We start from the raw sequence: 56,851 nt of genomic DNA, 5'->3' as shown, positions 1-56,851 counted from the left end.
AGGGTAAAACCAAAGAGATAGTTAACAAGAGTAACTAGCATATTGGGAGGTCTTTAAGAGATCTCCTTTTTTGTTGTTTTACGTGTCTTGTGTAACCATTCATTAGCCCTACCGTATAGATTAGAAAGTCATTATTGAGAATCCAGGGGAGGCGGGTAACTTATGAAAGATCAGTTTATAGCGGCTTTGCAGCAAAATAGCTTGGCTGAAATGAGAAAAGTACCCAAAGCAGATTTACACAATCATATCACCAGGGGCGGAAATAAGAGATATATTGAGGATTGGTGTGGTGTAAAGATACCTGAGTGCCCGAAGTTTGCAGATCTGCATGAGATGAATCAGTGGAATGCTATGCATATAAAACCTGTGTTAATGGGTCGAATTACAAGCCATACAGGACATCCATCGGAGAGTTGCTCCTGAGGTTGTTTTTATCCCGGAGATCGCGTTTTTAACGCATACACCGATGCATGAGACTTCTGAAAAGTTGGACCAGTTCCTAGAGCTTAATTATTTCAAATCCATGGACATTTTAGGTGATGGGTTTGCTGTTCCCGCATTTAAGAAAATTTTTCGAACTGAATGAAATAAGGGAAAGTGCTTTGGCCTAAATGCCTTTGCATGTATACAATTTTGGCTTAAAAAATCGGTAGAGAAAGGCGCCCACAAACTTTTTGAACAGATAGCGGTACTCCTCCAGATCGACTTCGCCTTGATCCACCAAGACCTCGTATAAAGCTCCGCGCTCTATGAGTTGCAGACCTGTATTTATGTAACCATTGCGTACATAGAATTCCCTGCGCTTCAGCCGCTGCTGGTAATTGTCTGACGACTCATCCACGGCTTCTATATTCAGGACGATCCGATTCCCGGGGTACTTTTCTTTAATTCCGGCCAGCACCTTCTGCCCGTAACCCTGCGACCGTAAGGAAGGATCGATGGCCAGATATAAAATAAACGTTAACTGTTGATGCGTAATTAAGTAAGTAAAACCCACAAACTGATTGTCGTCATAGAAGACAAAAAAATCGACAAAGTCTTGCTTGAATTTCATTCGTAAAAACCACAAAGGGATTTGTTCACTTTTAGGAAAAGAAGTGCGGAACAGTTCTTTTACTTTTTCAATTTCCGCAGAATGGCGACTCAAAGATTCAAACCTTAAGCTCATAAGCACACCTCAATTTATAGTTTGTCCCGGATTTAGTAAGGAAAAAGACCCTAGCCTACAATAAAACATAATTTTTTCATGTTTACCAGTGCTCCTTTTGATTTGAATGAAGGACTTGTTTTTGCTCAATTCAAATTGTAAAGTCTATACCAAGTATAGAGTAAAGGGGCTTTTTGTATGAAAACTAAGTTTTCGATTGGCGAAACGGCAAAAATCAATAACGTGTCCATACAAGCCTTGCGGCATTACGACAAAATCGGGTTGCTTACGCCTGCTTTTGTAAATGAAGAATCCGGGTATCGGTACTACGATATGGGGCGGTCTGGAAACCTATACTTCCGCTTACCTGACAATGAACATGGAAGCATTCCGGCAAGAGTTCACCGATTTAGAATTCACCGTGAGCACCATACCAAGGGGAAAATACTTGTGTCTGACGTATAATGAAGACAACAAGAAAGAGAGACTTCAACAAATTCATGCCTTTTTGGCGAAAAACAAAATCGAGACCGATTTGATTCTGGTTACCGAATTATATGATAGTTTCCGGAATCAATCGCTAGAAATACAGGTGTTGGTTGGATGATCGCCGTCCATTTAGACCATAAGAGCAAGATCGAGGATGAAAGGGAAGCCTATTCCTTGATAAAATGGGGCATACCAGTATAAAGAGCCGTAAAATTGAAATAGAGAACCATGGGGATCAAAAAGGATGTGGAGTGACATGGCTGCGAGTATAAACCTATCATTTGAAGAAATGTGGGAGAAAATCATAGCTTGTGATCGTAAATATGATGGTCTGTTTTTTACAGCAGTCAAAACCACGAAGATATACTGCCGTCCTTCCTGCAGATCAAGAAAGCCCAAGAAAGTGAACGTAGAGTTCTATCTTGATATTAACGAAGTGGAAGCTGCTGGCTTCCGCCCTTGCAAAAGATGCCAGCCTGAGGTGGAGCATTCCCCGCATATTGAGATTGTCAGGAATACGATTGCTTTTCTGGTCAATCACTATAAGCAAAATGTGACATTAAGCGATATAGCCGGTCAGGTGGGCCTAAGCCCTTTTTATCTGGAACGCTTATTTAAGCAAGAAACTTCCGAAACTCCGCGTGCCTATTTAGAAAAAATACGTATCGATAAAGCGGCCCATTTGCTTAACTACACCGACCTGACGAATTTGGAGATCTGCTATGAGGCGGGCTTCCAGAGCCCTTCTAATTTCTATAAAGTGTTCCGAAGTTTAAAGAACTGTTCTCCCAGCGAATATCGAAAGGAACTCCAACATGAAGTGGATTGATCGTGAATCGGACATCGTGATTTACCCTCCTAAGGAATTTAGCTTTGAAGAATGTCTAGTTTACTTGGGAAGGTCGGACCAGGAAGTGCTCCATCAGATTGATGAGGGATCTATATATAAGCTAATCAAAGTAAACGAAGCTCTCATTTTGTGCAAAATTAGTTCCGACAATCATTCCATCACGGTTGAATTTCCGATGGGTGTCCCACCGATTCACTCCCGCAAACAAGTGGCAGAGTATATTTGGGAATGGTTTGATCTGGATCAAAAGTTGACTGAGTTCTACCAGATGGCTAGTCAAGACAGAGTATTAAAGACACTTGTCCAAAGCTATTATGGACTACGGGTCATCGGCATTCCCGATTTATTTGAAGCGCTAGTATGGGCGGTTATGGGACAACAAATTAATCTGACCTTTGCTTACACCTTAAAAAGACGCTTTGTCGAGCAATATGGCGAAAGTTTGGTTTTCGAAGGGAAAACGTATTGGTTATTCCCCTCCTGTGAGAGGATAGCATCGCTTCATCTAGATGATTTAAGGCAGCTTCAATTTACGATGAGGAAGGCGGAATATACCATTGGCATCGCTAAAGCTATGGCAAATGGTGAGCTAACCAGAGAGTCCTTACTTCAGAAGAAGGAGGATCAGCAAATCCGCGAATCCTTAATGATGATCCGAGGGATCGGCGCATGGACGGCAGATTATGTGATGATGAAGTGCCTGCATTTCCCCTCTTCTTTTCCTATCGCGGATGTCGGCCTTCATAATGCATTAAAAAATGTATTAGGTCTTGAGCAGAAACCGACGATCGACGAAATCCGGGAATATGCAGTAAACTGGGAAGGTTGGCAGGCGTATGCTACCTTTTATCTGTGGAGGTCCTTGTTATGACACAAATCTATAAATTAGACTATGAATCCCCGATTGGTGTGATCGAGATCGTCGGTACGCATGAAGCGATCCGGTCTATTTTGTTCTCGGAAGAAAGTAAAAAGGTGAATTTCAGGCAGCCTGAAACTCCTCCGGTTTTAGTCGAATGCTATAACCAGCTTGATGAATATTTTCAAGGCCATCGATATGAATTTACATTTTCTTACCAATGTGCAGGGACTGAGTTTCAAAAGACAGTATGGAGCGCATTAACAGAAATCCCTTATGCGAAGACGGGCTCTTACAAGGATATTGCCGTGTCCATTGGGAAGGAAAAAGCGGTCCGCGCGGTAGGAAGTGCAAATGGGAAGAATAAGCTAAGTATAGTCATTCCATGTCATAGAATCATCGGTTCAAATGGGAAGTTGACCGGTTATGCCGGAGGTCTGTGGAGAAAAGAATGGCTGCTTGAACATGAGAAAAATATGGTGAACAAAAATTTGAACGGTTAGTTGGAACCGGGTAATTTAAGCAATAAATAAGGGGGGTGCCGAAATAAGGTGCCCCTCTTAATTTTTCCCAATAGAGATGAATAGTGTAGGAAGTGCTAAGGGGAGAAAAAAATAAATCAAATTTTAACAATTAAATTGTTGACAATATGGTTTTGGTACCATATTATGGGTACATAAGGTTTTGCAAAACATAATTTTGCACAACCTAAATAAGGGAGGGATATCCAATGGCAAAGGTTACGGTTGGACAGGAAAACGGGCATGCGATTGAGCTTCATTATGAAGATGTTGGAACGGGCAAACCGGTGGTGTTGATTCATGGTTGGCCGCTTAGCGGACGATCTTGGGAGAAGCAAGTGCCTGCACTAGTGGAAGCCGGCTACCGCGTAATCACTTATGACCGCCGTGGGTTTGGTCAATCTTCCCAGCCTTGGAATGGTTACGATTATGATACGTTCGCAGCGGATTTGCATAAGTTGATCCTGCATCTCGACCTCCAGGAAGTGACGTTGGTTGGATTTTCGATGGGGGGCGGAGAAGTATCCCGTTACATTGGCACATATGGTACGGAACGCGTGACGAAGGCCGTGCTGGCAGGAGCAATCCCTCCGTTTCTGCACAAAACAGCGAGTAACCCGGACGGCGGATTCGACGACGCGACCATTCAAGGGTTCCTGGATGGGGTAGAAGCCGATCGGTTGGCTTTCCTGGATACATTCGTGACGAACTTCTTCACCTCGGGGGATAGAACCGACTTAGTTACCGAAGCGTTCCGCTTATATAACCGCGATATTGCAGCTTTCGCGTCGCCAAAGGGTACGTACGATTGCATCAAGGCCTTCAGTTATACGGATTTTCGCGATGATCTGAAGAAGTTCAACCTGCCGACGCTTGTCATTCATGGGGACTCTGATGCAATCGTACCGGTTGAGATCAGCGGTCAAAGAGCGCACGAGCAGATTGCAGGCAGTAAGCTCGTGATCATTGAGGGTGGGCCGCACGGCTTCAACGCTACGCATGCTGAGGAGTTTAACGAAGCATTGGTGAAATTCCTGAATACGAACGCATAAATAGGATGAGGGCTGCGCTTCACAGGAAGCGTGACTACTTGACTGTGATTATCCACTCCAGCCATGCTGGGGTGGATTTATTTGTGTGTTATTTGCCTGTCTCGTTTACATTCCGCAAGAGAAGCTGAATGGCCGAATTCAGTTGACGAATCTCTTCATCCTTCATGCCCGAGGCTTGCAGCAGCGATTGCGGAATGCAACCGGCTTTCTCTTGAAGAGCCATGCCCTCCGGCGTAATGTGGATGTTTACGACACGTTCATCATCGGTGTCTCTTTGCCGTGTAATGAGCCCGGCGGTTTCCATCCTCTTCAGCATTGGGGTTAGCGTGCCGGTGTCCAGATCAAGTGCTTCGCCAAGCTCTTTGACCGTACTTGTTTGCTTCTCCCAAAGCGAGACAAGGACCAAATATTGCGGATAGGTCAGCTGAAGCTCGTCCAGGTAAGGGCGGTAAACCCGTAGAATGGCGCGTGAACAAGCATATAACGAGAAGCATAAATGTTCTTCCAGTTTAAGATCATGTTTGTTATTCTCCATATTGCACCTCTCACAATGATTAAAGGTTATGTTATGCCCCATAATACCAGAAATTGGATTACAAATATATATTTTTTAAAATAAAATCTTTCGCAACCTTATATCAAGCCTCGCCGATGCATCATATAAAATGCCGTCCTCCGGAAATTTGTTGCTTGACTTAGAGTTAACTTTAAGGAGTAGCATTGATTTGCAACAGGAGTAAATTATAGGAGGTTTTTATATGATAACTGCTAAAGCAAGGGCTGTCGACGGTCCAGACAAAACATTTCGAGCGGCTGAAATTAAAAGACGGGATCTTGATTCGCATGATGTCCTGATTGAAATTAAATATGCCGGCATATGCCATTCTGATATCCATACAGCTCACGGCGAATGGGGGCCAGTGAACTACCCTCTCGTACCTGGACATGAGATTGCAGGAATTGTCACGGATGTGGGGTCCGAAGTTACAAAGTACAGGGTTGGTGATCGGGTAGGGGTTGGCTGTATGGTTGATTCCTGCGGTGAATGTGAGAACTGTCGTAAAGGAGAGGAACAGTACTGTCTCAATGGGAATATCCCTACCTACGCAGGTGTTGATAAATACGGCGAACCTACACAAGGCGGATATTCCACCCACATTGTCGTAACTGAGAACTTTGTAGTCCGAATTCCGGATAACATCGAGCTTGATGTGGCTGCTCCATTACTCTGCGCAGGTATCACGACTTATTCGCCTCTAAACCACTGGGGAGCTGGCCCAGGGAAGAAAGTAGCGGTAGTGGGAATGGGCGGTCTCGGTCATATGGCTGTCAAGATTGCACATGCTATGGGTGCTGAGGTAACCGTTCTATCGCAAACACTGAACAAAAAAGACGATGGCTTGCAATTTGGCGCAGATCGCTACTATGCCACAAACGAACCAGAAACCTTCGAGAAACTGGCGGGGCACTTTGATTTAATGATTAACACAGTGAGTGCCAAGCTTGATATGGACGCTTATTTCTCCCTTCTCACTCTTGACGGAACCTTGGTTAATGTTGGTGCCCCCGGGGAGCCCTTGTCCGTAAATGTGATGTCCCTTATCGGTCATCGCCGTTCATTTGCAGGTTCAATGATCGGCGGCATCCGCGAGACACAGGAAATGCTGGAGTTCTGTGCCAAACATAATATTGTCCCCAAGATCGAAGTCATTTCGGCTGACCAGATTGATGAAGCCTACAAACGCGTATTAGCTTCAGATGTGAAGTATAGATTCGTAATTGACATTAGCACCATGTGAGTTGTGTAAAGGAAAGGCTCTAACGTTATTGCGATGAATGATAGGTGGTTTTCAAGCATGGACATGAAAGACTTTATCGATTTTTGTAAAAACGGAAATCCAATTTCAGGTGAAGATAAAGAATTGCATCAACTATTAACTCAGTGTAGTTATGAAGCTCAAAAAATAACGATGGCATTGAATACGTCCTATCATTCAAAAGAAGAAATAATAGAGATTTTTCGTGAGTTAACAGGCAATCCAATCGATTCATCCTTCATGTGTTTCCCACCGTTCTATACCGATTTCGGTAAAAACATCACTATTGGAAAAAACGTGTTTATGAACACAGGGTGTTCCTTCCAAGATAGAGGTGGAATTAGGATAGGAAGCGGATCTATGATAGGTATGAATGTCACTATAGCTACACTTAATCACGGGTTATCTTTAGAAACAAGAAATATCACATACCCCTCTCCAGTTACCATTGGCGAGAATGTTTGGATTGGGTCAAGCGCTACAATACTGCCTGGTGTGACGATTGGAGACAACTCTGTAGTTGCAGCGGGAGCCGTTGTTACAAGGAATGTCCCGGAAAATAGTGTTGTTGCTGGAGTCCCCGCGAAGGTTGTAAAAAGGTTAATAGACGGGGCTGACCGACGCTAGATTGGAATAAATCCTGATGCGCTGAGCCGTAACACAAGTAGAGGCAAGTATTTTGGACAAATGAAAGCATTCCAGGTCGGGAACAGATTTACCGGTTTCTCTACAATGAAAACGAAAGGAGAGGTGAGGACTTGGAAACGATTAAGCTGCTTCAACAAGCGATTGATTACGTGGAACATAATCTGAACTCCACCATCGAGATCGAGGACATAGCTAGAGCCGCGATGACATCGAAATATCATTTTCAGCGTATGTTCCATGCCTTAACGGGCTTTACCGTTACCGAATACGTGCGAAACAGGCGTCTTACGTTGGCGGCGGAAGAACTGGTAGGATCGGATAGCAAGGTCATTGATGTCGCGCTTAAGTACGGTTACGAGACTCCAGAGGCATTTGCTAAAGCTTTTCAACGAATGCATGGGGTAACGCCGAACATGGCGAAGAAAAAGAACGTGAAGCTAAAAGCGTTTCCTCGAATCTCTTTTCAAATTCAGATTAGAGGGGAAACCGAAATGAATTATCGAATTGTAGAAGAAAAGGCTACGATTGTAGTCGGAAAAGACGTGGTCATCCATAAGGATGCCAGCACAGAAATCCCCGCCTTCGTGGAGAAGATCTGGAAGGATGGGACGCATGATCAGATTAACGAGTTGGTCGGGAGACCTGCGGGTTCACTGCTGTATGGCTATTATTTCGACTTCAGGGAGGATGGGACCAAACGCTATTTGATGGGAACTGAGCTTCCGGAAGGAAAAGAAATCACAAAAGGGCTCACCACACTTTCTGTTCCTGATCAGACTTATGCGGTATTCGATAGCCGTGAATCGATTCCGGATGATTCGGAAATTGGGCTCGAGATCGTGAATGTATGGAGAAGAATCTACTCCGAATGGTTCCCCTCTGCAGGCTTTGAACAAGTGGAAGGACCCTGCATGGAGAGATACTATTGGAGCGATGATAAAAAGGGAGAATCGATATGCGAGGTATGGATTCCCGTGAAAAAAAAGATATGAAGCATTCCATATCAGCTTGTGGCCACCTGTAAGGTGGCTTTTTTTGTAGGCAATGTTAAATTCCACTGTTAATAATTTACCATAATAAAGCCGCCCTGGGTAAAAAGAGAGGCTTGATTGAGCTATCGTTTCCCGTTAGCTCAATCAATTTTTGACCAAAACGGATAACTCGCCTTCAAAGACCTTCTCATCTTTGTCATTGAAAGTGGACAACAAAACTGTAACGATTCCCGATTCACTCTGCTTTTCTTTAAGCGCTGTTACCTCCACAATGGTATGTATTTCGTTATCGGGGTAGACGGGTTTTACAAACTTAATATTATTCATAGCAGTTCCGGCGATTACATCATTACCATAACTTCCGGTTTCAATCCATAGCTTAAATGAAACTGCTAATGTTTGAATTCCGGAAGCAATGATTCCGTTGAAACGTCCTTGTCCTGCTTTCTCTTCATCCAAATGCATATATTGTGGGTCAAACTCCGATGCAAATCTGGTGATATCCTCTTTAGTTAATCTCATTGATTTTGTATGAAATACTTGCCCGATGTAAAATTCACTAAACCGCATTCATGCACCTCTCGATCAGATTCTTAGTTCTTTTATAATAGAGTACCAGGTATATCAGTTTCAAGCTTACCTGCCCAATAGTTCAACATGCTAAGGGAGCAACTGCCGTGGCAAGCTGCTCCCTTCACAAACATTTCTTCGATAATTCAACGTTCAAAATAGGAAACTTCGTTTATAACCCTCACTTTTCAAAAACTTTAAGATGTTATAATAATTTTTAAATCTTTATTAAACTAACCTGCCCGTTAGCTTAACAAGAATAAGCAGAAAGCCGAAGTTTGGTGTTCGTGTCGGTCACAGTAACCAGGCACGATTTAACCAAACATATTTTTCTTATTCGATGCGGTATTCTCATATTCCTTGCTGTCTAAGTAACGAAACCAAGCCAAATCATGTTGCAAATACTTTATTGCAACACCATTAAAGCGGTCCATCCATTTCTTCAAGCGGCTGTGGTAGTTGTTTACGTTTTGGATATGGTACACACCTTTCACACGTTGTTTCCCGTTGGACTTGAATCGATAATGAGCCAAGCCTTTTGATTTCGCATAGGAACTGAATGACCTCATGCCTTCTAAAAGGAAAAATAGACGCTCAAAAAAGGGTCTTGGTAGTAGACCGCGAATATGGTATATGTTTCAAAAGCTGCTAGTTCAAATAAAGGAGACTACAAATGCGACTTCGCGATAAAGTGGTTCTTGTTACAGGTGTTTCAGGGACCGTAGGAGATAAAATTGCTGCAAACTGTCTTAGTGAGGGAGCAAAGGTCAAAGGGCTTATACGAAACAAAGAGAAAATTCCCCTTTGTGATGAACTCGGCATTACACCTATAATCGGAGACTTAACGGATAAAGAAGCCATCAAGGAAGCGCTCAAAGATGTAAACATTGTCATTCACGCTGCGGCATATCTCGGTGGGGATAGAACCACGGCTGAGGAATCTAATATTCAAGGGGTTCAAGTCCTGGTTGATGCATCTATTTCGGTTGGAGTTGAACGCTTCGTACATATTTCCACGGTATCTGTTTATGGTCATTTTGAAGGTGATGTGGAGTTGGATGAAACAAGCGATTTAGCATATGGTCACTCTGAGGTGTACATATCGACGAAATGTGAATCGGAACGAATTTTACAAGATGCCATAACTAGTGATTTAAATGTGTAATATTACGCCCGGGTGTGATCTGCGCCGAAAATAAATCTCACTGGGGCGATCAGCTGATTGCAAAAATTAGCTCAGTAGAAAATGTGACATGGATTCATCCTGATGATTTAACACCATGGGTGCATGCGGATAATTTGGCTGAGATGTGCGTATTAGCAGCGACGCATCCTGCAGCAGTGAACCAGACCTACAACGCAGTGGACGGAAATTATAAAGAAAATGAGTTTACAGTACGTATTGCACATGCCATGAAAAAGACGCTCATCATACCGGATGGAAACCCAATAAGAATGACGTATCGTTGCAACAAAATAAAAAACGACTTGGGCTATCGTCCGATCAAAAAATTCGAAGAGACTGTCGCTCAATTGGAGGAACAAGCCCGAAACCAAAATTAATATTTTGAGGAGTTTTGAAAAATGTATAGTCAACCGACTACCCTACGTTCAGTTTTAGATCCAAAATATTTAGATTACTGTCTGAGCAATCTTTATGATATTGGAGACTGGAATGATTGTTCGTTCTGGCTGCGTGGATTAAATGATACTTATAGAATTCGTACCTCCACAGGTTTTTATATTTTACGTGTATATCGTCATTCAATAAGCGAAAATGATGTTGTTTATGAATTATCTTTACTAACACAGTTGATTGATGAATTGAGCTCAGTAAGCACAAAAGTATCGGTGCCCATTTCCCAAAAAGACAACAGCTTATACACGGTTATAGATGCGCCAGAGGGCCAAAGAATTGCCGTGATTTTCAGCTATCTGACAGGAACTGAGAATGTGCTTCAAGACGAGAAATCGTGCTTCTCATTTGGAAGATCTGCTGCTGAATTACATACAGCCTTGGACAAAATTACTTTAACCCTTCCTAGATACGATTTGGATACAAACTTTCTCATCAGTCAACCGTTAAATCGTATTGTGAATTATATTGGAGAAAAGCATAGCGCAACGCCATTTCTGCGCGAATACTCCAACGCGTTAATTGAACGTATTATCACCGCTTCTAGTCAAGGCTTGGATTGGGGGATTTGCCATGGAGATATGCATGGGAATAATAATGCCTTCCAAGAAGGCGACAGCTTCACTCATTATGACTTTGAATGGTCAGCAAAAGGATGGCGTGCCTACGACTTAGCGCAAGTTCGAGGTAGAAAGCGCCTACCAGAGGATAATAAAGCTTTGCTGTGGAATGCATTAATCTCCGGCTACCGATCAGTTAGAGACTTCACTGAACAAGATGAATCTTCCATTGAATTATTTATGAAAGCTCGTCGATTTTGGGTAATGAGTCTGGATGTTGAATTCATCAATGATTTTGGTGCTCTTGATTTTTCAGAAGATTGGCTAGAGGGATTTATTAATGAATTTCGTTCGTACAATATTGTCTGACGGTAAGCGTGTATGGGATGTTTTGTGACTTGAATTTTGAGTTACTTGATTTTTTATTGTATAAAGCATCATTCTTTGGTGTTTGTATATACTAAGTATATACAACGGAATGAGGGCGTGATACGATGGTACAAAGGAATCAAAGAAGAGGGGGTTTATCCATGCCGACAACCGTCCAAAAATGGGGAAACAGCCTTGGTATTCGTATCCCAAGCCAGATCGCCGAGGCGATTGCGCTTCGCCAAGGAACCGAAGTTGATTTGATCGTAGGTGACGATCATACGCTTATCGTGGTACCAGCCAAAAAAAAGCCGACACTGGAACAGTTATTGGCTCAATGTAAACCAGAAAATCGCCACGATGAAATGGAATTTGGCGTAGAAGGGAAGGAATTGCTCTAAATGAGTGTAGACCGAGGAGATCTAGTATGGATAAACTTCAATCCCCAAGCAGGTCACGAACAAACCGGGAGAAGGTCTGCAATCGTATTGTCGCCAAAAGCATTTAATGACACGACGGGTTTTGTTTCTGTTTGTCCGATTACTCATACGGTTAGGGGGTGGGGCTTTGAAGTGCCGCTGCCTGATGGTCTTGTATTTGGCGGGGTTATTTTAACGGACCAAATAAAAAATCTCGATTGGAGAGCAAGGCGTATTGATATTGCTGGCAAAGCCCCTGATGAAGTAGTCGAGGAGTGTTTAGACAAAATACATACCTTTTTGTAAGCGGGTCTCTTCCTTCAGGGGCCTGCTTTTTTGTTATATCCTAATAAAAAACCGACACAATAAGGTGCCGGTTTACCGAATGTCCATACGTAACAAAATGATACCCCTAAAAAAGCCATGAGTACATAATAGTGTATTAAAAAAATTAATATAAGTCTACTATTTTTTTTTTGCAAAAATTGTATGTTTTTTTATGCGACCGCGCGGCGCAATATGATTAAGTGAGGAGAGTAAATATGCAAAAATTTACAGAACTCAATTATATTTGCCCGGATTATGAAAAAGAAAAGGCGTCTTTGTTGAAATCTAAGGAGGACATGGCAGCGGCATCTTCCTACGAGGAAATCCGTGATCTCTGGCTATCACGAAAAAACACGGATCAATATTTAGATATGCTGACGGACCTTGCATATATCCGTTTTTTGACCGACACTTCGGATTCTTTTTACAACAACGCAGTGCACATAGATAGTATTGAAGAGCCGCGAATCAGGTTGCTTCGAAAAGAATGTGACGATATGCTTCTGGATTCCCCCTATATCGAGGAAATTAGGGCTGAATTCGGCGATAAGATTATTCAGGATATGAGAATTAAAAGAAGCCTCTTCGGAGAAAAGGCCGTTCCACTGCTACTTGAAGAAAACCGATTAAGTATAAAATATAACAAGCTGGTTTCTTCAGGAAAATCGAAAGAAGCGATGTCTGATGAACTCGAAGACATATTCCACAATATGATTCACGTTCGTACAAACCTGGCCCACAGCCTTGGTTTTGATAACTATATAGAAATGGCGTATCGCATTCAGGGGCGTATCGATTATGGGAAGGAAGAGATCTCCTCTTTTCGCAGACAGATTCTTGACAACATAACGCCTGCCTGTGACGAGTTTGAAAAGGGAAGACCTGAGGATGATTCTGTGCCCATTGGTGCAGTTGGGGATATTGTCCGTAGTGTCAAAAGTATATTTCACGAGATTTCTCAGGAGACTGGAGATTACATTGATTTCATCTATGATCATGAATTGTTTGATGTTGAGCCTAGACTTAATAAGCGGCCTTTTTACTGCTGTTGTATGCTCCCACACTATAAAGTACCTTTCATTATTAGCGATTTAAAAGGCAAAGGCAACGACGCGTTAATGTTTATCCATGAGCTGGGGCATGGTTTTGCATTTTATACCGCAGCACGCAGTCAGAAGTTGTTCGAATATCACCGTTCAACAGTCAGTATCAATGAGGTGCATTCCAGGACGATGGAATTCCTTTCATACCCCTATTTGGAGCTTATAGTCGGGGAGCATCAAAATACCTTTAGACAGAATCATCTGTATGAGGCATTGCGATACCTTCCTTACAGATGTGCCATTGATGAATTTGAACACCAAGTATATGAGAACATAGCTTTAACAAAATCCCAGCGTTGTCAACTGTGGCGAGAAATTGAACAGAAATACATGCCCTGGCATGCCGGGAATCATCATGAATCCGTTAAGCGTGGAACTTCTTGGCTACGCCAACCTCATCTCTTCAACGCTCCTTTTTCCTACATCGACTATAACTTTGCATTAATGAGTGTTTTTGAATTTTATGGGAGATCAGAAAACAACTATCGGGAGACGTGTAAAGACTATATTGCATTTTGCAGTAAGGGAGGAAGCACAAACTATTTGAATCTTTTGGCAGCAGGGAAGTTATCCAATCCGTTTTCTGATGGTGCCGTAGCCAATATATGTGCACCTATACTGAACGAACTATTCAGTTGAACAAAGCATGATCAAAGAAAAGGTTATCCCGCATAGGATGGCCTTTTAATATGCCGTTGCAGACGAAGCGCGGTGAACTCTGCTAAAAGTAAGCACAAAGTCATCGACAAATTTACGGTGATTTTGTAAATTAAGGATGTGGCAATTTTAGTAGTTCTTTTGAACCACATAAATTCAGCTTGCTCGTTTACGGCTGCCCTTACCGATGTTATACTACAAAATATTCAATAAAAGATTATGTAAAAACATGTCGAATAATGGCTTATTTTGGAGGATTATGGAGAAACAAAAGGGCGAAATGGTTGTTCTTATACCATCACTTGAACCGGATAAGAGACTATTGTCCTATGTGCAGCAATTGCGAGATTACGGCCTGATGAATATTGTCATTGTGGACGATGGCTCTGGTGAGGGGTACCAATCGATTTTTAGGGAGCTCCATGAGAACGGTTGTATCCTGCTGCGACATACGCAAAATCGGGGGAAGGGTGCTGCACTCAAGACTGGCTTTCAGTATATCGAACAGCAGTTCGATGAGATTTCTTGCGTTGTAACTGCAGATTCTGACGGGCAGCATGCTGCAAAGGATGTTTATCGGCTTGCCGAAGCAGCTAAGCGACGTCCTGACGCGCTGGTTCTCGGAGTAAGGAACTTCAGTGAAGGTGGAATACCCCACAAGTCTTTACTGGGTAATCGAATCACCTCCTTTATTTTTGCCATGCTGTACGGCAAGCAACTGTCAGACACCCAGACAGGGCTTCGTGCCTTCGGCCCCCGGCTGCTTGCATTTATGCAAGGTGTTCGTGGCTCAAGGTTTGAATACGAGCTGCAGATGCTTATTTCCTGCATTCAGTCCGGCATACCGATTCATACGCTGCCGATTCAAGTCATTTATGAAAATGGAAATGCAGGAACTCATTTTAAAGCGATTCGGGACAGTGCTCGGGTGATGAGTGTGTTATTTTCTAATTTCATGCGATTTATTTCCTCTTCGATTGCTAGTGCTGTTGTCGATTTAGGAATTGCCTGGCTTTTAATCGATTTATTAAGGCCCATGTTGGGCCAGCAGGATTATTTAAGGATTCTACTAGCGACAGTCATCGCAAGAATCATTTCTATAGTAGTCAACTATTTGCTAAACAAGCACTTTGTATTCCGCAAAGAGGATAGCCAGGGAAGTCTATGGCGCTATTTGACGCTATGTGCATTTGTGATCTTGCTTTCCAGCACAGGCGTATATTTGATTCATACGTTTTTCTTCATGAGTGAGAAAATTGCGAAACTCATCTGTGATGCCTTGCTGTTCCTGCTAAGTTTTCAGATGCAGCGACGGTGGGTATTTGCAGCAAGGAGGCGGCGGCTTTAGTGCGAAACGAAAAGCGGCAAAATATTTTGTTCATCGTCACAATCATCTTGATGTCCATTTACTTGCTATGGCGTATGATTTTTACGTTGCCATGGAATGAGGGCTTTTTGAATATGGTTTTTGGCATCCTGCTGTTTGTGGCTGAAACGGTGACGGTGCTGACTACCTTTGAATTGTTTTTTCAGAAAATGCAGAAGGAACGTACACAGCTCGATTTCCCAACCATTCCGCCGAAGTATTATCCGGATGTAGATGTGTTCATTGCCACGCACAATGAGCCGGTCGATCTGTTGTATAAAACCGTCAATGCCTGTACGTATATGGATTATCCGGACAAGCAGAAGGTTCATATTTATTTATGCGATGATGGAGGGCGGCCTGAGGTTGAGGAGCTTGCCAGACAGTTTGGCGTCGGGTATCTTGGCTTTCCTGGAAACAAGGAGGCCAAATCCGGCAACTTGAACCATGCACTGAGCAAAACCTCCTCTCCGCTCATTGCCACTTTCGATGCTGACATGATTCCGCAGCATACCTTTCTGATGAAGACTGTTCCGTATTTCCTGCTCTCGGGGTTTACCGAGGACAATGGGAAATGGCGGCTTCGAAGAGAGGATGAAGTGGACGACACATTCAAGCTCGGGCTGGTTCAAACCCCTCAGAGCTTCTACAATCCGGATTTATTTCAATTTAACCTTTATGCCGAACAGAGCATTCCGAACGAGCAGGATTTCTTCTCAAGAGAGGTTAATATTTTACGCAATGCCTCCAATGCGGTGTCTTATACGGGGAGCAACACGGTCATTTCCCGGAAAGCGATGGAGGAGATCGGTGGTTTTCCACTGAAAACGATCACCGAGGATTTTGAGACAAGCATCCGTTTGCAGCAAGCGGGCTATATTACGTATGCAACCCAGGAGGTTCAGGCCGCCGGGCTGACCACAACAACGATCCAGAGCATGATTAAGCAGCGCATCCGCTGGGCAAGGGGCATTGTTCAAAGTCTGCAGAACACCCGCGCCATCTTTTCCAAAAAGCTTCGCCTCTGGACGAGAATTACCTATTTGAGCAGCTTCATGTACTGGTGGTCCTTTTTTAACCGGTTGATTTTCATTTTGGCTCCTATTTTATTTGCGTTATTCGATTTCCAAATCGTAAATGCTAGTTTCTGGGGAATTCTAGTATTTTGGCTTCCGTCCTATTTTTGCTACAGTATGTCGATGCGTTATCTGTCCAGCAATATTCGAAATCAGCGGTGGAGTCAGGTCATTGATACCATTTTTATGCCGTATCTGATCGTACCTGTGTTACTCGAAACCTTGCACATCCATGAAAGAAAATTTAAGGTAACGAACAAAAAAAAGGCTGCCGGTGGAAAATGGATGGCCTCTCTATTGTATGCACTTCCACACCTCTTCCTGCTGTTTCTTTCGATGGCGGCTCTCTTCCGGTATGTGCATGGCAAGTACGGTTTGGCTCTCTTCTACAGCAGTATCATCATTTTTTGGCTGGTTCATAATTTGATCGCTCTATGTTATGCCCTGTTCTTCATGATCGGACGCCACGCTTATCGGGAGACGGAGCGTATTCGGGCGCAAGAGGATGTAACGATTCACTACAAGGCGAGCAACCTGCGCTATCAGGCCCGGACCGTAGATGTATCAGAGAATGGCATTGCCCTGTATGTCATGCATCCCATTTACTTGCCGTCACAGACTACGATCTCTTTGACTGTGAAAACCGAGCGCTATGAGGCGAATCTGGATGCCGTCATCGTCTATGTGAAAAAGGACGGAGAGGGCTGGCGTTATTCAGCAACGGTTCAGCCGGTGGGTGAGATGGACAAACGTCAATACACGCAAATCATTTATGACCGGAAGCACTCCTTGCCGGAGCAGATGAATCTGTGGGATACGGCCTATGACGATATGGTTCGCAATGTGAAGCGGCGTATTATCCAACCGCTAAGTGATAAGAGAAAAATGCCGCGGATTCCGCTTCAGTGTCCGATCATTTTTACAGATGGGACTGCGTGTACGCTGCGCAGCTTCAATTACCTTTTCTTTTCTGCTTCGGACTTCCAGGGAGATATTTCGGCAGGGGCTGTGTTTACCTTTTATACCAAAAGTAATATTGAAGTCATTTTGCAGCATACAGGTAAAACTACAGCCCGTCATCAAGAGGTGCTTCTCTCGGTTGAGAATATCGGCGACATTGTGGATCGCGGCCTTATCGATCAGATGCTGGATGATTTGGTCCATTCACATACCGAGAGCGCATAGGAGGATTAGGAGGGACAGATGCTGATCATACTTCAATTTTTGATGGGAGTCCTCTTGGTATTCTCCTGTTTGGGTTACATGCTGCTTGTTCGAAAAACACTTTCACTTCCCTGGGAGTTTACGCCTGTATTCGTATTTTCATCGATTGCCTGTATAGTTTTTTTAGGTGGTTTGGCAGGGCAGCTCTATGCGGTCAGCCTTGCCGTTATGATTCTGGGCCTGTTTGCGTATGCTGCGATCGTGTTTCTTCGGCTGCGCCAAGGGGCCAAACTTCGTTTTTCCTTTTCGATCTTTCAGATTTCGTTTTTGGCAGGAAGCCTTATTTTTCTGCTGGTGTTATTCCAAAATAAATTGACGCACTACGATAATTTTTCCCATTGGGCGATCGTCCTGAAGGTGATGTTAAGCACGGATGCCTTTCCAACGCCAGCCTCAAGTCTCATTGATTTTAAAAATTATCCGCTGGGTGTCTCGTCTTTTCTCTATTATATTTGCCGTTTTGCGGGACATGCTGAGTCCGTCATGTTATTCGCGCAGGGGCTGCTCATCTTTTCCTGTTTTTATGCCATGTTTGGCATCGTATCGGAGAAGAAGCGTTTTCTCTTATATGCTTTTCTCGGATTTGGCCTTTCCATGCTTTCCTTTTTCAATATTACGATCCGCATCACCAACCTGTTGGTGGATTTCCTGCTCCCGATTTATGCGCTGGCTATCTTGGCGGCTGTCTATCGGTTTCGAAATGAGATTAGGCGAGCATGTATTGTAGTTCTTCCACTTGCGGGACTGCTAACGGTCATGAAGAGCACCGGTATTATTTTTGCAGCCATCGGGTTGGTCTTCCTCATCTATACTTGGTTGACTCACCCGAGTAAGCCCGGCTGGAAGAATGCGCTTGCTGTTGGCGGGCTGATCTGCGCCGCATTGCTGCCTTACTTCGGTTGGAGCTGGCGTATGGCGACCGTCTTTCAGGGAATTAAGAACAAATTCAATGTTTCTTCCTCCGGTCTTCAGGGGATGGAGAGGGGAAAAACCCCGGAGCAAATGCATGACATTATTTCGCTATTTCTGAAGTCCAGCACCGATCTTACCACGCGGCCGGCGATGGGGATTGTCGCCTTTGAGCTCATGGCGATTGCCGCTTCTATTTTTGCAGCCGTTGTATTGAAGAAGAAATGGAACTTGTGGAAAGCGCTGATTGCCCTTGATCTCGTACTGCTGCTCTATTATGCAGGAATCCTGGGGCTGTATCTCTACTCCATGCCGCTGGATGAAGCCATTCGACTGGCCGGCTTTGAGCGTTATGCATCGAGCATTGTAGTGCTCTTTGTCGGTGGTCTGGTGATGTGCGCTATGGTAGATCTGGAGCGTTCTTTTCATTACAAAATCGGCGAAGTGCCCGACTATCACGCCTTTAAGAATGTCAAAATGAAAGGATACTATCAAAAAGGAATTATGGCCTGTATAGCTGTGGCCGCCACCTTGCTGTTATCGGAATACAACGGAATCCTTTCCATTGCCAAAAGCTACGAAACTACGCTTCCGTACAAAGTCTATAAGGTTACCGGTGATCGGTGGTACAAAGGTGGCCAGGAGGATAACAGCAAATACCTTTTTTACGCCTCGGATAGAGATCAGCAAGTAACGAACTATTACATGCAATATGTCGGGAAGTATTACTTATATGCCCCGAAGGTGGACGGGATTTGTTTGTTCTATGAGGACAATATGGATAACCTGCTCAGCGGCTACGATTATCTGGTCGTTGTTGAGAGCGATTACGACGGAAACCGGCTGCTCAAGAAGCATTATGGCGTTGATATGCAAGAGGGCATTTACAAAATTACACGTTCCGGGGAGCAGATCGTTCTGACGCTCCTTTGAGGATATAGGAGTTCCATTCCTTAAAACTAAAGCTTAAAGCTGCTCAATCTCTCTTGTAAACCTTCCCAGATTTCTTCTGGCGCTTCTCTGACCTTGATATCCCCACCTAGAAAAAGCAGCCAGTTTATCATTTCGGCCAATTCTTCGGGCTCATTAACATGGATATAAGTCCTTAGAAGGGCTGTAGCTTGGTAAGGATTCGTATAGGAAATTGAAACTTTTAAAGGATGGTATTTTCTAAACTGGGCAATCGCTTTTGGACCAAGTTCAAGGACAAGGTTGATTGCCTCCTCCTGCTTACTTAGCTTTTCTAAAATTTTTTTCTTACTTAATCTTTTTTTCGTCGGGTAGGGTCTGATATCGGTGAGACGGTCGACGGGAAAAATCCGCCTCTTTTCTTCCACTAAGTCAAAGCCTTCAATCCACCAAACGCTTTTTTCACGATATAGGTGCAAGAGAAATATCGAATAAGACTTTACTACGCTCTCTTCTTTGAGGGTAATCCATAAATAGCTATCCAAAAGAAGGAGCTGGATCAGTTTTTCTAACATAGGGTGGGGGAGGTCTGAAAGATCAAGCAGGTCGGGATTATTGGGGTTGGTCCCTTCAAAAAGCAAGATTTGATTTAACAAAGAAAGGTCATCCTGCTGGTTTTCCGAAATGAGGCCTAGCAATTTTTCAGCTAATGACTGACGGCTCTTTAGGTAAGGGAGTTGTTGATTTCTTGTGGCCATAAAAGCAATGAAAAGGGCTTTGATCTCATTATCGGTAAAGCGAACCACAGGAAGGACAGAATTACGCATGACAAAATAACCCCCGTCCCTTCCAACTTCAGCAACCAGTGGCATCCCCAAGGCCTCAATTTCTTTGATGTCTCTAATCGCTGTCGAACGAGAGATGTTAAATTCCCGCATGATTTCAGAAATCGTAAAGTGGGACCGGTTGTTCATATACCGCATGATGGTATTAATCCGTTCAACTTTTTTCATTGGAACTCCTAAACAGTATCATTTTTTGACATCATTTAAGGTTATCATATACCCATCAAGGGAAAGCAGACAAATTATTCGACTCATGAAAAAAGAAGGTAGGGATAAAAAATGGCGGATTATACGTTGGAGTCAAAAGACAGTTTTATCGTTTTTGGTCTTGGAACTGAACTGAAGAGTGATTACACAGATTTTGCTGGTTTAAACAAGGAAAAGTTAGATTTTTGGCAGGCAGTTAGCCAGGATGGAAGAATTGATACTTTAAAGGCCATGGCTGCAAATGACTACGTTTTTGCCGTGAATGAAGCGGTGAATAACAAGTTGATGTACTATGCAGGGGTCATGACAGAGGCATTGCCGCCAGCACCAGAAGAATCTAGGGTTATCCAATTTCCTAAGGGGGAATACCTAGTTGTTAAGGGGGAAGGGGAGACGGCCGATGAATTGAGTAATAAGCTTACTGGCCTTGCCTTTGGTCAAGTCTTGCCAGAAGCGACGAATTTTGCCTATGTTGGCGGGCCCAATGCAGCGGTTGTGATGGGACAGCGGAACGGTCTGTTTTTTGGAGAAATGTGGATTCCGGTTGTTAGGAAATAAAGAGGTAAGTGATGCTTCCAATGCGAGTTTTGCTCGAAGCAGGCTCAAGAAGTAACGCTCACAAAACTTTTAGGAGGGCTGGAAATGTCCTATATCGTTGATTTTAAAAATGTGTCTACGTTTGGTTTAGAGTCCTCACCTGTAGCAGAAGCGCTTGCTGGTTTGCGTGCGAATGAAGCCCGTTACTTTATGAACAAATATAAGCATGAATTTACGGTTGTACCCGCAAGCGAAAGCCAAGAGACCCTTGATTATGTGAACGGGATTTTGAAAAAAGAACGTGATATCGAGTTTGCGGCCAAACCTTTAGAAACGTCGCGTTTTCAAGTGGAAAATATCAAAATGGCTTATGTTTTTTATGAGGATGGCCTTGGGGTCAACGTCATGTATACGGTGGATGATCCGAAGAAGCGGGCCGTTGGCTTTAAGCTTTCTGAGGGGATGGAGGTGCCAAAGGAGTTAGAAGGAAAGTTCAAGTTTGCCAGGCAGAAGTCGAAACTAGCTGGAACCATTCGGGGCTCTTTTTTTGTCATTAAAGGAGAGTATTAAAACAGGCCAAGGCTCTCGTCCTAAGAAAAGGGTGGGAAGCGCTGGGGATCTTAGACCTAATGTTGCTGACCCCTTTTGTTTTACCGCGATTGCACGCAATTAACGTCTCTCAACTGACTGGGTTCCATCCTAATCCTTACTGGCGTTTTGTTGGTTATTAAAGAACAATAATAGTACTTCGAAACCCCTTCAACTATATGCTGAAGGGGTACTTTTTTCTTATTTAGCCCACTTTTTTGTATCTCTCGACTTTGCCCAGAATTCTCTTTCAGCGTGGAAAAGCTACTGTGCCTTATTGACATTTGCAGCAAGCACAACTACAATCAAGCATAGAATGAGTATTCATTCTATGCTTGGAAAGGGGTTAATAATTGTGTATAAGACTTCAAAAGAGACTCAGGAACGTAAGGATGCCAAACGTCAATTTATTTTGGATACAGCTGCAAAAGTCTTTGCTAACAGGGGGTATCACAACACTACAGTAAAAGACATTGTTGAAGAGGCAAGTATTTCTGTGGGAAGTTTCTACTTTTACTTTAAAGGAAAGGAGGAACTGTTTGCCGAGCTTTACCTAAATATTGCAAAGAATTTTGAAGATACTGCTCAGAGGGTTTTAGATACAAAAAACTATAATCTTGCAAAGAATTTAACACGTGTGATTACAGCTAATCTTTGGATGTATCAGAGCAAACGGGAATTGGCGAGAATTATGTTGATTGAAGCTGTAGGCCTTAATCCTGAATTTGAGAAAAAAAGGTCTGAAAGCGTAAAAGAGTCTAGCAGGACAATGGAAGAATGGTTCAAGAGGTTTAAAGTCCATAACCCGGTAAATATTCCGGACGAAAGAATAGCAGCACTCGCTTTTGAAAGTTCCTTTTACTATCTGATTCTTGACTGGTTAGAAGGCAACGGAGCAGATAAACTTACGGATTCTTCCTATGGATTGTCAATATATAATCTGCAAGCATTGAAGGTACCCTTTGAAGATGAAAATATCAAAATGTATGTCAAGGAAGTATTGGATGAATTAAATCTGGTTCATAATCCCTAAGATGCATAGAAACGAGGTATTATTTTGAATAACCAGTTTGGAAAAGACTTAACCACAGGCAGCATACCGAAGCACCTGATTCAATTGGCATTGCCCATACTCGTTGGCAATCTTGTATCCACCGGCTATAGCATCATTAATGCTATTTGGGTGGGGAGATTGCTTGGCAAAGACGCTGTGGGTGCAGTTGCAGTGAGCTTCCCGGTTTTTCTTGCGATGGTTGCAATCTGCTCCGGTGCGACCCTTGCAACTTCCATATTAATTTCCAAAGCATATGGAGCGAAAGACCGTGCGACGATTCAAAAAATAGTAAATAACTCATGGGCTATTGCCATTGTGGTGATTCTGATCGTTACTATAGGCGGATTGCTGTTATCCAAAACGATGCTCAGACTGCTTGGAACACCTGAGGAAATCATGCAGCTTGCAACCGGATATTTGAAAATAAGTGTTATGAGTTTTGCAGGACTCTATTTATCCTACTTAATTTCTGCAGTTTTGAGGGGAATCGGGGATACAGTTGTCCCTTTAATATTTATCATCATATCTACAGTTATAAATGCAGTGCTTGACCCTCTCCTTATTACGGGCGTTGGATCAATACCAAGATTGGGGCTTAATGGCGCAGCTCTTGCCTCATTAATTTCTTCCGGGGCAGCTACGATCCTGGGATTGATCTATGTGAAGCATAAATATAAGAAGGAACCGATAAACCCTTCCGGGTTTTTGTTTGAGAGAAAAACCATAATGGAAATACTGAAGATAGGAGTACCTTCGTTTGTACAGCAAATGCTGGTTTCTATGGGGTATGCGTTTATTACTATTTTTGTAGTCCGCTTTAGTGCAGCATCTATAGCGGCTTTTGGGATTGCCAACAGGCTGGATTCGATTGTCGCAATGCCTGCGATAGCGATGATGATGGCAGCCTCCACGCTAACTGCTCAGAACATTGGAGCAGGGAGGTTAGAACGAATCAAGGGCATATTTAAGTGGGGAATCATTATTAATATACCGGTGATTGCCGCTATTTCCGTATTATGTGTCAGCTTCCCGGAAACGATCATGCGCATATTTGTTGATGAAGTGGATGTAATACAAACAGGGATAGAGTATTTGAGGATTGTTGGAGTAGGATATTTATTCATGATCATATTCTATGTATCCAATGGAATCATAAACGGAGCAGGCAAGGCCATTTCTATAATGGTGATTTCGTTTATCTCGCTTTGTGTAATAAGGATTCCGCTTGCAGGCTTACTATCACATACAAGCATGGGGATACGCGGTATTTGGTTAGCCATCGTTATCAGTTTTGCTGTAACCACGATAATCAGTCTTTGGTATTATTTTTCAGGAAGATGGAACAAAGATGCTATTATGAGTAAAAAGAGTAAACAGAGACAAATAGTTGCTGAATAATTGGCGACAAAAAATTCGAATGGGTGAAGTCACTTTCCAATAAGGAATAAAAATTATCGCGGTCTTCGTCATCGAATTCGCCAAGCGTCTGTACCCTGACAAACCCTATTATATCAATAAAAAAAGCCGACTTTTCGAAGGGCCTCGGCACCGAATCGTCAGCCTATCGTGCAGATCATGCAAATAAAAATCTATCGGATTCCTTCAAAGGCGCTTATTACTAAATGCTGCACATAGGATTCGTCCAATGTGTCTCCCGTCACTAGCAAACGATAGAAAATCGGCCCGTAAATGAGATCAATGCAGATGTCAAGGTCGAGGCCCTTTTTCAGTTCCCCGAGCCGAATCCCTTTCTCCAAAAGACTCCTTGCCTCAAGTCGGCGCGGACGGAAAAATCGAGTTCGATAGGCCTCCGCCAATCCTGAATCAAACTGTCCTTCGCCTAATAACTCCGTAATAATGGTCCCTTCCCGACTTGTCAAAAACCGGGCTAAATTCGTGGCGTGAATAAGAATATCATTAAATGCCGAATCCGTATCAGGCACGGGCAATCTGGCCGTGGCGGCATCCAGAAAACTATCCATTACCACGGCAGCCTTGTTCGGCCACCATTTATAAATCGTGGCCTTGCTAACTTGGGCACGATCGGCAATTTTGTCGACCGTGACGGCCTGAAAGCCATTTTCCAACAACAATTCATAAGATGCGGCAAGGATAGACTTTTGCGCTTCTACATTACGTGGCCTGCCTCGTTTGCCATTCATCGTCATCGTCACCTTTCGTTAGTACATCTCTCAACCGTTAAAAATAAACTATACGTTCAGTATACCAATAATGAATAAAAAATAAAGCGATCTTCACCTATTTACAAAACTAAACGTACAGTATATTATTTGAAATATAAAGTTTATAAACTATACGTTCAGTATTTAAATTAAAAGGAGTTGCTTAATATGACGGTTTTAAAAAAACAAATCATCGAGAAAAATATCCCGACATGGTTAACCCTACTTCTGGCTACCGCATGCGGGATCATTGTAGCTAATCTTTACTATGCGCAGCCCTTGGTTGGGGTCATCAGTTCTTCAATCGGGCTGTCTGCAAACACTTCCGGCTTTATCGTGACGTTAACGCAGATTGGTTATGTAGTCGGCTTGTTATTTATCGTACCTATGGGAGATATCGTCGAAAATCGTAGGTTGGTTGTCGTATCTTTGCTTCTCACAGGGGTTGCCCTTGCCATCACGGCGGTGTCGAAACATGCTGTTCCATTCTTAGCGGCTTCATTTGTCATCGGTTTAGGATCGGTTGCTGCTCAAGTACTCGTGCCTTTTGCGTCATACCTTGCATCTGAATCATCACGTGGCCGCGTTGTCGGCAATGTCATGAGTGGTTTGCTGCTTGGAATCATGCTCTCGCGTCCCTTGTCGAGTCTGGTAGCCGACTTCTTTGGCTGGCATGCCGTATTCGCTTTGTCTGCTGCAGCTATTATTATTTTGGCTATGGTACTGTCAAAGGTGCTCCCTGCAAGAAAACCTTCGACGGACACACACTATACAGCTTTACTCGGTTCGATGTGGCATTTGCTGCGAACAACCCCGATCTTACGCCGTCGGGCTGCATATCATGCATGTGTGTTTGCGACTTTTAGCTTGTTTTGGACAACAGCTCCGTTGCTGTTATCCAGCCCGATCTTTCATTTCTCGCAGAAAGACATTGCATTGTTTGCGCTTGTCGGAGTCGCGGGTGCAATAGCTGCGCCTGTGGCTGGACGGTTGGCCGACCGCGGCTGGACTAAACCCGGAACGGGGATTGCACTCGCAACAGTCGTCATTTCGATGTTGTTGCCGCTTATGATCCATACTGGTTCATACACCGGAATAACTATTCTCGTCGTTTCAGCCATATTATTGGACGCCGGTGTATCCGCAAATCTTGTGCTTGGACAACGTGCGCTCTTCTCGCTGAGTCCGGAAATTCGAAGTCGTCTAAATGGGCTTTTTATGGCTATTTTCTTTTTTGGCGGTGCCATCGGATCCGCAATTGGGGGATGGATATATGCCACGGGGGGATGGGGTGCGGCGTTATGGATTGGAATAGCTTTCCCGATCGTTGCGATACTTTATTTTGCCACTGAAAAGAAGCAGGTTTGATGAGCAGCTTATAATCGGAAAGCAAGTGACATAAAGCGTTAAAACAGGGCACCTATCGAGGGTGCCCTGCAAAAGTTTTTTTCCCGCAGGCCTCCCAAGATAAGAGCGTCATCTGTCTGCCCGCAACAGCACTAAATTCTCAATTTCTCCTCTATAAAAGTCAACCGTCTTGCCCTCCGTGATTTTCCAATCACTTTCCAATAACGCTATGACTTCCTCAAGCTTTTCAATAGCTTTATCATACTTGCCTTGAATTTCATAGATGTGATAAATGGCTATCAAAGCATCCGCATATTTTGGCCTTGGCTGCAGCTCGTAACCTTTGGAGTAACATTCAATGGCTTCGTCGTATTTGCACAGTTTTGCCATACAGTCTCCCCTAGAGGTCCATGCTCCCCAATCCTGAGGCTGCAGCTCAGTCATCTGATCCCAAAGATCGAGTGCCTGAGAAAGGTTGCCTTCTTCCTTGCAAATCAAGCCTTCATATAACTGAATGTAGTAACCGGAATATACTTGATTCAGTCTTTCCAGAACCACCCTGGCCTCAGCACACCTGCCATCTGCAATCAAGCAGTTCATAAGCCATACATAACCTCGCCAGTAATCCGGATGATTTGACACGAAATTATTATAGAACTCTATCAGCTTATGGTGATTTGAGAAGTTCCAGTCCAAAATGACTCCATTCTCGGCATCCCGCAAAGCGTTATGATTAGCTTTTTTGTAAGGGGTTAACATCAGTGCATCCTTTGCGTAGTGGGACGCGAGTTCCCGGTGCTCCTCTGAACGATGAAGGTGCAATTCGGCTAGCAATGTGAGGCATTGGGCTCTTTTTCCGTCATCATTTAGCTTCTCTTTAAGAAATTGTTCAGCATAGTGATAATCATCTTTTGAAATGAAATGTTCGTTGTAAATCATATTTTCAATCCGTTCTAAATGGGTATCATCGGTTAATGCAAACAGCTCATCAATGGTGACACCTAAAGTGACGGATAGCCTAGGAAGCAGTTGTATATCAGGCATAGTTACATTGTTTTCCCACTTGGATATAGCTTGGGACGACATATTCAGCTTTGCAGCGAGCGCTTCCTGAGTCATTTCTTTCTGCAAACGTAGTGCTTTTATTTTACTGCCTATCTCTATGTTCAATGGATGAACCTCCCCTATTTATCATTTCGACTAGTCAATTGCATTGTACTTTTTGTTGAAAAAACCCTCAATGACCGCCTGGTTAAATGGATGAGCTTATCAGTTACAAAATGTATTTTAACTAGCTAACATCCTTTTGCTGTATAATAAAATTTGTTTCCCTAAAATTTTCAACAATATCGCAGTAGTCGAAGCAAAAAGGAGAAAAATTGTGAGTTTATCAGTAGGGTATGACCTCTATTTATTCCTCCTATTATTCATTTTATTTGTATATGTATTTGCTACCGTTACGATTACAAACCTGCGTAAGGTTTACTTCTTATTCCATTTTTTTATGATGCTTTGGCCACTTTGCCAATTTGCTGTAGAAGTGACACGTGATTCTCAATTACAGCTTTTTTATGTGAACCTGTCTTTTCTCTCACTCTCTCTGCTCGGGGGCGGTTGGCTGCTTCTTACCATGTTTCTAACCGGAAATACGGATGGACTAGGAAAAAAGAGGCTCTTTCTAATGTTTATACCAGCTCTTACTGCAGCAACTGGCGTGATCATAAATCCGTTTAACTTATTTGTTTATCCGCTGCAAGGGGATTACATAAATAGAGCATATGGCCCTTGGTTTTGGGTTGTCATCGCTATTCTATTAGGCTACTTTTTTGCTTCCCTCTACTTTTTGATACGGGCATTGAATTCTTCCAAAACCTTACTAACCATAAAAAAACAAGTGAAACTAACGCTTTGGGGCATATTTGTACTGACCACTTTTGCTCTAAGTGACCTGCTTCTTAATGTTGTCCTAAGTAAGTGGCTACCGATCATTCCAGGCTTGACTTCCTTGGGGATTTTCATTTCTGCTCTATTCTTCGTCATCGTAATAAAAAGGTACAATGTTTTTGATCTTGTTTCCATTGCTCATGAGGATGTGATCAATACGATTCCATATGGAATACTTGTCTTGGACGAGAATGAATCCATTATAGAAGTCAACAAAGCTTTACGTTTCTTTGTAGATTTAAAGCTCGGCGAGCATTTTGACATGGAGAAGTTTCTGGGGTCTGTTCGTGTAGATGGAAATAGTAGAGGCTTTCTGAATCATTACAATCACAAGGAAAATACTTCCGCTCAAATTGAAATCATCATTGAGCGGGATATAGCACATCATTTTATACTACAGGTTTCTCCAATTGTTGATTCTTACCTGATGCAAATCGGCCGAACAATTACATTTCAGGATATTTCACAAGAGCGCTATCTTGTCAACGAAGTGAATCAGCAGAATAAAATTCTTCAAGAACGAAATCAATCACTGGATAGCATTCGTAATGAGTTATCCGTAGCCAATCAGAAATTGAAAGAAATGGCGCTTACGGACAGCCTGACGAACTGCTACAATCGCCGTTATTTGACCCAGCTGTTGCCACATGAAGTGATCACAAATATTCAATATAGAACCCCGTTCTCGCTTATACTCTTTGATATTGATTTCTTTAAAGCGATTAATGACCGCTATGGACATGTCGTAGGGGATCAGGTTCTTTATAGTACGGCTCAAACCGTCAAACATGCCATTCGAAGCACCGATATTTTAACCAGGTACGGTGGAGAGGAATTCATGATCTACCTGCCGCATACAAAGCGCCAGTTAGCCACCCAATTAGCGGAACGAGTGAGATTTTCGGTAGAGTCGAACCGCATTTTAGTAGAGCATGAGGTTGAACCAGTCTCCATAACGATAAGCATGGGGATTATATCCATTGAGGATTTTGATCATGAGCAGGAACCGGACGATCTGGAAGGGTACTTAAACCAACTATTTGCTGCCGTAGATAAGGCACTTTATCAAGCCAAGCAAAATGGACGCAATCGAGTCGAATGTGCAGACCTAACCTGACTACCATTCTCTTATCCAAACCGGATTTAAATGCGAATACCCCATACGAGAAAGAAATGCTCTTACAGAATACCTACGACAAAATACTAGGGCAGGAATATGCAAGTTCCGAAATTTCCTATCAGCCCAAGTTGAGCCTGGTGGAACGAAGTACGCTGAACCGGAGGAATCCTTCCGTTGATAAGCGATTGCTCGAAAAGACGGCGGGCAAGGAGCATGAGTGGCCCAAAGTGTGGTATAAGCCATTGAAGCGTAAATCATAAACAGCATATAAAATAAAAACCCGGCCAATTGGCCGGGTTTAATTGCCATTAAAAAAAATTGCGCATAAAGAAACATTGTGGTATTATTAGAAAACCACCGTGATTTTTTGGAAAATGTTATAATTTACCTATCTTATCTTCACTATAATCATACCACATGGCATTGCGATTTGTCAAACGTTCATTTTTCTTCAGAATTTAACGGGATGGAGCGTGTTCAGGAAAATGATCAACGAGAAGGATTGGAAGCAAGAACAGGAGCGGCTGGATCAGGTGATAGAGAAGCTGCAAGCGAGAATCGCCGAGCTCGAGCCGGAGGTGGACGGACTGCGGAATCAGGCGGGGGATATCCGTAAGCGATTCTGGGAAGAAGTGACCGTTAACACGAGCACTGACGAGGATTTTGAGGAGACCTTCTACAGTATTAAGCAGCAAGAGGCCTTGCTGTCGGAACGGGAGCGCAGCTATCGGCTGCGTATGCAGCAATGGAAAAGCATGAACCGCCTGCTACAGTCCCCCTATTTCGGGCGTATCGACTTCCTTGAGGATGGTCTGGGGTTCAGCGAGCAGGTTTACATCGGCGTATCTTCTTTCGTTGACTCGGATGGCATGAATTTTCTCATTTATGACTGGCGGACGCCTATTGCGAGCATGTACTACGACTATTCTCCGGGAGCAGCCGTGTATGATACGCCGGGTGGACGCGTTTCAGGGACGATGGAGTTGAAACGACAATACCAGATCCGTGAGGGCGAGCTTCAAAACGTGTTTGACACGAGCTTAACGATCGGCGACGAATTGCTGCAGCAGGTGCTCGGCAGGGGTGGGGACTCTCAGATGAAGAGCATCGTGGCGACCATCCAAAAAGAGCAAAATGCCATTATTCGCGATGACAACAGCCGGATGCTCATTGTACAAGGGGCGGCCGGCAGCGGGAAGACCTCTGCGGCGCTGCAGCGGGTGGCGTACTTGCTGTACAAACACCGGGAGCGGCTCAAGGCTGACCAAATCGTTCTTTTCTCGCCGAATCCGATGTTCAACAGCTATGTATCCACCGTTCTTCCCGAGCTCGGTGAGGAAAATATGCAGCAGACGACCTTTCAGGAATATCTTGAGTACGGGCTTGGAACGGCACTTCGCCCGGAGGACCCGTTCGATCAAATCGAATACGTGCTGACAGAACAATCCACGCGAGAGTATGAAGCCCGGTTGAATGGGATTGAATATAAAGCATCCGTAGCGTTTCTTCAAGCTCTTCGGAATTATGCGGAGTGGTTAGGACAGGAGGGCATGCGATTTAACAGCATCCGCTTTCGGGACCGCGATTTGATCACTGTACAACAAATGGAAGCCCAGTTTTACGGTTATGACCGTTCGATCCGTTTGGCCAATCGCGTGGCCATGCTGCAAGAGTGGCTGCTAAAGGAAGTGGCCCGGCTGGAGCGCAAGGAGCGGGAGGAGGTCTGGGTGCAGGAGGAGATGAATTACCTCGACAAGGAGCAGTATGCTGCCGCCTATAAAGAGCTGCACAAGGAGAGAGGTGTCTTTGACTTCGCCGAACAATATGAAGAGGTTCAAGAGCTCCTGCAGGGCAAGAGCCGGCGGGACGAAGGCGACTTCGATTATGCAGAACGGGAAGAAGAACTGCTGCGCCGTATGATCGTGAGGGAACATTTTAAGCCGCTCAAGCGAAGCGTGAAGAAGATGTTGTTCCTGGATATGGTTGGACTGTACGCCCAGCTGTTCGGCAATAAGGACGATTATGTGGCAATGACGAAGGAAACCGAGGTTCCGGAGCATTGGCCGGACATTTGCGAGCAAACCAAAGGTAAGCTAGGCCAGCTTGAACTATTTTATGAGGATGCGACACCTTTCTTGTATTTAAAAGAGCTCATCGAGGGCGTTCGGACGAATACGGAGGTGCGGCATATCTTCATCGATGAGGGTCAGGACTATTCGATGTTTCAATATGAATTTCTGAAAAAGCTGTTCCCTCGAGCGCGTATGACAGTACTCGGCGATTTCGGGCAGGCCATCTTCACGCAGGCTACGGAGCTATACGGGGCTGATTCGCCGCTCATCCGGCTTTACGGCGAGTCGGACACCAGACTGATTCGTCTTGTCCGCAGTTATCGATCGACCCGCGAGATCGTGGAGTTTACGAAGTCGCTCCTGCCAGGCGGCAAGGAGATCGTGCCCTTCGAAAGAAGCGGGAAGAAGCCGCTCCTCTCCAAGGCGGGCAGTGATGAGCAGCTGGTAGCGCGAATCGCAGAGGATCTCGCGGCTCTGCAAGCGGCAGGCTATGCCTCCATCGCCGTCATCACGAAAACGGCCGCCGAAAGCAGCGAAGCCTACGACCTCTTGATCGCACAGGGATGCCCTCCCTTGCGGCTTGTTACGAAACAGACGCCTACCTTCGAGAAGGGGACGCTGGTCATTCCCGCGTATCTCGCGAAGGGCGTTGAATTCGACGCCGTTCTGATCTATGATGCTTCTTCTCGGATGTATCATCGGGAAAGTGAGCGCAAACTCTTTTATACGGCATGCACGCGTGCGATGCATCGGCTGCTGCTATACGCAACAGGAGAATGGACGCGATTCATTGAGGTGTTGGATACGTCTTTGTATGAGGTAAGACAGTGAGTCATTAAGGCGCTGTGCTATAGGCAGACAACCAGTAGCAAATTATTGCGGGTTTGAAAGAGCGGCGGATTCCCTATATAACGCTCCGGGGAAGCCTGGAGGAACGTATGCACAAGGTAGACGAGGTGCTGGCAAGGGTTAGCCCATACCAGAATTACTTCGGCGAGCTTCGAGCTTAGTGGAATTAATTGTCGTTGACAAAACATTTAACTAGGATTAGTATTGAAAAAAATTGAAAGTTGATCACCAATCAAAACTTAATACTTAGCAGCTATGATCGCTATGGATCACACTATAGCAGGAGCAGCTTCTGGAGAGACCGCGGGAAAATCGCGGCGCCGAAGGGTTCACAATCTCAGGCAAAAGGACAGGAGGGTACTGAATAATTTATTTGCTATTCTGGCAATCGTTAGAATACCATTTATTATTTATTATTCTTTATGACCAGGAGATTGGAGCGCATCCAATCTCTTTTTTTATTGGCTTTTATTAAGTTCATTGTTTCACATGAAAAATTAAATGATTTAAGGGGGAGCTAGGCTTGGCACAACAAGAGTTAAAGAGGGAGTTAGAAAATCGGCATGTTCAGCTTATAGCGATTGGAGGTACCATTGGTACCGGACTATTTTTAGGATCAGGGAAAGCTATACAACAGGCAGGACCATCCATCATCTTCGCTTATTTAATTATAGGGATCGCCGTTTTTTTCGTGATGAGAGCGCTTGGAGAACTTCTGCTATCTAAAGCAGGTTATCAATCCTTTACAGATATTGCCGAAGACTATCTTGGACCGCGGGCCGCATTCGTAACCGGATGGACCTATTGGTTTTGCTGGATTATGACGGCGATGGCCGACGTTATTGCAGTGGGGGTTTACGTGCAGTATTGGTTTGATATCCCGCAGTGGGTACCCGCCATCGTCTGCTTAGTCGTCTTATTGGGACTCAATCTCTTAACCGTAAAGAATTTTGGGGAACTGGAATTCTGGTTTGCTTTAATTAAGGTAGTGACCATTCTTGCCTTGATCGCTATTGGGGTTGTTTTGCTGGTGATTGGATTCAAGACAGATGCCGGAGCGGTTACGCTTAAAAATATTTGGGGGCATGGCGGACTATTTCCTAACGGCATTTCAGGCTTCCTGCTTTCCTTCCAAATGGTTGTGTTTGCCTTTGTCGGTGTGGAGTTGGTCGGTGTATCGGCAGCGGAAACATCCAATCCGGAAAAAAATATCCCCTCGGCGATTAATAAAATTCCTTTAAGAATCCTATTCTTCTACGTGGGTGCAATTATCGCGCTGTTATGCATTAACCCATGGACCGGGCTGAGTGCATCAGAAAGTCCTTTTGTTAAAACGTTTAGTTTAGTCGGGATTCCAATTGCTGCGGGCATTATTAACTTTGTCGTATTAACCTCCGCCGCATCTGCTTGTAACAGCGGGATGTTTTCAACGAGCCGAATTCTCTATAATTTAGGAAAAAATGATCAGGCCCCATCCAGCTTTGCAAAGCTGAACAAAAATCATGTACCAAGTAATGCGTTATTGATCTCGACGATTGTTCTGTCCGTGGGAGCTCTGTTGAGTAAGCTTATTCCGGAGCAGGCTTTTGGGATCGTGACCACCATTAGCGCCATTTGTTTCATTTGGGTTTGGGGTATCGTTCTGGTTTGCCATTTACGGTATAAGAAAACAAAGCCGGAATTACATGCAACGTCTAAATTCAAAGCACCATTTACACCTTTCGTTAATTATGTTGTCCTGGCGTTGTTTGCTATCATTCTGATCATTATGCTTTTTGCGAAAGACACACGTCCTGCCCTATTGCTGACACCTCTATGGTTCATTCTATTATTTGCCTTGTATTCGGTGAATCGCAGAAAAAAGGAAGCAAGCAGCAAAGTACCCGTGCAGAAGCAACAATCAGTTGATGCCCCGCCCCCGGTTATTCATTAAATCAGATTGACGTTTACCTAAGAAACTTATGCTGTAGAAGAAGGGATTTCACAACTTACGTCGAAAGCTACACATTCCAAAATCCTTCCAAGAAAGGAATGAATGTGTTGAAGGCGAATCGTATGGAAGCGTTCAGCGATGGCGTTCTTGCCATTATCATTACCATTATGGTGCTGGAATTGAAAGTTCCAGAGGGCCATAGCTGGAGTTCGTTGGTTGGCCTGGTGCCCAAGTTCCTCAGCTATGCGGTCAGCTTTGTGTATGTTGGGATCTATTGGAATAACCATCATCATCTTCTTCACACGGTTCGTACCATAAATGGAAAACTGATGTGGATAAATTTGTTATTGCTATTCTCGCTATCTCTGATCCCATTTTCTACGGCTTGGATCGGAGAAAGCAACTTCTCCGCGACGCCTGCGGCGTTATACGGTATCGTGTTGTTGTTAGCGGCTGTTTCGTATATGCGGCTGCAGTACGAAATTCTAAAACAGCATTCCTCCGATTCAGACTTTGTGGTCGTCATGGGCAGGGACGTCAAAGGCAAGCTTTCCATGTTGCTCTATCTGATTTCTATCATCGTGGCATATCTCAATTCATGGGTTTCCTGCTTAATCTTCGTGCTGGTTGCTGTGATCTGGTTCGTGCCCGATCGGCGGATTGAGCGTGTGTTAAGAAACAAGTCATAACTAGCAATAGAATCAAAATCATCTATGGCCGTCCTTTAAAGGGGGGCCATTTTTTCGTAGCTCGCCATGCAATTTCCAATCTTTTTTCCTTTTGATTTGTATTTATCTATCATAAGTAGTATTGTTGTGATAGAAAGCCGATTAACTTAGTCGGATTTAATGAATCGGAGGGATGAAAGTGAGTAGAATTTTCAGAAATTTAACGGAGCTTATTGGGAATACACCCTTGTTATTACTCTCAAACTTTATTGAAAAGAATCAAGTCCCCGCGGAGATCATTGCCAAATTAGAGTATTTTAACCCAGCCGGCAGCGTAAAAGATAGAATTGGCTTTGCCATGATTAAGGATGCAGAAGAGCGCGGGGTTATAAACCAAGATACCGTAATTATTGAACCGACAAGCGGTAATACGGGGGTTGGTCTCGCATTTGCAGCGGCAGCTTTAGGGTATAAATTAATCATTGCTTTACCCGAGAGCTTTAGTATTGAACGGAGAAAACTCATGCTTGCACTTGGAGCCGAATTAGTACTCACCCCGGCCAATGAAGGTATGGCTGGTGCGATCAAGAAAGCTGAGGAATTAGCAGCAGAAACTCCTAATTCGTTTATACCTCAACAATTTAAAAATCCAGCCAATCCTGAAATCCATAAAACGACTACGGCCGATGAGATTTGGAGAGATACCGATGGCCAGGTGGATATCTTTATTGCTGGGGTGGGTACGGGCGGTACCATTTCCGGCGTAGGTGAAGGACTTAAACAAAGAAATCCATCTGTAAAAATCATTGCGGTTGAGCCGTATGATTCTCCTGTATTATCGGGAGGGAAAAAGGGAGCACATAAAATTCAAGGCATTGGCGCCGGGTTCGTTCCGGATAATTTTAAAAGAGACGTTGTCGATGAGATCCTCCAGGTAAGAAATGAGGAGGCGTATGATACGGCCAGACAATTAGCCCGGAGCGAAGGTTTGGTTGTAGGCATATCTTCAGGCGCAGCGGTATTTGCCGCACTCCAAATCGCAAGAAGACCGGAAAACCACAACAAAAAGATTGTCGTGTTACTTCCGGATACTGGGGAACGGTATTTATCAACGGACCTTTTTTAAAAGAGTCATATCAACTGGCTTTTTTCTATTCAGAAGTAAACTCCAAAAAGTAAAGACCCCTCGTCGAAAGGGGTCTTTGACTTCTTAAAATCATGATTTTTTATAGTATGTGTCAAAATGGGATTCTTTTTGTACTGATTTCGTAATCATGTTCGGCGGCCCACTTCACAAGACCGGTCCAGAAATTTTCACAAGCTGAAACGATCCTTGCCGGTTCTGCTAACTCTCCAGACATAACCATTCGGGCAACATTGTCGAATCCTTCTGGACGACTTGGCAGCTCTAATGCCTCCGGTAAAACCATTGAGCCCGTCGAGAAAAGATTTTGGTTGTGTAACCCGACTAACATAGCTCCGTATTGGGCAAACTCCACTGCCAAATATGGCAAGTAGGTATGAGGGCCAACTAAACTAACATTTCTTAGTTTCCCAATAAACTCGTACATTTCCCCTACAAGGACTTCATGAATTGCCCGCCTGAAATCTTTCTTTATTGGCGATTCGGCAGCTTCACTTAATTTCAGGAAAAAGCCTTCAGGATCATACAGGCTTAGTTGGGTAAAGAATGGCCCATGCGTCAATGGCCAGTCTCCTTCAACCGTAGCGGCGGTTTCAAGGAGAATGTCCGCACTACAGACATTCACTTCTGCTTTCCAAGGCCCCGCCGACCATTCATAGCTAAAATCTACGGATTCGCTTGATTCACGTAGTACGCAAAACATCTCAATGTCCGAGAAAGGGCCGTCAGTACCTCTGGAAACAGAGCCGTAAACCCCAATGGCAAGGATTTTTTCTCCGTATACCTCGTGTAATTTCGAAGCAATTTCGTGGCAGGTTTGAAGTCTTTCGGGTCGAGTAATATTCACAGGTCCATTCATGTGCATTAGCGTGCATCTCCCTTTGTTTTATTTGGGTTAAAGAGCTGCTGACACATGGATGGAGGACCTCGGGCTTAACGGGGGACTTTACTTAGATGCATTGGAAGTTCCTCCTATCAGATATTGTTATGGAAATTGTACCCATGGAAATTCGTTTTAGCAAGGTGTAGAGCCGCGTTTCTGGTAGTGTTTTATTATATATAAAGTGTCCATGGAGTATAAAGGGGATTTTTTGGTACGATATAAGGCAGAGATCGCTGAAAGGAGCTATATATCAATGCATAACAAGGTAGTTTGACTGGAGGAGATATTATTAATCATAACGAGGTTGTTAAAATAAGTGATGCCCACTTACTTCCATTAGTATCCGCGTTGTACGGATTAGAGGACTATGATATTAAACCGGTTAAGGCACATGATGGAGGACGTAATGTGGTTTATACCTGCGAGAAAGAGGGCGCCGAGGCAAAAATAATAAGAATCGCCTTCTTAAATGACAGAAGCCGGGAAGATTTTCTAGGTGAACTTGAATACGTCAGGTATTTATTCGAGCATGGAGGAAGTGTCTCGGATGTAATAAGCTCCAGAAAGGGAAATCTACTGGAAGAGGTTACTCATAATAATCACACTTTTTTTATTTGCTTGTTTAAAAAGGCCCAGGGAAAAATGCTTGTAGAAAATAACTATCAGTACCGAGAAGGGGCTCCAATTACCGAATATTATTATAATTGCGGTAAAGTATTGGGGAAACTACACCAAATATCAAAAGGTTATAAGCCTCTCCATCCCCGGTATAGCTTTTTTGATAAATTCAATGCCGAATATTTCGAGGAGTTGATCCCTGATTCCTTTTCTTTGCTTAAGGAGAAGCTGGTAGGTCTCCTTAATACATTAACAGAACTGGACAGGAACGAAGAGACTTTCGGTATGGTCCATTTTGATTATAGCGATGGAAATTATGCGATAGATTTTAATAGCGGGCAAATCACGGTATATGATTTTGATAATTCATGTAACTGTTGGTATATGTTTGACCTTTCGGCTCTCTGGACCAACGGAATGGGCTGGATACAATTTGAACCGGACGCTGGAAAACGCAAGCAATTCATGGATGAATATTTTGAAAAATGTCTTGAGGGATACAGGTCTGAGACCCGGATCGAAGACTCTATGTTAGATAAATTACCTCTATTCATACAACTTAACCTCATGGAAGAGATTTTGGATGCATTTGAAGTTATGCAGCATAACGGCGAAGAGCCGGAGTGTGATGAGGAGTTGTCCTATCGCATTAAATGTCTGGAAGACGATATTCCGTACATGGGATTTTTCCATGATATCTACTCTTGTGAAGAACCCTTCGAGTATGAGAAACGAGATTTGACCGAATGACGTTAGCCAGTGCGGCGAGCCGTATCACAAATTACCTTGTGAATTTCAAATAAATCCTCTTGGCCTCCTCCAGCTTAATGGATACGCATATATCCTCCGATTACACCGTATAGGTTAGATTAGTGGCTAGTATGAAGGAGGAGCGATATTGTGGAAAATAAACCGCTTAATCCAGCTTCGACGGGAGATATACCGCAGCCGATCAGGAATGATGGCGCCGGTTGGTGGGATTTGGGTCCACGTGACATTATGAGAGACCGGGAGAACCCTGATCTGCTGGTTCCGCCCCTCACTGATGCCGGAATGATCCCCAACTTAAGGTTTTCATTCTCCGATGCCCACATGCAGTTAAATCATGGCGGCTGGTCGCGAGAGATTACGGTTAGGGAGCTTCCAACGGCAACTACACTGGCTGGGGTGAATATGGCTCTTACGCCGGGCGGGGTACGTGAGTTACACTGGCATCAGCAGGCGGAGTGGTCGATCATGCTGGTTGGCCGGGCACGAATTACGGCAGTCGACCAGAATGGAAGGAACTTCATAGCTGACGTTGGCGTTGGCGACCTGTGGTACTTTCCCCCCGGAGTCCCGCATTCGATTCAAGGATTGGAGGAAGGCTGCGAGTTTTTGCTCGTTTTCGATGACGGCAGCTTCTCAGACCTCAATACGTTATCGATCTCCGACTGGTTTGCGCATACACCGAAGGATGTATTGTCGGCGAATTTTGGCGTGCCCACAAGCGCTTTTGCTCATATTCCAACAGAACAGCTGTATATTTTTCAGGCTGATGTACCGGGTTCCCTTGAAAGCCAGCAGGTAGCCGATCCCTATGGTACGGTTCCGCAAACCTTTTCCCATCGACTGCTTGCACAGGAGCCGATGGTCACTCCGGGAGGGACGGTGCGGATCGTCGACTCCACGAATTTCCCCATTTCGACCCAAATTGCCGCGGCATTGGTGGAGATTAAACCGGGCGGAATGAGAGAAATGCACTGGCATCCCAACAATGATGAGTGGCAGTATTATATCTCGGGTATGGGACGCATGACGGTGTTTGCAGCTAATGGTGTGGCCCGGACTTTTGATTATCGCGCGGGGGATGTGGGCTATGTACCGTTTGCATTCGGACACTACATTCAGAACAAGGGTGACCAAAGCTTGTGGTTCCTGGAGATGTTTAAGAGCGATCGCTTCGAGGACGTTTCCTTGAATCAGTGGATGGCGCTCACGCCTCATCAGTTGGTGGAGAACAATTTGAATGTAGGCCCGGAATTGATGAACGTATTGCGGAAGGAAAAGTGGCCTGTGGTGAAGTATCCAGGGTACTCCTACTACCCGAAAACGAGTAAATAAGGAAGTACTCTTTTCTCTCGAAAGGCCACATGTGGCCTTTTTTTAATGCTTAATAAAAAAGTTATTATTTCTCTACTTCTTTTTAAAAAATTTTCCTTATCCTTGATATAGAGAGTAAGGAGGAAAATGAAGATGAAGAAGTGGCTTTTTTGGATTGTTTTATTTTTACTGCTAGGTGTTGTAGCGTTTCAGCAGTTGCAGGGAAATACAGATGGTGGTTATCAAACAGAAAATAGCGAGGTTCAACAGGGGCCTTCCGGAAAGAGCAGCAATGCTATAAAGGTAACGAAAGGTCAGATATATGAAGGTGATCTGTTATTGGTGAACAGGGACTACCCTGTACATGAGCAGGGGGTAAAATCCGATGTGGTCAATCTGTTCGAGCATCAGGAGCTAGTGGAAGGTTATGGCTTGCTAAATAACAAGATTCGTCTGTCGCAGAGCGTGGCTGAAAAATTTTTAAAGATGATGGATGCTGCTGAAAAAGACGGGGTCGATCACTTTCTGATCAGTAGTGGTTACCGAACCGCCGAAGAACAAAGAGAACTCTATCATAAAATGGGTTCCGACACGGCGTTGCCGGCAAATTATAGCGAGCATAACCTCGGGATGTCTCTGGATATTGGATCGACGAAACAGGAGATGAGCAAGGCGGCTGAGGGAAAATGGTTGAAAAAGAACGCATGGAAATATGGGTTTATTTTGCGGTATCCCGAGGATAAAACGAACATCACTGGAATTAAATACGAACCTTGGCATTTCCGTTATGTGGGGCTGCCGCACAGTGTGATTATGCAGGAAAAGGGTTTTACATTGGAGGAATACATAGACTACTTGAGAGAAACAAAGCACATATCGACAACGATTCAGGGGAAGAAATACGAGGTGGCCTATTATTCTGTCGGCAAAAAAAAGACCATTCACGTTCCTGCGAATCATCGCTATGACATATCCGGAAACAACGTGGATGGAGTCATTGTAACGGTGTATCCGAAGTAATTAACGGAAATCTCAGGAGGGAGGGAGAAAAAAGTGAAACGATTTAAATTATTGCATGATTTTATCGTTCCGGGGTTATTTATCATATATATTTATGCCGTATTCAAAGTTATTCTATTTAAGTTTGGTTCGATAAATATCGTCTTTCTTTGGCAGCAGCTTCAAAGGGTCACGGAGCACCCCGATACTATAGTGTATCATTTGCAGCTGGCCAATTTTATCCCGCTGAAATCCATAATGCAAAATATTCAGGGGTTGTCGAGCCATGATCTCGTGAACTTGGTCGGGAATATTGTGATATTTATGCCCTTTGGAGGCTTTCTCCTCATCCTTAAAGGTCAGAAGATATCCTTTAGAGGTATGCTTATTCGCTCCTTCGGCTTCAGCTTATGCCTGGAATGCATGCAATTGGTTTTGTTCATGGGGACTTTTGACGTCGATGACCTCATCCTTAACACCACAGGGGGATTGCTTGGCTACGGTGTCGTAAAGCTTTTCTTCAAGTCTAAGAAGTCAGGCGGATAGGAATATAAACAAAGAGGATGGTAATGTACCATCCTCTTTGTAATTACAAGAAAGTCTGAGAATAGTCGGTATCCGTATAGACGGATACAAGAACAACGGCAACATCCTCGCCTATATTTTTCACGAAATGAGGCGTGCAGGCGTTCCAACTGAAGGAGTCTCCCTCTGAAAATTCAGCCTGATCTTCTCCGTGCTCCGCATAAATCCTACCTTTGATGACAAAGTGTACTTCCTCACCCTCATGTGCATGCGGCGTTTCACCGGTCGAAGTGCCGGGAGGGAACTCAACGAGCATCATTCTTACGTTTTTCGTAGCGCTCAGGTGCTCTACTTTTACATTTTCGGTACCGGTTGTTGTAATGCGTCGTTCCCCATTGCGGACAACATTCATCCGTTCTTCTTTCCGCAGAAGCAAATAAGCTAAAGGCACTTTTAAAGCTTTCGCAATGCTTTCCAGCGTGGCAATGGACGGTGAGGTTTTGTTGTTTTCAACCTGACTCATGAAACCCTGGGATAAACCTGTTTCCTCGCAGATTTGTGCCATGGTAATGTTTTTCCGTTTTCGAATGGCCCGTATGCTGGAGCCGATATTCATAAGTCTTCACCTCAAAGTATATTTGTAATACAAATTATATATTTATATTAACAAATTTTTTAGTGGACAGGCTAGTGCAAAAGGTATAATATAAGCTATATAAAATATATATTTCCATTACTAATAATTCAGCATAATCCATTCATTTGAGGAAGTGTTAACATGAAACCGGCTTATGAATATGACATTCAAATGCCCTCTAATATGGATCCGAACAAGAAATACCCAACGATCTTCACGCTTCATGGAAAAGGGTCCGATGAAAAAGACATATATGGTCTTGTGGCGCCTTTAGCCGATGATTTTATCATTGTCGGTATTCGGGGCAATCTTACAGCAGGAGCGGGATATCAATATTATGACTTAAAAAGTATTGGCAATCCCCTTCGGGAGCATTTTGATCCAGCGGTTCAGCAGTTGGAAGCTACTATTCATTATGTGACAGAGAATTACCCCGTAGACCCGGGAAAGCGTTATTTGCTCGGCTTCAGCCAAGGGGCGATCTTGTCCTTGACGCTTGCGCTTACGATGGGGCGGGAGCTTAAAGGAATCGTGGCGTTAAACGGATACGTACCCGAATTTGTAAAGACAGAATATACGCTGCAAAGCGTTAAGGACGTTTCGGTATTTATCTCCCACGGAGAATTCGATCCGGTCTTTCCGATTCGAATCGGTCATGAAACGGCAGACTATTTCAACAACAAAGTTTCTCAGTTGACGTTCAAAACCTACCCGAGTGGTCATGGAGTATCTGAGGAAAATCAAAGGGATTTAATAGAGTGGTTAAAATTTGATGCCAGCGGGCATACACGAAAGGAGTGAAGTTCCCATGATGCCAGCTTATTTTATCGCACATGGCGCACCTTCTCTTGTTATTGAAAATCACGAATATACAGACTTTTTAAAAAAATTTGCAGCAAGCCTGCCTAAAAAACCAAAAGCGATCGTTATTTTTTCCGCCCACTACGAGCAACGTGTGCAAACCATTGGCGCCGTGGAAGGGACTTACGACACGATTTATGACTTTGGCGGTTTTCCAGATGAGCTTTACCAAATGACCTATCCGGCCAACGGCGACCGTTCGCTGAGTGAACAAATCCAGTCGTTGTTTACGAAGGATGGAATTCAGAGCACATTAGACGAGAATAGAGGGCTGGATCACGGCTCCTGGGCTATTCTTAAGCTGATTTTCCCTGAGGCGGATATTCCGGTTGTCGCTTTGTCCGTGAACCGTCATCTCACCAATGAGGAGCAGTATCAAATTGGCAAAGCATTAGCTGACCTTAGAGAACAAGACGTTCTTATTATTGGCAGCGGCGGTACCGTTCATAATTTATGGAAGGTGAAGTGGCAGGCGGGTGGCATTGACAATTGGGCCCTAGATTTTGATAACTGGTTGCAGAGCAAGCTGGAAGCATGGGATACCAATTCGCTTTTCCATTACAGAGAATTAGCTCCTTATGCCCAAGAGGCCGTACCAACGAATGAACACTTTATTCCTTTGCTGCTGGCGATGGGAGCTGGGGACAAGACCCGTCAAGCAAAACTGCTTCATCGCAGCTATCAGCTTGGGAATATGAGCTTAAGCAGCTGGCAGTTCTCATAAGACTTAAATGATGGGTATGGAAACTGACCCGCTAAAATATTTAAAAGTTGTACCGTTTCAAGCGGTACAACTTTTTTTATGCTCTTCCTAGAGAATTGAAAGGGAGAGAGTCTATATGTCTAAGCAAGAGAATATGGCAGGCTATAAGGATCTACTCAAACACCGAAACTATGTTTTTGTCTTGGTGTCTAACACGCTGACTGGCTTCGGCTTTACCATTTTCCAAGTGGTGCTGTTCTGGTTAGCTTATCGAATGTCGGCGAATTCCTTTGAGGCCGCTGTAGTGGTGCAGAGCAGTGCGATCCCTTATTTGTTCTTCGGCTTGGTGGGCGGGGTATATGCCGATCATGGGGATAAGAAGCAGCTCATCCTGCGAAATCAGCTTGGTACCGGTTTGATGATGGCTGCTATTGTGGCGATGTTTGCATTTCATTTGGAGTCGATCTGGTATGTCGCTTTGGCTTCTTTTTTTATCGTGACGTTTCGCTGCTTTTATAGCCCGGCCATCCGAAGTCTGGTATCCGCAACTTTACCCGAGTCTTTGTGGCAGCAGGGAAATGCGCTATTTCAGTTAAGCGGTCAGTTGTCCCGAACGATGGCCCCGATCTGCGGTGGGGTTTTACTGACGCATCTTTCCGAATCGTGGATTTTCTTGATCCTGCTGCTTCTCATGCTGGTTCCTTTAGCATTTGTAATGCCACTGCACCTTGAACAGAAGAAGGGTTCCGAAGGGGTACATCTTTTGAAGGAATTAAAATCAACGTTTACCTTTTTGCAAACGAGACCGAATCTATTGCTCTCCATTATCATATTTGGCATCGTGCTGCTGTTTTTTACCGGTATGGAGCGAATCGGTTTGCCGGTCGTTTCCGATCAACACTGGCATACGGGAGCGGAGGGCTTTTCAATCCTATTGACCTTATTCGGTATTGGAAGCGCTGTGGGGGCTTTTATCTTAGGGAAAATAACGATGCCATCCTCGTATGCCCGCTTAATTATGGCGGCGTGCATGTTATGGGGACTTGGATTGATGGGAATTGGGCTTTCACCGAATCTCTATTTGGCCGGTGTCTTCGCTTTGCTGACCGGAGTAATGGAAGCTTTCATTGACCTGCCCATGGTCCTGATGATCCAAAAATACACGCCGGAGCAGAAGCTCGGGCAGGTATTCAGCTTCTTTTCAACGGTGGCCTTTATAGGAGAGGCTGGCGCGGGTCTGTTGGCTGCGTTTATGATGGAATGGGCCGGTATGGTGAATAGCTTTATGATGGTGGCCGGCTGTATTATTCTAGTATGTGGGGCTGCGCTCCTCTGGATGAGAAAAAGTTCTAGAATGGAGCCCACGGCTGTGCAGGAGTATAGATAGAGGAGATTAGCATGAATGAGTTGTTGATTCCGTTGGATCGAAATGCCTCGGTTCCGCTGTATATGCAGATATATCACAAGATCAAACAGGAGATCATAGAGGGGCGACTTAAGCCTCATACCTCGCTGCCTTCGATTCGCCGGTTATCTGAGCAGTTAGGTGTGAATAAAGCGACGCTTGAAACAGCGTATGACCATCTTGTCATGGAAGGACTTATAGAGAGCTTGCCGCGAAGTGGTTACTACGTACAAGAAATCGATACGAGCTATATGCGCAAAAAAATGCCTCCCCATCTGCCTAGCTCGCAGCATCATGCTTCGTATCCGTATGGCTTCCATCTGGACCATGTCGATATTCACCACTTTCCAGTTGCTACTTGGAGACGATTAATGAATGAAGTGTTGAATGACCATGCGTTCCAGATTTTGAATACGGGTGATCCGCAAGGCGAGAGGGGCTTAAGAGTTCAAATTGCGGAGTATGTTAGGCGGGTGCGAGGGGTTCATTGTACGGCGGAGCAAATTGTGATCGGCTCCCATTCTCAAGTTCTCCTGCTGCTGCTCAGCAACCTGCTTGATCTGCGGGGAAAGAGGATCGCCGTTGGAGAGCCGGGTTATTCCGCCGTCACCGGGTTGTTTGAAAGCTATGGATGTAAGATTGAGACGATTTCGTTGGAAAACGACGGATTCCATCGGGGGGAGTTGGATCATTCCAAAGCGAGTATTGTGTTTACTTCCCCGTCTTTTCAATATCCCTTCGGGAGCCTGATGAAAATCCAGGAGCGTATTTATTTGCTGAAATGGGCTTGCTCCCATAACGCGTATATTATTGAGGACGATCATTTATCCGAATTCCGGTATGCCGGCGACTTGATTCCTTCCCTGCAAAACCTGGACCGGGAGGAACGGGTTATTTATATGGGCACGTTTCATGGCAGTTTGTCGCCTGCGATTAATATCGGATATATGATTTTGCCACCTCATCTACTTTTAGCGTATAACGATAGTAGAAACAGCTTCCAGCAAACCACTTCAAGAATTGAACAGAAAACATTGGAGCTCTTTATGGAGCGAGGGCATTGGGAACAACACCGCTTTCGCATGAAAGAGATCTATCGGAAAAAATACAAGGCGATGGTGCAAGCGATCCAGACCTGCTTTCAAGAGAAGGCCGAGGTATGGGAAGGGCAAACCGGCTTACACCTGGTCATGCAGGTCCATTCAGACGAATCGGAACAGGAGCTGCTTTACAAAGCCAACCAGGCCGGGATTCATCTTGTGAGCTTTCGCGAGACTTGGTATAAGAAGGACAAATATCCTTACACATGGCCAACTTTTTTACTAGGTTTCGGAGGATTGACGATCGAAGAAATCCAGACGGGGATCGCCTTGCTGCATGAGAGTTGGTTCTGAGTCTCAGGTTCAACTACGGCTTACAAAGCTTTTCGGGTTGGTCACTTTCAGCACTTTAACATTCCTCGTCAAGAGCGCTTTATCGCTGACGATCCAGGTATGATCTATAGAGTTCCTCCGGCGGATGGCAAGGAAGTTGTATGGGTTACCGGAATAAATCTTAAAGCCTTTGGCCAGACTGATGGAGCAAAATTTTACACATTCTCCCTGATTTCGGTTTGGAAAGCTGACCCGATCAAATACGTGCCGTTTTACGAGCAGGGTTGCGCCTTGAACAAGGGGCACATATCGATTGGCCTGGTGTGGGTAACGGAGCAGAAGCTGCTTTTTCCCATTCAGATACATATAGTGGGCTCGTTTCCCTACAATATCAGCGTTTGTCTTTAACATGGTTTGCACACTATCCGCCAAATAACCCGGAGCATAATAATCGTCATCGTCAAATTTTGCAATTAGGCCGTACTTAGATAAGGCAACTCCATAATTTAGGCATTTGCCTAGCGATATATGCTCCGGTAGACTATATATCCTTACGTTTTTATATTGCTTTGCAGCTTTTTTATACTCGTTCACCCTCAGATTCTGCTTATTTAATATGACGATAAGCTCTTTATTCCGATAATTCTGTCTGCTGTAGTTATGAAAAAGGGTGTCCATGCAATGCCGCCGTTTGGTACAAACGATGATGGAAACGGCATTTTTATCACGCGAAGTGCCTGGACTCGCCATTAAAGAACACCTTTGGGTTTTCTTTGTACAAATTTCTTGTAATTCTTAACGCCGGGAACTTTTTTATGGTGGGCTAAAAGTTCCTTATCGCTAATAATCCACGTATGGTTTGATGAGTTTTTTCTGCGTATGGCGACAAAATTATATTTTCCTGCAGAATAAACCTTGTACCCCTTCCTCTTACTTCTTATGCAAAAAAGATCATCCTCACCAACGTTTTGATCGGGGAACCGAACGTTGTTTAATACGTTCCGCTTAATGACAAGTGTAGCGCCTGGAAGTTTGGTTACAGGGCGATGCTCATCATGTGGAAAACGAAGGATCAGAGTTTTTGATCCACGTAAATACATATAATGTGCCCGCTTTCCTATAACATCGGCTTTTGTTCTTTGAAATACATTCAAGCTATCCGTCAAGTAATAGGGGGCATAGTAATCGTCATCATCGAACTTGGCAATGTAGCTGTATTTCGTTTTGCTGACGGCGTAGTTCAAACAAGCACCGAGAGAGACATGTCCCGGAATGCGGAAGATGTGTATATTTCTATACTTTTTAGCCAACTTTTGATAGGGTGCAAGAGGTATTTTATTGTTATTAACAATTATGATGAGTTCTTTCTTTGAATAGTGCTGTCTGCTGTAATTATTAAACAGATTTCTTAGATAGTTTTGGCGATTCGTGCAGGTAATAATGGAAACTCCCTGCTTTTTTATAGAGTTTCTTGGGCTGGCTTCCATTACATCGCTCCCCTTATCCTAAAATGATTAATAACAACTCACTTTACAATATGTAAATGAGAGATAAGGGTAACGGCATCTCTCCTTATTAAAATATATTAAAATGTAGAAAATGCAGACTTGGAAGTGAAGATATGAAGTATGGGAAGGTTGTTCATGGTTCGCTGGTTCGGCGAGTCAACAGGTTTATTGCCGAGGTAACCATCGGCGGGACCATGGAGCAGGTACACATCAAGAATACCGGCCGCTTGAAAGAGCTGCTTATACCGGGAACGGAGGTTTTGTTGGAGCATAGTGACCACCCTAACCGGAAGACCCGGTTTTCGTTGATCGCGGCAGCCAAGCATGGCGGGTGGGTGAACGTGGATTCGCAAGCTCCAAATGCTGCTGCATTTGAGGCGCTCCGGGCGGGGAATTTGGTGGAGTTCGGCCTGGTAGATTCGGTCAAACGCGAAGTGACTTACGGCGATTCTCGCTTCGATCTTTATTTTGAAAAAGGCGATGAGAAGGGGTTTGTGGAAGTCAAAGGCGTAACGTTGGAGGAGAACGGAATCGCTATGTTTCCGGACGCACCGACGGCCAGAGGAACGAAGCATGTGCTTGAAATGGCAAAGGCTGCCCAGGAGGGATACATCGGTGCCATCTTGTTTGTGGTGCAGATGAAAGGCTGCCGCTCATTTACGCCTCATCGTGCAATGGATTCGGCTTTGGCAGATGCTTTATTTGAAGCCTCGCAACAAGGTGTGCGAATATTGGCTTATGACTCGATCGTCAAGGAGAATGAACTGCTTCTGAGCGAACCTCTCCCTGTTAATTTTTCCTGAGCGAAGTAGGAAGCCAAGCACCACAAGCGTTCCCCCCTTTATTAGGAACGCTTGTAATGGTAGGTTTCACTATGCTCCGCATAAATCCTACCCTTAATGCCATGTAGGCCATTACTTCGAAATCTTTAGGTTCCTATCTTCAAATACTCGCTTGGCTACGAAAATGGAATTGAGGGCTTTTGGAAATCCAGTATATGGGGTGCAATGTATAATCGCTTCAATGATTTCGTTTGGAGAAAGACCGACATTAAGAGCGGCATTAATATGGACGGTAAGCTGCGGTTCACATCCGCCTTGAGTCGTTAAGGATGCTATAGTTACAAGCTGCCGTTGTTTTAAATTTAGCCCTTCCCTAGTGTAAATATCTCCAAAGGCAAATTCGACGATATATTTACCCACGTCTGGCGCAATGTCTTCAAGAGATGAAATGACACGTTCTCCCCCTTCTCCATCAACCTCCATTAGCTTTTTCCAACCACGTTCATAACGTTCATTTGTCATCATTAACTACCTCCGAAAAAAAATATTTCATTAACGACACTAACTCTACACGTTAGAGCGCGCTCTAATGCAATAGTCGAAATTGGATATAAATGATACAGCGTTCAAAATGTATAATTGGTGTATGGAAAAAACATATAATATTCAACAAGTGTCGAAAATAACGGGTCTGAGCACTCACACTTTACGTTATTATGAGAAAATCGGATTACTGAACGAAGTAAGTCGTGACGAAAATGGATACCGTCAGTATCGGGAAGCCGACATATCATGGATCGATTTTCTAATTCGTTTACGTGTTACAGGGATGCCAATCCACAAAATGAAACAATTTTCCGACCTACGCAGCCAAGGCGAATCGACTGTAGCTTCAAGACGTGAATTATTAGAAGACCATAGGGAGAACGTTATTGAGCAGCTCCAGCAAATGCAAAAGTATCTAGGGAATATTGAGGAAAAAATCAATCATTATAAAAATCTTGAGAGAGATCATTGAATCAAAGTGAATCACTCTGGCTGGGCATGGTTATTTTTACTTTTTTCTGCTTAACCTAAGGGGAAGGCGGATCAAAAATAACTCAAAACGGAGTGAACAAGTCATGAAGAACGATCACACAGCGCACCGGGAAGCCGTAGAAACAGTCCGGGACTTGATCAAAGGGATTGAGGTCGCGATGCTAACGACTCTCACGGATGAAGGATTGGTATCACGTCCGATGAAAACTCAGGAGGTGGAGTTTGATGGCGATCTCTGGTTTCTGACGAAGGAGAACACGGACAAATATCGCCAGCTCCGGGAAAATCCGAGCGTAAATGTGTCGTATGTAGGCAAATCCTACGTTTCGATCCGCGGGACGGCCGAGCTGGTGGAGAACCGGGAAAAACTCATGCAGTTTTGGAACCCGGCCTATGGCAAGTTTTTGGACAGCTCTATCGACGATCCGAATCTGGTTCTGATTAAAATCAAGGCTGAAGCGGCCGAATATTGGGAAACCGGGAACTTCGCCAAGATGGTAAAGCGGATGTTTTCTCAGCTAACTGGAACCGAAATCGAGACTGAGTTAAACAAAACGGTAAAATTATAAGCTGTAAACAAGGGCCTCTTGATAAAGGGGCCTTTTTTGCGTATTGGCATTTGGACTTAGTTGATGCGCTGTTAAAGTGAAAAATGGTTTACAAACAGCAGTAGGTATACTATTGTGTATTATAGTAAACTGATAGTTTACCTTAATGCACCCAAATGAAAGTGAAGTGAATCGATATGGGAGTCAATGAACGCAAGGAAAAAGAAAAGGAAGTTCGTAGAAACGATATCATCGATGCGTCCGAGAAAGTAATTTTTTCAAAAGGATATGATTTGGCTACTATAGAGGACATTGCGAGGGAGGCTGAATTTAGCAAAAGGACCATATACGTTTATTTCAACAGTAAAGAACAGTTGTACTTTGAGATCATGGTAAGAGGATACCGAAAGCTTATTCAGATGATGGAAGCACCTGTTGACGAAGTGAGCGGAGTGAACGCACTAGATCAACTTAAGCAGTTTGCCAGAACACTTTATCAATTCAGCAAGGAGTATCCAGACTACTTCAAAGCCATTATGGAGTATGAAAATGGTGAACGGGATTTCGTGAATGGAGTACCTGATCAATCCAAAGAGGAATGTTATTTACTCGGAGAGAAGATGTTCGCCTACTTGACTTCTGCTTTAAAAAATGGCATTGAACAAGGGGTTATCCGCAGCGATCTAGATGTCGTTAATTCAGCTATCGTGTTATGGTCGTGTACGCTCGGCCTATTTAATACGTTAATTAAAAAAAGGAATTATATCCAGCATTATCACAAGAGGGATTCAGAGGAATTGCTGCTAGAGGGCATCGATACATTAGTCCGGTCCATACAATCGGAATCACGAGGTAAGCAATATGAAAAATAAAAGGGGTAAACATAGAATGACCATTTTACTCTCTAGCATTGGCCTTCTACTCATTGCAGCTTGTGCTGCATTGTTTGTCTCAAGCGGTGTTTTTACAAAACCGGAATACTTAGAGCCCTGGAAGAAGAGTTACTCTCAAAAATTCGAGGATCCGAGAATCCAGCTTGCCGCTCATGGGCTGTTAGCCGCTAACGGCCATAATATGCAGCCTTGGAAGATTAAATTAGACGCCGATAAAGAGGTTTTTTATTTATTTGCAGACAGTGAACGCTTGACCCTAGAGGTAGATCCAATGGCTAGACAAACGATGGTTTCGCAAGGTACTTTTCTGGAATATGTAAGGATTGCAGGCAAACAGTTAGGCTATAGGACCGATATCACACTATTTCCGGATGGTGAGTATAACGAGCAAGCGCTTGCTGAGAGCATGAAGAATAAACCGGTAGCAAAAATTTCGATTACGAAGGTTGAAGCGAAGAACCATCCTCTTTATAAGTATATGTTTTTGCCGGATACAAATCGGGCGGCGTACGAGAAAACACCATTATCTTCAGACCAGATCAATGATTTATTAGCTATAAATACGGATCAAGAGATGAACATAAAGATTTTTCAGGACCCAGAAAGTCTTCAAAAGCTAGGGGACTATGCGATGAAAGGGGCGGAAATCGAATCAGGTATTCATCGTATAAGTCAGGAATCGGCAGAGGTATTTCGTGCAAATGAGTATGAAAAAAATAAGTATAGATACGGGTTCTCCTTGGAAGGACAAGGGACGACAGGAATCATGAAACATGTTATGCAGGGCCTTATTACGCTATTTCCATCGATGAACAACGAGAAAACTTCAGCCGATCTGTATGTAAAATCTACACGTACCGCAGTAGATAACACACCTGCTTATGCCATGATTATAACCAAAGACAACAGTCGGATGGAGCAAGTTAAAAGTGGAATGCTCTACAGCAGACTGATTCTAACCGCACACTCATTAGGTCTGGTTATGCAGCCGCCTAGCCAGGTTATAGAAGAGTATGGGGAAATGAAAGAACAGTATACTCAAATCCACAAGGAATATGCTCCCAAAGGTGGTACCATTCAAATGTTTGTGCGTATAGGTAAACCTAAACAGCAATTTCCTCAAACGATGCGAAGAGATATTACGGATTTAATACTCCGATAATTGAGGATCACGGTAATTTGAGAATTAAAAAGCACCCATAGCGGGTGCTTATTTTTTTGGAGCTATATGTATAGTCGAGAATTAATACAAGAGTTGAACCAGAAGAACAGCGTATGCAACTTGTAAGGCTGCAAAGGCGAAGGTGATCACCAAACAGATGGGGAGAGTATTGCTTCTTTTAATGGATATCGAATTCGATAGAACGACCGCACCGCCTAATAATCCAAGCACAATACCGATAATGCCACCGGTGAACCAACCGAATACAAGAAGAATAATCGTAATAACCGTGGCCCAGCTAGGAATCTTGCTGAGTGGAATATAAGGATCTCCGGAATTTTGATAGACCCCATCGACGGCTAAATCCGTTTTTGCGCCAATTGCCGTCAGATTCATCGTCTTGCTTCCGATATGGATAGGCTCGTCGATGAGTTGAATAAATGCGCTTTTACTCTTTACGGGGGTCTCTACGCCATCAACGATGATTTTGGATTTGAATAATCCTTTTTGGTAGCGCACTTCATGAGCTGCCCCATCAACCTGTACTGTCCATGCCTTTGCCATTTGAATACATCCTCCAAATCTAAAATTTCCCCTGGAATAATTTCCATAGGGGTGGATATTGGGTATATCGGCAGCAAGGTACTCTATCCAGAAGGCGTAACCATCCGAACCTGTGTAGTATTTGTGAACATTTGCACAAGAAGTGAAAAAAAACGCCGGACGGCCCTCGCCCATGGACAACAAGCTTTGTTCACCCGTTAAATAGTGTCCAAGATCGCCAGGTTGGCTCTTTCGTTTAGGCGGATTTGTTTGGAGTACTTAAATACGTCGGAGGTGGAAACTCTGAGCTCACCGCAAACGTCGATGCCAAGGACATTTTTGTTCATGACCAGCGAGTGTAGGGCCATGATCAGTTGTTTCAGGCGCATATTGCCCTGATCCCATTCGGTGACGAAATCTGCTTCAACCAAAACATCCTTATCGATGCTGATGTAGATCTCGTCAGCGATAATCGACGACAGTAGTTGATCGGGATCCTTTAAGTCCGGTAAGAGCAGAGTTTTTGAACGAATGGCGGGATCAGAAAACAGCAGGTCCGAATGAACGCCGATCCAGACGACCTGCTGCAGCAGGGGGAGGCGTGAGATCGCTTCGGCCACCCATGAGCCGCAAGTTAACATTCCCGGCAGTTGGTTGGATCGTTTGGCATCGGTGTGATTATCAAACAAAATGAGGCTGAACGGTCGGTCAATCTCGCTAAGAAAAGCGTAAGAGACGTAATGATAATTCCCGCTACCGATATAGGTGATACCGCTTGTTTTGCGGTCAGTCAGGCGACGTCGTATCTTTGCCAGCGTTTCCCGCGTGCAGCACAAATTCGTAGCAGGGATGTTCGTCAAGTCGATCCATTCATCGGCTCGCTCAGACAATTCAGGCTGCTGCTCGTATAGATGATCGAAGTTTAGCACCGTCACGTCGTGATGAAGAAGTCCCATGATCCATCATCTCCTCATAATAAGCCATCATGTTCTTCTATACTTCGAGTGCCTCTGCTTTCATTATACCTTTCTTTTTGGAGCAAGAATGGCGGAGTGAGCTAATAGGCAGCGGCATTCAATGTAGATGTGGTGACCAATAAAAATGAGGAACTTAAGGATGCTAACAATATTGGTGTGCTTGGTGGTTTAGGAATGCGGTATGAGGAAGATAATTCTAAGTCGTAATACTTTTACCCTGTTGGAACAGCCTTTTCTCTGCGATGATAAGTACATCAAAGGTTCGGGTCACGGACTTTGAGCCTTTGACCTTCAGGCTATTCCGATCCTTCCTTCTACTTCATTGGCCGAATTAGGGTCGCAGCTTCCCTGAAGGACTTCTTTCAGAGAGGAGGCGTCCAGGCTATCATATTCCTTCCTTCTTTTACAACCTTAAACGTATTAGGGATATGGCTTTCCTGGACTCTTTTTTATGATGATAAACACGATCTATTTACGAAGAGCAAACAAACTGATTGTGGACCAAGGACAAGGGGAGAAAAAGCTCCCTGACACTTATTTGGCCACTGCCCTGAAAAATATCGAATATCTTGGGTTCACGTTTTCGCATCAGTTGATGCGCGCCGTGCGCACCTTATCCAGAGAGCAGTTTGAAATGCTGTATCGCTCACTTGTCGCCGATTTAAGAGTGATGGTTGGGGCTCACGTGGATTACAAGCCGATGTATCCCGGATTCCCGCTGGAAGTGATGCAGGCGGATGATGTAGACCTTTATCTGAATGCCATTTATCATTATCTTTCTTTGGAATTTCCTGAAAATGAGCAGTTTGATAGAGAGCCCCTGCTGGAGCATGTAAAACTGAAGGTGATTGACCTCGGAAGCAAGGAACAATTTCAGGTTATGATCCGCCAGTTGATTGAAGCAAAGGTCTCCATTTCCGAGACGGACAAAAAAGATATCGAAGCGGCCATTCAGGACACTGACCCGCATGAACTGAATGCCATTCTGCCTTCCGAGATTCCGTTTAAGGAGAATGTGGGATTTGTAGCAGCCTCCTTGTTGAAGCACGACAAGGCAAATCTGGCGCTGATCGGTCAGTATTTTAATACTGCATCAGATGTCCTTCGTCTCGCTGTAGCTTGGTCGGATGGCGATGTCAGCCTGGCCGAGGCTTCGCGTTTCCGTAAATTTAAACGGAGCGAAAGAAGGCTGCTGCTTGGTCTGCTGGAGCAATGCGGCCAGATTACGGAGGATATGCTCCGGTATAAGGAGCGTTGGATTCGTTTAGGTGAAATTTTGCACCCTTCAGAATATAAGCATCGGTTCCCCCGGTGTGAGGAAGCATTTGATATTTTGCGCAATAGCAAGCCTTTCACGACCTTTAACGGGAGCGTTGAACTGGCCTTCCAATATCAAAATGTCTGGACACTTATCGATTTATTGACGCAGCGCCCGGGCGAATTCGCCAGAAGATTGGATCACTTGCTTAGAACTGCCGAGGACCCGGAATATGTGGTGCTGGCGTTCGGAGAGATCGTGGATCAGGTATCGACACCGGTACTGCTGCAGGTGAAAAACCATTTTGCGCGCCGACAAGAGAAGCAGAACCTTCGCGTCTTTTTCCCAAAAGGAAATGTGGCGAAAGCCTTTGCGCTGCCCAATAAGCTTCCCGAGATCCAAGAGGCCATCTGCCTGGATGTTGCGCAGTTGTGCGAGCAGGCGCTGGTGCAGCGATTTTCCGCACTTCCTCCGCTGGGGAAGGTCTATGTCGAACCGCAATTGAAGGACTATCACGTGCCGTTCTCCCAGAGATCGGCGAGCAAGGCGCTGCATACGATTGTTCGCGGAAGCCGCGTGCCGATGGCAGAGGGGGATACGATCCGTTTCTTCAACTGGTGGAAAGAGGGCGACGTTGACGGCAAGCCGACCGGCCGCGTGGACATTGACTTGTCCGCCGTGATGTATGATCATGACTGGCAGTATGTAGAGCATATTTCTTATACGAATCTGCGATCCACCAAATATAAAGCCGTGCATAGCGGGGATATTGTAACAGCCCCTCAAGGCGCCTGCGAGTTCATTGACCTGCATATCCCTTCCATCGTCAATTATGGGGGACGTTATATTGTGGCTACGCTCAATTCGTTTACGAGTCAGCCTTATTGCGACCTGCCGGAATGCTTTGTGGGCTGGATGATGCGCAAAAAACCGGGCTCCGGCGAAATCTTCGAGCCTTCGACGGTGGCGAATAAGATCGACGTTACCGCCGATACGCAAATTGCAATCCCCGTTATTATAGATCTGGTGGAACGTAAAGTGATCTGGACCGACCTTTCTTTAACCAGACACCCTCATTACTACAATAATGTCGAGGGCAATCAAAAAGGGATGGTCTTGATGGGCAAAGCCATGATCGAACTACGAAAACCGGATCTGTACGATTTGTTTATGCTTCATGCCATGGCCAGAGGCAAACTGGTGGGAGCCCCGGAGCAGGCCGATACGATATTTTCGCTGGAAAAAGGGGTTACTCCTTACGATATCGAGCAAATTATGGCGGAGTTTTTGGTTTGATGGGGTAAGCGTGTTTCGTACGGGCAATCGTGCCATATTGGAAGTGGAAGAGCAGCCGAGGGCTGCTCTTTTTTAGTGGCTTCATGGTTGTTTGAGGGCTGCACGGTGCGAATAGGTACAAAAAATGGTCTTATTTTGATAAAAACAGGTCAGCCAAAGCGATCCGCTATGCGCGAACCTGCTATGATCATCTGGCTGGGCTGCTTGGGGTAAAGCTAACGCAGGATCAAAGCTTTATCCTCACATCCTCAGGTCACGAGTTTTTTGAACGGCTAGGTCTGGATATGACCCAGGTGGAACAAAGCAAACGCCCGCTCGTGCGGCCTTGTTTGGACTGGAGTGAACGCCGGAATCATGTGGCGGGAGCGCTTGGAGCGGCTATTGCCGAACACGCCCTGGCGAAGGGCTGGGTGAAGCGGGTGCCGTCAACGCGGGCCTTGACGATTACCCCGCAAGGACATGTCGCTTTCTACGAGCTGTTCTCCATCAGTATGGAAGACGCGAAAGGCACGGAGGTTTAAACCGACCGAAGGGGTGTTGTTGGTAGATGAACGAAAAGAGGAGAGGGCAGGCGGAGCAGTTGCGCAGGCTTCATCACGGGACTGACGTGCTGATGCTGCCCAATGCATGGGATGCTGTGAGCGCCAAATTGTTTGAGCGAAGCGGCTTTGCTGCCATCGGGACGAGCAGCGCGGGTTCACTTTGTTTGGACGGAAGGGTCTTTTTTTGGCAGCCCTATTAGGCAAAAAAAGGATTGAACGGATTCATC

59 protein-coding genes, 1 pseudogene and 1 riboswitch (1 of these 61 running past the window's edge) are annotated in these 56,851 nt (G+C 44.4%); of the genes and pseudogenes, 46 read left to right on the top strand and 14 right to left on the bottom strand.

Going from position 1 to position 56,851, the window contains the following annotated elements:
* A protein-coding gene (locus ACFQ3W_RS09105; RefSeq protein WP_379318871.1) for an AraC family transcriptional regulator crosses the window boundary here: on the top strand, positions 1–21 show its 3' portion. It extends 873 nt beyond the left edge of the window; 21 of the gene's 894 nt are visible here — the last part of the coding sequence; the start codon falls outside the window, past its left edge; the stop codon is at positions 19–21.
* 141 nt (positions 22–162) lie between these two features.
* Positions 163–423 carry a hypothetical protein gene (locus tag ACFQ3W_RS09100; RefSeq protein ID WP_379318869.1) on the top strand — a complete coding sequence of 87 codons (261 nt, stop codon included), beginning with the start codon at positions 163–165 and terminating at the stop codon, positions 421–423.
* Between the two features lie 184 nt (positions 424–607).
* Here ACFQ3W_RS09100 and ACFQ3W_RS09095 read toward each other — a convergent pair whose 3' ends face one another.
* Positions 608–1,168, bottom strand: a complete 561-nt coding sequence (locus tag ACFQ3W_RS09095) for a GNAT family N-acetyltransferase (protein WP_379318867.1) — start codon at positions 1,166–1,168, stop codon at positions 608–610.
* Positions 1,169–1,345: 177 nt separating this feature from the next.
* Between ACFQ3W_RS09095 and ACFQ3W_RS09090 the strand changes: the two genes are divergently transcribed.
* The 5 genes from ACFQ3W_RS09090 (at position 1,346) to ACFQ3W_RS09070 (ending at position 4,918) form a co-directional block, all read left to right on the top strand.
* Positions 1,346–1,612: a MerR family DNA-binding transcriptional regulator gene (locus ACFQ3W_RS09090; RefSeq protein WP_379318865.1), complete on the top strand. Its 267-nt coding sequence runs from the start codon at positions 1,346–1,348 to the stop codon at positions 1,610–1,612.
* 280 nt (positions 1,613–1,892) lie between these two features.
* Positions 1,893–2,465 carry a bifunctional transcriptional activator/DNA repair enzyme AdaA gene (locus ACFQ3W_RS09085; RefSeq protein WP_379318863.1) on the top strand — a complete coding sequence of 191 codons (573 nt, stop codon included), beginning with the start codon at positions 1,893–1,895 and terminating at the stop codon, positions 2,463–2,465.
* Positions 2,452–3,357, top strand: coding sequence for a DNA-3-methyladenine glycosylase family protein (locus ACFQ3W_RS09080; RefSeq protein WP_379318861.1), 906 nt, complete (start codon positions 2,452–2,454; stop codon positions 3,355–3,357). Before ACFQ3W_RS09085 ends, ACFQ3W_RS09080 begins: the two co-directional genes overlap by 14 nt.
* Complete coding sequence (locus tag ACFQ3W_RS09075; protein WP_379318859.1) at positions 3,354–3,848, top strand: methylated-DNA--[protein]-cysteine S-methyltransferase; 495 nt, start codon at positions 3,354–3,356, stop codon at positions 3,846–3,848. The genes ACFQ3W_RS09080 and ACFQ3W_RS09075 overlap by 4 nt, the downstream gene beginning before the upstream one ends.
* A gap of 227 nt (positions 3,849–4,075) precedes the next feature.
* Positions 4,076–4,918, top strand: a complete 843-nt coding sequence (locus ACFQ3W_RS09070; RefSeq protein ID WP_379318857.1) for an alpha/beta fold hydrolase — start codon at positions 4,076–4,078, stop codon at positions 4,916–4,918.
* An 88-nt stretch (positions 4,919–5,006) separates the two neighbouring features.
* Here the strand turns inward: ACFQ3W_RS09070 and ACFQ3W_RS09065 are convergent, their stop codons facing one another.
* The gene (locus ACFQ3W_RS09065; RefSeq protein ID WP_379318855.1) at positions 5,007–5,453 is read right to left on the bottom strand and encodes a MarR family winged helix-turn-helix transcriptional regulator; all 447 of its coding nucleotides are present in this window, start codon (positions 5,451–5,453) and stop codon (positions 5,007–5,009) included.
* Between the two features lie 223 nt (positions 5,454–5,676).
* On the opposite strand from ACFQ3W_RS09065, the gene ACFQ3W_RS09060 reads away from it, so the two are divergent.
* The 3 genes from ACFQ3W_RS09060 (at position 5,677) to ACFQ3W_RS09050 (ending at position 8,375) form a co-directional block, all read left to right on the top strand.
* On the top strand, positions 5,677–6,717 hold the full coding sequence (locus tag ACFQ3W_RS09060) for an NAD(P)-dependent alcohol dehydrogenase (protein WP_379318853.1): 1,041 nt from the start codon (positions 5,677–5,679) through the stop codon (positions 6,715–6,717).
* A 57-nt stretch (positions 6,718–6,774) separates the two neighbouring features.
* Positions 6,775–7,362, top strand: a complete 588-nt coding sequence (locus ACFQ3W_RS09055) for a sugar O-acetyltransferase (protein ID WP_379318851.1) — start codon at positions 6,775–6,777, stop codon at positions 7,360–7,362.
* Positions 7,363–7,493: 131 nt separating this feature from the next.
* Positions 7,494–8,375 (top strand): AraC family transcriptional regulator, encoded by an 882-nt coding sequence (locus tag ACFQ3W_RS09050; protein WP_379318849.1) that lies wholly within the window; start codon positions 7,494–7,496, stop codon positions 8,373–8,375.
* 144 nt (positions 8,376–8,519) lie between these two features.
* On the opposite strand, the gene ACFQ3W_RS09045 is transcribed toward ACFQ3W_RS09050, so the two are convergent.
* On the bottom strand, positions 8,520–8,945 hold the full coding sequence (locus ACFQ3W_RS09045; RefSeq protein WP_379318847.1) for a MaoC family dehydratase: 426 nt from the start codon (positions 8,943–8,945) through the stop codon (positions 8,520–8,522).
* A gap of 294 nt (positions 8,946–9,239) precedes the next feature.
* Positions 9,240–9,520, bottom strand: a pseudogene (locus ACFQ3W_RS09040) (IS1595 family transposase); the annotation flags it as partial.
* 98 nt (positions 9,521–9,618) lie between these two features.
* Between ACFQ3W_RS09040 and ACFQ3W_RS09035 the strand changes: the two are divergent.
* From ACFQ3W_RS09035 to ACFQ3W_RS08995, 9 genes are all read left to right on the top strand, one after another.
* Positions 9,619–10,110, top strand: a complete 492-nt coding sequence (locus tag ACFQ3W_RS09035; protein WP_379318845.1) for an NAD-dependent epimerase/dehydratase family protein — start codon at positions 9,619–9,621, stop codon at positions 10,108–10,110.
* 14 nt (positions 10,111–10,124) lie between these two features.
* On the top strand, positions 10,125–10,508 hold the full coding sequence (locus ACFQ3W_RS09030) for an NAD-dependent epimerase/dehydratase family protein (RefSeq protein ID WP_379318843.1): 384 nt from the start codon (positions 10,125–10,127) through the stop codon (positions 10,506–10,508).
* Between the two features lie 21 nt (positions 10,509–10,529).
* The gene (locus ACFQ3W_RS09025) at positions 10,530–11,510 is read left to right on the top strand and encodes a phosphotransferase (protein WP_379318841.1); all 981 of its coding nucleotides are present in this window, start codon (positions 10,530–10,532) and stop codon (positions 11,508–11,510) included.
* A gap of 161 nt (positions 11,511–11,671) precedes the next feature.
* Positions 11,672–11,911, top strand: a complete 240-nt coding sequence (locus tag ACFQ3W_RS09020; protein WP_379318839.1) for an AbrB/MazE/SpoVT family DNA-binding domain-containing protein — start codon at positions 11,672–11,674, stop codon at positions 11,909–11,911.
* Complete coding sequence (locus ACFQ3W_RS09015; protein ID WP_379318837.1) at positions 11,912–12,235, top strand: type II toxin-antitoxin system PemK/MazF family toxin; 324 nt, start codon at positions 11,912–11,914, stop codon at positions 12,233–12,235. It abuts the gene before it with no gap.
* 236 nt (positions 12,236–12,471) lie between these two features.
* Positions 12,472–13,998, top strand: coding sequence for a M3 family metallopeptidase (locus ACFQ3W_RS09010; protein WP_379318835.1), 1,527 nt, complete (start codon positions 12,472–12,474; stop codon positions 13,996–13,998).
* 277 nt (positions 13,999–14,275) lie between these two features.
* Complete coding sequence (locus tag ACFQ3W_RS09005) at positions 14,276–15,364, top strand: glycosyltransferase (RefSeq protein ID WP_379318833.1); 1,089 nt, start codon at positions 14,276–14,278, stop codon at positions 15,362–15,364.
* A complete protein-coding gene (locus tag ACFQ3W_RS09000; protein WP_379318831.1) occupies positions 15,364–17,643 on the top strand; it encodes a glycosyltransferase family 2 protein in 2,280 nt (759 codons plus the stop codon). The genes ACFQ3W_RS09005 and ACFQ3W_RS09000 overlap by 1 nt, the downstream gene beginning before the upstream one ends.
* An 18-nt stretch (positions 17,644–17,661) precedes the next feature.
* On the top strand, positions 17,662–19,524 hold the full coding sequence (locus tag ACFQ3W_RS08995; protein ID WP_379318829.1) for a hypothetical protein: 1,863 nt from the start codon (positions 17,662–17,664) through the stop codon (positions 19,522–19,524).
* Between the two features lie 26 nt (positions 19,525–19,550).
* On the opposite strand, the gene ACFQ3W_RS08990 is transcribed toward ACFQ3W_RS08995, so the two are convergent.
* Positions 19,551–20,513 carry a helix-turn-helix transcriptional regulator gene (locus tag ACFQ3W_RS08990; RefSeq protein WP_379318827.1) on the bottom strand — a complete coding sequence of 321 codons (963 nt, stop codon included), beginning with the start codon at positions 20,511–20,513 and terminating at the stop codon, positions 19,551–19,553.
* Between the two features lie 111 nt (positions 20,514–20,624).
* On the opposite strand from ACFQ3W_RS08990, the gene ACFQ3W_RS08985 reads away from it, so the two are divergent.
* The 4 genes from ACFQ3W_RS08985 (at position 20,625) to ACFQ3W_RS08970 (ending at position 24,129) form a co-directional block, all read left to right on the top strand.
* The gene (locus ACFQ3W_RS08985) at positions 20,625–21,110 is read left to right on the top strand and encodes a GyrI-like domain-containing protein (protein ID WP_379318825.1); all 486 of its coding nucleotides are present in this window, start codon (positions 20,625–20,627) and stop codon (positions 21,108–21,110) included.
* 84 nt (positions 21,111–21,194) lie between these two features.
* Positions 21,195–21,659, top strand: a complete 465-nt coding sequence (locus ACFQ3W_RS08980) for a phage tail protein (protein WP_379318823.1) — start codon at positions 21,195–21,197, stop codon at positions 21,657–21,659.
* 295 nt (positions 21,660–21,954) lie between these two features.
* Positions 21,955–22,710 (top strand): TetR/AcrR family transcriptional regulator, encoded by a 756-nt coding sequence (locus tag ACFQ3W_RS08975; RefSeq protein WP_379318821.1) that lies wholly within the window; start codon positions 21,955–21,957, stop codon positions 22,708–22,710.
* A 24-nt stretch (positions 22,711–22,734) separates the two neighbouring features.
* Positions 22,735–24,129, top strand: coding sequence for an MATE family efflux transporter (locus ACFQ3W_RS08970; protein ID WP_379318819.1), 1,395 nt, complete (start codon positions 22,735–22,737; stop codon positions 24,127–24,129).
* 191 nt (positions 24,130–24,320) lie between these two features.
* On the opposite strand, the gene ACFQ3W_RS08965 is transcribed toward ACFQ3W_RS08970, so the two are convergent.
* Complete coding sequence (locus ACFQ3W_RS08965) at positions 24,321–24,893, bottom strand: TetR/AcrR family transcriptional regulator (RefSeq protein WP_379318817.1); 573 nt, start codon at positions 24,891–24,893, stop codon at positions 24,321–24,323.
* A gap of 189 nt (positions 24,894–25,082) precedes the next feature.
* Between ACFQ3W_RS08965 and ACFQ3W_RS08960 the strand changes: the two genes are divergently transcribed.
* Positions 25,083–26,282, top strand: coding sequence for an MFS transporter (locus tag ACFQ3W_RS08960; protein WP_379318815.1), 1,200 nt, complete (start codon positions 25,083–25,085; stop codon positions 26,280–26,282).
* Positions 26,283–26,390: 108 nt separating this feature from the next.
* On the opposite strand, the gene ACFQ3W_RS08955 is transcribed toward ACFQ3W_RS08960, so the two are convergent.
* The gene (locus tag ACFQ3W_RS08955; RefSeq protein WP_379318813.1) at positions 26,391–27,431 is read right to left on the bottom strand and encodes a helix-turn-helix domain-containing protein; all 1,041 of its coding nucleotides are present in this window, start codon (positions 27,429–27,431) and stop codon (positions 26,391–26,393) included.
* 136 nt (positions 27,432–27,567) lie between these two features.
* Here ACFQ3W_RS08955 and ACFQ3W_RS08950 point away from each other — a divergent pair, with 136 nt between their 5' ends.
* The 6 genes from ACFQ3W_RS08950 (at position 27,568) to cysK (ending at position 35,973) form a co-directional block, all read left to right on the top strand.
* Positions 27,568–29,322: a histidine kinase N-terminal 7TM domain-containing diguanylate cyclase gene (locus tag ACFQ3W_RS08950; RefSeq protein WP_379318811.1), complete on the top strand. Its 1,755-nt coding sequence runs from the start codon at positions 27,568–27,570 to the stop codon at positions 29,320–29,322.
* A gap of 56 nt (positions 29,323–29,378) precedes the next feature.
* On the top strand, positions 29,379–29,585 hold the full coding sequence (locus ACFQ3W_RS08945) for a hypothetical protein (RefSeq protein ID WP_379318809.1): 207 nt from the start codon (positions 29,379–29,381) through the stop codon (positions 29,583–29,585).
* Between the two features lie 225 nt (positions 29,586–29,810).
* A complete protein-coding gene (gene helD / locus ACFQ3W_RS08940) occupies positions 29,811–32,228 on the top strand; it encodes an RNA polymerase recycling motor HelD (protein ID WP_379318807.1) in 2,418 nt (805 codons plus the stop codon).
* 300 nt (positions 32,229–32,528) lie between these two features.
* Positions 32,529–32,609: riboswitch (glycine riboswitch) on the top strand.
* Positions 32,610–32,769: 160 nt separating this feature from the next.
* Positions 32,770–34,179 (top strand): amino acid permease, encoded by a 1,410-nt coding sequence (locus tag ACFQ3W_RS08935; RefSeq protein ID WP_379318805.1) that lies wholly within the window; start codon positions 32,770–32,772, stop codon positions 34,177–34,179.
* Positions 34,180–34,286: 107 nt separating this feature from the next.
* The gene (locus ACFQ3W_RS08930) at positions 34,287–34,868 is read left to right on the top strand and encodes a TMEM175 family protein (RefSeq protein ID WP_379318803.1); all 582 of its coding nucleotides are present in this window, start codon (positions 34,287–34,289) and stop codon (positions 34,866–34,868) included.
* A gap of 172 nt (positions 34,869–35,040) precedes the next feature.
* Entirely contained in the window at positions 35,041–35,973 is a 933-nt protein-coding gene (gene cysK, locus ACFQ3W_RS08925; RefSeq protein WP_379318801.1) for a cysteine synthase A, read from the top strand.
* A gap of 112 nt (positions 35,974–36,085) precedes the next feature.
* Here cysK and ACFQ3W_RS08920 read toward each other — a convergent pair whose 3' ends face one another.
* The gene (locus ACFQ3W_RS08920) at positions 36,086–36,856 is read right to left on the bottom strand and encodes an ANT(4')-I family aminoglycoside nucleotidyltransferase (RefSeq protein ID WP_379318799.1); all 771 of its coding nucleotides are present in this window, start codon (positions 36,854–36,856) and stop codon (positions 36,086–36,088) included.
* Positions 36,857–37,144: 288 nt separating this feature from the next.
* Here ACFQ3W_RS08920 and ACFQ3W_RS08915 point away from each other — a divergent pair, with 288 nt between their 5' ends.
* The 4 genes from ACFQ3W_RS08915 to ACFQ3W_RS08900 all read left to right on the top strand — a co-directional run bounded on the left by ACFQ3W_RS08915 (position 37,145) and on the right by ACFQ3W_RS08900 (position 41,119).
* Entirely contained in the window at positions 37,145–38,242 is a 1,098-nt protein-coding gene (locus ACFQ3W_RS08915; protein WP_379318797.1) for a phosphotransferase enzyme family protein, read from the top strand.
* Between the two features lie 150 nt (positions 38,243–38,392).
* Positions 38,393–39,595, top strand: coding sequence for an oxalate decarboxylase family bicupin (locus tag ACFQ3W_RS08910; protein WP_379318795.1), 1,203 nt, complete (start codon positions 38,393–38,395; stop codon positions 39,593–39,595).
* Between the two features lie 132 nt (positions 39,596–39,727).
* Positions 39,728–40,594: a M15 family metallopeptidase gene (locus ACFQ3W_RS08905; RefSeq protein WP_379318793.1), complete on the top strand. Its 867-nt coding sequence runs from the start codon at positions 39,728–39,730 to the stop codon at positions 40,592–40,594.
* Between the two features lie 33 nt (positions 40,595–40,627).
* Entirely contained in the window at positions 40,628–41,119 is a 492-nt protein-coding gene (locus ACFQ3W_RS08900; RefSeq protein WP_379318791.1) for a VanZ family protein, read from the top strand.
* A gap of 43 nt (positions 41,120–41,162) precedes the next feature.
* Here the strand turns inward: ACFQ3W_RS08900 and ACFQ3W_RS08895 are convergent, their stop codons facing one another.
* Positions 41,163–41,714: a helix-turn-helix domain-containing protein gene (locus ACFQ3W_RS08895; protein WP_379318789.1), complete on the bottom strand. Its 552-nt coding sequence runs from the start codon at positions 41,712–41,714 to the stop codon at positions 41,163–41,165.
* A 162-nt stretch (positions 41,715–41,876) separates the two neighbouring features.
* Here ACFQ3W_RS08895 and ACFQ3W_RS08890 point away from each other — a divergent pair, with 162 nt between their 5' ends.
* From ACFQ3W_RS08890 to pdxR, 4 genes are all read left to right on the top strand, one after another.
* Positions 41,877–42,536: an alpha/beta hydrolase gene (locus ACFQ3W_RS08890; RefSeq protein WP_379318787.1), complete on the top strand. Its 660-nt coding sequence runs from the start codon at positions 41,877–41,879 to the stop codon at positions 42,534–42,536.
* Positions 42,537–42,543: 7 nt separating this feature from the next.
* On the top strand, positions 42,544–43,320 hold the full coding sequence (locus ACFQ3W_RS08885; protein ID WP_379318785.1) for a DODA-type extradiol aromatic ring-opening family dioxygenase: 777 nt from the start codon (positions 42,544–42,546) through the stop codon (positions 43,318–43,320).
* Positions 43,321–43,435: 115 nt separating this feature from the next.
* Positions 43,436–44,686: an MFS transporter gene (locus ACFQ3W_RS08880; protein WP_379318783.1), complete on the top strand. Its 1,251-nt coding sequence runs from the start codon at positions 43,436–43,438 to the stop codon at positions 44,684–44,686.
* Positions 44,687–44,697: 11 nt separating this feature from the next.
* On the top strand, positions 44,698–46,098 hold the full coding sequence (pdxR, locus tag ACFQ3W_RS08875; RefSeq protein ID WP_379318781.1) for a MocR-like pyridoxine biosynthesis transcription factor PdxR: 1,401 nt from the start codon (positions 44,698–44,700) through the stop codon (positions 46,096–46,098).
* 9 nt (positions 46,099–46,107) lie between these two features.
* On the opposite strand, the gene ACFQ3W_RS08870 is transcribed toward pdxR, so the two are convergent.
* Positions 46,108–46,827, bottom strand: coding sequence for a glycosyltransferase family 2 protein (locus ACFQ3W_RS08870; RefSeq protein WP_379318779.1), 720 nt, complete (start codon positions 46,825–46,827; stop codon positions 46,108–46,110).
* Complete coding sequence (locus ACFQ3W_RS08865) at positions 46,827–47,564, bottom strand: glycosyltransferase (protein WP_379318777.1); 738 nt, start codon at positions 47,562–47,564, stop codon at positions 46,827–46,829. The genes ACFQ3W_RS08870 and ACFQ3W_RS08865 overlap by 1 nt, the downstream gene beginning before the upstream one ends.
* Before the next feature lie 134 nt (positions 47,565–47,698).
* On the opposite strand from ACFQ3W_RS08865, the gene sfsA reads away from it, so the two are divergent.
* Positions 47,699–48,388, top strand: coding sequence for a DNA/RNA nuclease SfsA (gene sfsA, locus ACFQ3W_RS08860; RefSeq protein ID WP_379318775.1), 690 nt, complete (start codon positions 47,699–47,701; stop codon positions 48,386–48,388).
* 111 nt (positions 48,389–48,499) lie between these two features.
* Here the strand turns inward: sfsA and ACFQ3W_RS08855 are convergent, their stop codons facing one another.
* Positions 48,500–48,889, bottom strand: coding sequence for a carboxymuconolactone decarboxylase family protein (locus ACFQ3W_RS08855; RefSeq protein ID WP_379319057.1), 390 nt, complete (start codon positions 48,887–48,889; stop codon positions 48,500–48,502).
* Positions 48,890–49,013: 124 nt separating this feature from the next.
* Between ACFQ3W_RS08855 and ACFQ3W_RS08850 the strand changes: the two genes are divergently transcribed.
* The 4 genes from ACFQ3W_RS08850 to ACFQ3W_RS08835 all read left to right on the top strand — a co-directional run bounded on the left by ACFQ3W_RS08850 (position 49,014) and on the right by ACFQ3W_RS08835 (position 52,008).
* Positions 49,014–49,385: a MerR family transcriptional regulator gene (locus ACFQ3W_RS08850; protein ID WP_379318773.1), complete on the top strand. Its 372-nt coding sequence runs from the start codon at positions 49,014–49,016 to the stop codon at positions 49,383–49,385.
* 103 nt (positions 49,386–49,488) lie between these two features.
* Entirely contained in the window at positions 49,489–49,974 is a 486-nt protein-coding gene (locus tag ACFQ3W_RS08845) for a pyridoxamine 5'-phosphate oxidase family protein (protein ID WP_379318771.1), read from the top strand.
* Positions 49,975–50,150: 176 nt separating this feature from the next.
* Positions 50,151–50,825 (top strand): TetR/AcrR family transcriptional regulator, encoded by a 675-nt coding sequence (locus tag ACFQ3W_RS08840; protein WP_379318769.1) that lies wholly within the window; start codon positions 50,151–50,153, stop codon positions 50,823–50,825.
* Entirely contained in the window at positions 50,815–52,008 is a 1,194-nt protein-coding gene (locus ACFQ3W_RS08835; protein ID WP_379318767.1) for an Acg family FMN-binding oxidoreductase, read from the top strand. The genes ACFQ3W_RS08840 and ACFQ3W_RS08835 overlap by 11 nt, the downstream gene beginning before the upstream one ends.
* Before the next feature lie 81 nt (positions 52,009–52,089).
* On the opposite strand, the gene ACFQ3W_RS08830 is transcribed toward ACFQ3W_RS08835, so the two are convergent.
* Both ACFQ3W_RS08830 and ACFQ3W_RS08825 read right to left on the bottom strand, forming a co-directional pair.
* Complete coding sequence (locus ACFQ3W_RS08830; protein WP_379318765.1) at positions 52,090–52,572, bottom strand: hypothetical protein; 483 nt, start codon at positions 52,570–52,572, stop codon at positions 52,090–52,092.
* Between the two features lie 197 nt (positions 52,573–52,769).
* Positions 52,770–53,507: an arginase family protein gene (locus ACFQ3W_RS08825; protein ID WP_379318763.1), complete on the bottom strand. Its 738-nt coding sequence runs from the start codon at positions 53,505–53,507 to the stop codon at positions 52,770–52,772.
* Between the two features lie 472 nt (positions 53,508–53,979).
* Here ACFQ3W_RS08825 and ACFQ3W_RS08820 point away from each other — a divergent pair, with 472 nt between their 5' ends.
* The 3 genes from ACFQ3W_RS08820 to ACFQ3W_RS08810 all read left to right on the top strand — a co-directional run bounded on the left by ACFQ3W_RS08820 (position 53,980) and on the right by ACFQ3W_RS08810 (position 56,824).
* Positions 53,980–56,082, top strand: a complete 2,103-nt coding sequence (locus ACFQ3W_RS08820; RefSeq protein ID WP_379318761.1) for a TerD family protein — start codon at positions 53,980–53,982, stop codon at positions 56,080–56,082.
* A 293-nt stretch (positions 56,083–56,375) separates the two neighbouring features.
* Positions 56,376–56,603, top strand: a complete 228-nt coding sequence (locus tag ACFQ3W_RS08815) for a hypothetical protein (protein WP_379318759.1) — start codon at positions 56,376–56,378, stop codon at positions 56,601–56,603.
* A gap of 26 nt (positions 56,604–56,629) precedes the next feature.
* Positions 56,630–56,824, top strand: coding sequence for an isocitrate lyase/phosphoenolpyruvate mutase family protein (locus tag ACFQ3W_RS08810; RefSeq protein WP_379318757.1), 195 nt, complete (start codon positions 56,630–56,632; stop codon positions 56,822–56,824).
* Positions 56,825–56,851: the final 27 nt, after the last annotated feature.

This window comes from Paenibacillus puldeungensis (assembly GCF_042678945.1).
Lineage (GTDB): Bacteria > Bacillota > Bacilli > Paenibacillales > Paenibacillaceae > Fontibacillus > Fontibacillus puldeungensis.
The sequence above is the reverse complement of the archived record's forward strand: the minus strand, read 5'-3'. Positions and strand labels throughout refer to the sequence as shown.

Excerpts from the sequence above, each read along its gene's own strand:
- ACFQ3W_RS09100 (WP_379318869.1), top strand. The coding sequence starts at position 163 with ATGAAAGATCAGTTTATAGCGGCTTTGCAGCAAAATAGCTTGGCTGAA.
- ACFQ3W_RS09095 (WP_379318867.1), bottom strand. The coding sequence starts at position 1,168 with ATGAGCTTAAGGTTTGAATCTTTGAGTCGCCATTCTGCGGAAATTGAA.
- ACFQ3W_RS09090 (WP_379318865.1), top strand. The coding sequence starts at position 1,346 with ATGAAAACTAAGTTTTCGATTGGCGAAACGGCAAAAATCAATAACGTG.
- ACFQ3W_RS09085 (WP_379318863.1), top strand. The coding sequence starts at position 1,893 with ATGGCTGCGAGTATAAACCTATCATTTGAAGAAATGTGGGAGAAAATC.
- ACFQ3W_RS09080 (WP_379318861.1), top strand. The coding sequence starts at position 2,452 with ATGAAGTGGATTGATCGTGAATCGGACATCGTGATTTACCCTCCTAAG.
- ACFQ3W_RS09075 (WP_379318859.1), top strand. The coding sequence starts at position 3,354 with ATGACACAAATCTATAAATTAGACTATGAATCCCCGATTGGTGTGATC.
- ACFQ3W_RS09070 (WP_379318857.1), top strand. The coding sequence starts at position 4,076 with ATGGCAAAGGTTACGGTTGGACAGGAAAACGGGCATGCGATTGAGCTT.
- ACFQ3W_RS09065 (WP_379318855.1), bottom strand. The coding sequence starts at position 5,453 with ATGGAGAATAACAAACATGATCTTAAACTGGAAGAACATTTATGCTTC.
- ACFQ3W_RS09060 (WP_379318853.1), top strand. The coding sequence starts at position 5,677 with ATGATAACTGCTAAAGCAAGGGCTGTCGACGGTCCAGACAAAACATTT.
- ACFQ3W_RS09055 (WP_379318851.1), top strand. The coding sequence starts at position 6,775 with ATGGACATGAAAGACTTTATCGATTTTTGTAAAAACGGAAATCCAATT.
- ACFQ3W_RS09045 (WP_379318847.1), bottom strand. The coding sequence starts at position 8,945 with ATGCGGTTTAGTGAATTTTACATCGGGCAAGTATTTCATACAAAATCA.
- ACFQ3W_RS09035 (WP_379318845.1), top strand. The coding sequence starts at position 9,619 with ATGCGACTTCGCGATAAAGTGGTTCTTGTTACAGGTGTTTCAGGGACC.
- ACFQ3W_RS09025 (WP_379318841.1), top strand. The coding sequence starts at position 10,530 with ATGTATAGTCAACCGACTACCCTACGTTCAGTTTTAGATCCAAAATAT.
- ACFQ3W_RS09020 (WP_379318839.1), top strand. The coding sequence starts at position 11,672 with ATGCCGACAACCGTCCAAAAATGGGGAAACAGCCTTGGTATTCGTATC.
- ACFQ3W_RS09015 (WP_379318837.1), top strand. The coding sequence starts at position 11,912 with ATGAGTGTAGACCGAGGAGATCTAGTATGGATAAACTTCAATCCCCAA.
- ACFQ3W_RS09010 (WP_379318835.1), top strand. The coding sequence starts at position 12,472 with ATGCAAAAATTTACAGAACTCAATTATATTTGCCCGGATTATGAAAAA.
- ACFQ3W_RS09005 (WP_379318833.1), top strand. The coding sequence starts at position 14,276 with ATGGAGAAACAAAAGGGCGAAATGGTTGTTCTTATACCATCACTTGAA.
- ACFQ3W_RS08995 (WP_379318829.1), top strand. The coding sequence starts at position 17,662 with ATGCTGATCATACTTCAATTTTTGATGGGAGTCCTCTTGGTATTCTCC.
- ACFQ3W_RS08990 (WP_379318827.1), bottom strand. The coding sequence starts at position 20,513 with ATGAAAAAAGTTGAACGGATTAATACCATCATGCGGTATATGAACAAC.
- ACFQ3W_RS08985 (WP_379318825.1), top strand. The coding sequence starts at position 20,625 with ATGGCGGATTATACGTTGGAGTCAAAAGACAGTTTTATCGTTTTTGGT.
- ACFQ3W_RS08980 (WP_379318823.1), top strand. The coding sequence starts at position 21,195 with ATGTCCTATATCGTTGATTTTAAAAATGTGTCTACGTTTGGTTTAGAG.
- ACFQ3W_RS08965 (WP_379318817.1), bottom strand. The coding sequence starts at position 24,893 with ATGAATGGCAAACGAGGCAGGCCACGTAATGTAGAAGCGCAAAAGTCT.
- ACFQ3W_RS08960 (WP_379318815.1), top strand. The coding sequence starts at position 25,083 with ATGACGGTTTTAAAAAAACAAATCATCGAGAAAAATATCCCGACATGG.
- ACFQ3W_RS08945 (WP_379318809.1), top strand. The coding sequence starts at position 29,379 with ATGCTCTTACAGAATACCTACGACAAAATACTAGGGCAGGAATATGCA.
- helD (WP_379318807.1), top strand. The coding sequence starts at position 29,811 with ATGATCAACGAGAAGGATTGGAAGCAAGAACAGGAGCGGCTGGATCAG.
- cysK (WP_379318801.1), top strand. The coding sequence starts at position 35,041 with ATGAAAGTGAGTAGAATTTTCAGAAATTTAACGGAGCTTATTGGGAAT.
- ACFQ3W_RS08920 (WP_379318799.1), bottom strand. The coding sequence starts at position 36,856 with ATGCACATGAATGGACCTGTGAATATTACTCGACCCGAAAGACTTCAA.
- ACFQ3W_RS08905 (WP_379318793.1), top strand. The coding sequence starts at position 39,728 with ATGAAGAAGTGGCTTTTTTGGATTGTTTTATTTTTACTGCTAGGTGTT.
- ACFQ3W_RS08895 (WP_379318789.1), bottom strand. The coding sequence starts at position 41,714 with ATGAATATCGGCTCCAGCATACGGGCCATTCGAAAACGGAAAAACATT.
- ACFQ3W_RS08890 (WP_379318787.1), top strand. The coding sequence starts at position 41,877 with ATGAAACCGGCTTATGAATATGACATTCAAATGCCCTCTAATATGGAT.
- ACFQ3W_RS08885 (WP_379318785.1), top strand. The coding sequence starts at position 42,544 with ATGATGCCAGCTTATTTTATCGCACATGGCGCACCTTCTCTTGTTATT.
- ACFQ3W_RS08880 (WP_379318783.1), top strand. The coding sequence starts at position 43,436 with ATGTCTAAGCAAGAGAATATGGCAGGCTATAAGGATCTACTCAAACAC.
- pdxR (WP_379318781.1), top strand. The coding sequence starts at position 44,698 with ATGAATGAGTTGTTGATTCCGTTGGATCGAAATGCCTCGGTTCCGCTG.
- ACFQ3W_RS08870 (WP_379318779.1), bottom strand. The coding sequence starts at position 46,827 with ATGGCGAGTCCAGGCACTTCGCGTGATAAAAATGCCGTTTCCATCATC.
- ACFQ3W_RS08865 (WP_379318777.1), bottom strand. The coding sequence starts at position 47,564 with ATGGAAGCCAGCCCAAGAAACTCTATAAAAAAGCAGGGAGTTTCCATT.
- sfsA (WP_379318775.1), top strand. The coding sequence starts at position 47,699 with ATGAAGTATGGGAAGGTTGTTCATGGTTCGCTGGTTCGGCGAGTCAAC.
- ACFQ3W_RS08855 (WP_379319057.1), bottom strand. The coding sequence starts at position 48,889 with ATGACAAATGAACGTTATGAACGTGGTTGGAAAAAGCTAATGGAGGTT.
- ACFQ3W_RS08850 (WP_379318773.1), top strand. The coding sequence starts at position 49,014 with ATGGAAAAAACATATAATATTCAACAAGTGTCGAAAATAACGGGTCTG.
- ACFQ3W_RS08845 (WP_379318771.1), top strand. The coding sequence starts at position 49,489 with ATGAAGAACGATCACACAGCGCACCGGGAAGCCGTAGAAACAGTCCGG.
- ACFQ3W_RS08840 (WP_379318769.1), top strand. The coding sequence starts at position 50,151 with ATGGGAGTCAATGAACGCAAGGAAAAAGAAAAGGAAGTTCGTAGAAAC.
- ACFQ3W_RS08835 (WP_379318767.1), top strand. The coding sequence starts at position 50,815 with ATGAAAAATAAAAGGGGTAAACATAGAATGACCATTTTACTCTCTAGC.
- ACFQ3W_RS08830 (WP_379318765.1), bottom strand. The coding sequence starts at position 52,572 with ATGGCAAAGGCATGGACAGTACAGGTTGATGGGGCAGCTCATGAAGTG.
- ACFQ3W_RS08825 (WP_379318763.1), bottom strand. The coding sequence starts at position 53,507 with ATGGGACTTCTTCATCACGACGTGACGGTGCTAAACTTCGATCATCTA.
- ACFQ3W_RS08820 (WP_379318761.1), top strand. The coding sequence starts at position 53,980 with ATGATGATAAACACGATCTATTTACGAAGAGCAAACAAACTGATTGTG.
- ACFQ3W_RS08810 (WP_379318757.1), top strand. The coding sequence starts at position 56,630 with ATGAACGAAAAGAGGAGAGGGCAGGCGGAGCAGTTGCGCAGGCTTCAT.